At 44.8% G+C, this 57671-nt stretch carries 54 protein-coding genes and 1 riboswitch (2 of these 55 only partly in view); of the genes, 35 read left to right on the forward strand and 19 right to left on the reverse strand.

Annotated features, from left to right (window positions below):
* Positions 1-170 carry the 5' portion of a hypothetical protein gene (locus FTU42_RS00295; RefSeq protein WP_180082889.1) on the reverse strand. The gene continues 382 nt to the left of window position 1, outside the view, so only the first 170 of its 552 coding nucleotides appear in the window; the start codon lies at positions 168-170; its stop codon lies beyond the left edge, outside the window.
* A 52-nt stretch (positions 171-222) separates the two neighbouring features.
* Complete coding sequence (locus FTU42_RS00300; RefSeq protein ID WP_074383840.1) at positions 223-762, reverse strand: DUF924 family protein; 540 nt, start codon at positions 760-762, stop codon at positions 223-225.
* 211 nt (positions 763-973) lie between these two features.
* Here FTU42_RS00300 and gshA point away from each other — a divergent pair, with 211 nt between their 5' ends.
* Complete coding sequence (gshA, locus tag FTU42_RS00305; protein WP_180082890.1) at positions 974-2551, forward strand: glutamate--cysteine ligase; 1578 nt, start codon at positions 974-976, stop codon at positions 2549-2551.
* Positions 2552-2569: 18 nt separating this feature from the next.
* Positions 2570-3097, forward strand: coding sequence for a disulfide bond formation protein B (locus tag FTU42_RS00310; RefSeq protein WP_074383842.1), 528 nt, complete (start codon positions 2570-2572; stop codon positions 3095-3097).
* A gap of 51 nt (positions 3098-3148) precedes the next feature.
* Here FTU42_RS00310 and FTU42_RS00315 read toward each other — a convergent pair whose 3' ends face one another.
* Entirely contained in the window at positions 3149-4480 is a 1332-nt protein-coding gene (locus FTU42_RS00315; RefSeq protein WP_005173301.1) for a hypothetical protein, read from the reverse strand.
* Between the two features lie 246 nt (positions 4481-4726).
* Between FTU42_RS00315 and FTU42_RS00320 the strand changes: the two genes are divergently transcribed.
* The gene (locus FTU42_RS00320) at positions 4727-5320 is read left to right on the forward strand and encodes a YqiA/YcfP family alpha/beta fold hydrolase (protein ID WP_180050768.1); all 594 of its coding nucleotides are present in this window, start codon (positions 4727-4729) and stop codon (positions 5318-5320) included.
* A 1-nt stretch (position 5321) separates the two neighbouring features.
* Positions 5322-7202: a DNA topoisomerase IV subunit B gene (gene parE, locus FTU42_RS00325; protein WP_100354951.1), complete on the forward strand. Its 1881-nt coding sequence runs from the start codon at positions 5322-5324 to the stop codon at positions 7200-7202.
* A 108-nt stretch (positions 7203-7310) separates the two neighbouring features.
* Here parE and FTU42_RS00330 read toward each other — a convergent pair whose 3' ends face one another.
* The 3 genes from FTU42_RS00330 to FTU42_RS00340 form a co-directional block, all read right to left on the reverse strand.
* The gene (locus FTU42_RS00330; protein WP_100356993.1) at positions 7311-8039 is read right to left on the reverse strand and encodes a hypothetical protein; all 729 of its coding nucleotides are present in this window, start codon (positions 8037-8039) and stop codon (positions 7311-7313) included.
* 116 nt (positions 8040-8155) lie between these two features.
* Complete coding sequence (locus tag FTU42_RS00335; RefSeq protein WP_074383845.1) at positions 8156-8683, reverse strand: GNAT family N-acetyltransferase; 528 nt, start codon at positions 8681-8683, stop codon at positions 8156-8158.
* A 79-nt stretch (positions 8684-8762) separates the two neighbouring features.
* The gene (locus FTU42_RS00340; RefSeq protein ID WP_180082891.1) at positions 8763-9521 is read right to left on the reverse strand and encodes an outer membrane protein OmpK; all 759 of its coding nucleotides are present in this window, start codon (positions 9519-9521) and stop codon (positions 8763-8765) included.
* Positions 9522-10529: 1008 nt separating this feature from the next.
* Here FTU42_RS00340 and FTU42_RS00345 point away from each other — a divergent pair.
* The 4 genes from FTU42_RS00345 (at position 10530) to dsbD (ending at position 14208) form a co-directional block, all read left to right on the forward strand.
* Positions 10530-10898 (forward strand): HPF/RaiA family ribosome-associated protein, encoded by a 369-nt coding sequence (locus FTU42_RS00345; RefSeq protein ID WP_005094974.1) that lies wholly within the window; start codon positions 10530-10532, stop codon positions 10896-10898.
* 128 nt (positions 10899-11026) lie between these two features.
* Positions 11027-11569: a hypothetical protein gene (locus FTU42_RS00350; protein ID WP_005094976.1), complete on the forward strand. Its 543-nt coding sequence runs from the start codon at positions 11027-11029 to the stop codon at positions 11567-11569.
* A 21-nt stretch (positions 11570-11590) separates the two neighbouring features.
* Complete coding sequence (locus FTU42_RS00355; protein ID WP_159138394.1) at positions 11591-12346, forward strand: transporter; 756 nt, start codon at positions 11591-11593, stop codon at positions 12344-12346.
* A gap of 53 nt (positions 12347-12399) precedes the next feature.
* On the forward strand, positions 12400-14208 hold the full coding sequence (gene dsbD, locus FTU42_RS00360) for a protein-disulfide reductase DsbD (RefSeq protein ID WP_373686730.1): 1809 nt from the start codon (positions 12400-12402) through the stop codon (positions 14206-14208).
* A 31-nt stretch (positions 14209-14239) separates the two neighbouring features.
* On the opposite strand, the gene FTU42_RS00365 is transcribed toward dsbD, so the two are convergent.
* Positions 14240-15436: a GGDEF domain-containing protein gene (locus tag FTU42_RS00365; RefSeq protein ID WP_159138393.1), complete on the reverse strand. Its 1197-nt coding sequence runs from the start codon at positions 15434-15436 to the stop codon at positions 14240-14242.
* 262 nt (positions 15437-15698) lie between these two features.
* Here FTU42_RS00365 and FTU42_RS00370 point away from each other — a divergent pair, with 262 nt between their 5' ends.
* On the forward strand, positions 15699-16268 hold the full coding sequence (locus FTU42_RS00370) for an FMN-dependent NADH-azoreductase (protein WP_005094985.1): 570 nt from the start codon (positions 15699-15701) through the stop codon (positions 16266-16268).
* Positions 16269-16330: 62 nt separating this feature from the next.
* Here the strand turns inward: FTU42_RS00370 and FTU42_RS00375 are convergent, their stop codons facing one another.
* Complete coding sequence (locus tag FTU42_RS00375; RefSeq protein WP_005173280.1) at positions 16331-17242, reverse strand: alpha/beta hydrolase; 912 nt, start codon at positions 17240-17242, stop codon at positions 16331-16333.
* A gap of 156 nt (positions 17243-17398) precedes the next feature.
* Between FTU42_RS00375 and FTU42_RS00380 the strand changes: the two genes are divergently transcribed.
* Positions 17399-17836, forward strand: coding sequence for a DUF2147 domain-containing protein (locus FTU42_RS00380; RefSeq protein WP_005173279.1), 438 nt, complete (start codon positions 17399-17401; stop codon positions 17834-17836).
* A 70-nt stretch (positions 17837-17906) separates the two neighbouring features.
* Here FTU42_RS00380 and FTU42_RS00385 read toward each other — a convergent pair whose 3' ends face one another.
* The gene (locus tag FTU42_RS00385) at positions 17907-18257 is read right to left on the reverse strand and encodes a Spx/MgsR family RNA polymerase-binding regulatory protein (protein WP_159138410.1); all 351 of its coding nucleotides are present in this window, start codon (positions 18255-18257) and stop codon (positions 17907-17909) included.
* Between the two features lie 463 nt (positions 18258-18720).
* Positions 18721-19539, reverse strand: coding sequence for an exodeoxyribonuclease III (locus FTU42_RS00390; protein WP_159138391.1), 819 nt, complete (start codon positions 19537-19539; stop codon positions 18721-18723).
* A 40-nt stretch (positions 19540-19579) separates the two neighbouring features.
* On the opposite strand from FTU42_RS00390, the gene pyrE reads away from it, so the two are divergent.
* Positions 19580-20230, forward strand: a complete 651-nt coding sequence (gene pyrE / locus FTU42_RS00395) for an orotate phosphoribosyltransferase (protein ID WP_159138390.1) — start codon at positions 19580-19582, stop codon at positions 20228-20230.
* Between the two features lie 598 nt (positions 20231-20828).
* Here the strand turns inward: pyrE and FTU42_RS00400 are convergent.
* Positions 20829-21038 (reverse strand): cold-shock protein, encoded by a 210-nt coding sequence (locus FTU42_RS00400; RefSeq protein WP_005094999.1) that lies wholly within the window; start codon positions 21036-21038, stop codon positions 20829-20831.
* Between the two features lie 547 nt (positions 21039-21585).
* On the opposite strand from FTU42_RS00400, the gene FTU42_RS00405 reads away from it, so the two are divergent.
* On the forward strand, positions 21586-21912 hold the full coding sequence (locus FTU42_RS00405) for a hypothetical protein (RefSeq protein ID WP_005095001.1): 327 nt from the start codon (positions 21586-21588) through the stop codon (positions 21910-21912).
* 149 nt (positions 21913-22061) lie between these two features.
* Here the strand turns inward: FTU42_RS00405 and FTU42_RS00410 are convergent, their stop codons facing one another.
* The 4 genes from FTU42_RS00410 to FTU42_RS00425 form a co-directional block, all read right to left on the reverse strand.
* The gene (locus tag FTU42_RS00410; protein WP_180082892.1) at positions 22062-23057 is read right to left on the reverse strand and encodes a copper resistance protein B; all 996 of its coding nucleotides are present in this window, start codon (positions 23055-23057) and stop codon (positions 22062-22064) included.
* Complete coding sequence (locus tag FTU42_RS00415) at positions 23044-24810, reverse strand: copper resistance system multicopper oxidase (protein ID WP_180082893.1); 1767 nt, start codon at positions 24808-24810, stop codon at positions 23044-23046. Before FTU42_RS00415 ends, FTU42_RS00410 begins: the two co-directional genes overlap by 14 nt.
* Before the next feature lie 39 nt (positions 24811-24849).
* Positions 24850-25230: a hypothetical protein gene (locus tag FTU42_RS00420; RefSeq protein WP_227523614.1), complete on the reverse strand. Its 381-nt coding sequence runs from the start codon at positions 25228-25230 to the stop codon at positions 24850-24852.
* Between the two features lie 159 nt (positions 25231-25389).
* Positions 25390-25590, reverse strand: a complete 201-nt coding sequence (locus FTU42_RS00425; protein ID WP_004281307.1) for a DUF3565 domain-containing protein — start codon at positions 25588-25590, stop codon at positions 25390-25392.
* Between the two features lie 144 nt (positions 25591-25734).
* On the opposite strand from FTU42_RS00425, the gene gshB reads away from it, so the two are divergent.
* Together gshB and FTU42_RS00435 are read left to right on the forward strand one after the other, a co-directional pair.
* Positions 25735-26685 carry a glutathione synthase gene (gene gshB, locus FTU42_RS00430; protein WP_180082894.1) on the forward strand — a complete coding sequence of 317 codons (951 nt, stop codon included), beginning with the start codon at positions 25735-25737 and terminating at the stop codon, positions 26683-26685.
* Positions 26686-26993: 308 nt separating this feature from the next.
* Positions 26994-27745 (forward strand): IS5 family transposase gene (locus tag FTU42_RS00435; protein ID WP_257225536.1). Its coding sequence is split into 2 segments (ribosomal slippage): positions 26994-27228 and positions 27228-27745, totalling 753 coding nucleotides; the frame shifts between segments, so codons are not numbered across the junction.
* Between the two features lie 166 nt (positions 27746-27911).
* On the opposite strand, the gene FTU42_RS00440 is transcribed toward FTU42_RS00435, so the two are convergent.
* A complete protein-coding gene (locus tag FTU42_RS00440) occupies positions 27912-29114 on the reverse strand; it encodes a CynX/NimT family MFS transporter (protein ID WP_180050233.1) in 1203 nt (400 codons plus the stop codon).
* A gap of 421 nt (positions 29115-29535) precedes the next feature.
* Between FTU42_RS00440 and murG the strand changes: the two genes are divergently transcribed.
* The 7 genes from murG (at position 29536) to lpxC (ending at position 37649) form a co-directional block, all read left to right on the forward strand.
* A complete protein-coding gene (murG, locus tag FTU42_RS00445; protein ID WP_180082895.1) occupies positions 29536-30633 on the forward strand; it encodes an undecaprenyldiphospho-muramoylpentapeptide beta-N-acetylglucosaminyltransferase in 1098 nt (365 codons plus the stop codon).
* A 12-nt stretch (positions 30634-30645) separates the two neighbouring features.
* Entirely contained in the window at positions 30646-32094 is a 1449-nt protein-coding gene (murC, locus tag FTU42_RS00450) for a UDP-N-acetylmuramate--L-alanine ligase (RefSeq protein ID WP_180082896.1), read from the forward strand.
* 57 nt (positions 32095-32151) lie between these two features.
* Positions 32152-33081, forward strand: coding sequence for a D-alanine--D-alanine ligase (locus FTU42_RS00455; protein WP_005173261.1), 930 nt, complete (start codon positions 32152-32154; stop codon positions 33079-33081).
* Positions 33082-33083: 2 nt separating this feature from the next.
* A complete protein-coding gene (locus FTU42_RS00460) occupies positions 33084-33938 on the forward strand; it encodes a cell division protein FtsQ/DivIB (protein WP_074383860.1) in 855 nt (284 codons plus the stop codon).
* Between the two features lie 69 nt (positions 33939-34007).
* A complete protein-coding gene (gene ftsA / locus FTU42_RS00465) occupies positions 34008-35270 on the forward strand; it encodes a cell division protein FtsA (RefSeq protein ID WP_005095026.1) in 1263 nt (420 codons plus the stop codon).
* A 159-nt stretch (positions 35271-35429) separates the two neighbouring features.
* Positions 35430-36620, forward strand: coding sequence for a cell division protein FtsZ (gene ftsZ, locus FTU42_RS00470; protein ID WP_180082897.1), 1191 nt, complete (start codon positions 35430-35432; stop codon positions 36618-36620).
* A gap of 126 nt (positions 36621-36746) precedes the next feature.
* Complete coding sequence (lpxC, locus tag FTU42_RS00475; RefSeq protein WP_005095032.1) at positions 36747-37649, forward strand: UDP-3-O-acyl-N-acetylglucosamine deacetylase; 903 nt, start codon at positions 36747-36749, stop codon at positions 37647-37649.
* 99 nt (positions 37650-37748) lie between these two features.
* Here lpxC and FTU42_RS00480 read toward each other — a convergent pair whose 3' ends face one another.
* The gene (locus tag FTU42_RS00480) at positions 37749-38189 is read right to left on the reverse strand and encodes a DciA family protein (protein WP_005095034.1); all 441 of its coding nucleotides are present in this window, start codon (positions 38187-38189) and stop codon (positions 37749-37751) included.
* 107 nt (positions 38190-38296) lie between these two features.
* On the opposite strand from FTU42_RS00480, the gene FTU42_RS00485 reads away from it, so the two are divergent.
* The 10 genes from FTU42_RS00485 (at position 38297) to recJ (ending at position 51890) form a co-directional block, all read left to right on the forward strand.
* Positions 38297-38980, forward strand: a complete 684-nt coding sequence (locus FTU42_RS00485; protein ID WP_005173245.1) for a M23 family metallopeptidase — start codon at positions 38297-38299, stop codon at positions 38978-38980.
* A 328-nt stretch (positions 38981-39308) separates the two neighbouring features.
* Positions 39309-42011 carry a pyruvate dehydrogenase (acetyl-transferring), homodimeric type gene (aceE, locus tag FTU42_RS00490; protein ID WP_180082898.1) on the forward strand — a complete coding sequence of 901 codons (2703 nt, stop codon included), beginning with the start codon at positions 39309-39311 and terminating at the stop codon, positions 42009-42011.
* 2 nt (positions 42012-42013) lie between these two features.
* Positions 42014-44026, forward strand: coding sequence for a 2-oxo acid dehydrogenase subunit E2 (locus tag FTU42_RS00495; protein WP_159138385.1), 2013 nt, complete (start codon positions 42014-42016; stop codon positions 44024-44026).
* Positions 44027-44114: 88 nt separating this feature from the next.
* Positions 44115-44242, forward strand: a riboswitch (yybP-ykoY riboswitch).
* An 88-nt stretch (positions 44243-44330) separates the two neighbouring features.
* Positions 44331-44906 carry a TMEM165/GDT1 family protein gene (locus FTU42_RS00500; protein ID WP_005173234.1) on the forward strand — a complete coding sequence of 192 codons (576 nt, stop codon included), beginning with the start codon at positions 44331-44333 and terminating at the stop codon, positions 44904-44906.
* 184 nt (positions 44907-45090) lie between these two features.
* Complete coding sequence (locus tag FTU42_RS00505; RefSeq protein WP_074383865.1) at positions 45091-45888, forward strand: MBL fold metallo-hydrolase; 798 nt, start codon at positions 45091-45093, stop codon at positions 45886-45888.
* A gap of 96 nt (positions 45889-45984) precedes the next feature.
* Positions 45985-46350: a YkgJ family cysteine cluster protein gene (locus FTU42_RS00510; protein ID WP_074383866.1), complete on the forward strand. Its 366-nt coding sequence runs from the start codon at positions 45985-45987 to the stop codon at positions 46348-46350.
* A 236-nt stretch (positions 46351-46586) separates the two neighbouring features.
* Entirely contained in the window at positions 46587-48053 is a 1467-nt protein-coding gene (guaB, locus tag FTU42_RS00515) for an IMP dehydrogenase (RefSeq protein ID WP_005095051.1), read from the forward strand.
* 122 nt (positions 48054-48175) lie between these two features.
* Positions 48176-49507 carry a phosphoglucosamine mutase gene (gene glmM / locus FTU42_RS00520; RefSeq protein WP_034608847.1) on the forward strand — a complete coding sequence of 444 codons (1332 nt, stop codon included), beginning with the start codon at positions 48176-48178 and terminating at the stop codon, positions 49505-49507.
* Positions 49508-49518: 11 nt separating this feature from the next.
* Positions 49519-50175 carry a pyridoxamine 5'-phosphate oxidase gene (pdxH, locus tag FTU42_RS00525; RefSeq protein WP_159138384.1) on the forward strand — a complete coding sequence of 219 codons (657 nt, stop codon included), beginning with the start codon at positions 49519-49521 and terminating at the stop codon, positions 50173-50175.
* A 14-nt stretch (positions 50176-50189) separates the two neighbouring features.
* Positions 50190-51890 (forward strand): single-stranded-DNA-specific exonuclease RecJ, encoded by a 1701-nt coding sequence (gene recJ / locus FTU42_RS00530; protein ID WP_180082947.1) that lies wholly within the window; start codon positions 50190-50192, stop codon positions 51888-51890.
* Between the two features lie 51 nt (positions 51891-51941).
* Here the strand turns inward: recJ and FTU42_RS00535 are convergent, their stop codons facing one another.
* Both FTU42_RS00535 and FTU42_RS00540 read right to left on the reverse strand, forming a co-directional pair.
* Positions 51942-52742: a putative porin gene (locus FTU42_RS00535; RefSeq protein WP_180082899.1), complete on the reverse strand. Its 801-nt coding sequence runs from the start codon at positions 52740-52742 to the stop codon at positions 51942-51944.
* Between the two features lie 178 nt (positions 52743-52920).
* Complete coding sequence (locus FTU42_RS00540) at positions 52921-53706, reverse strand: putative porin (RefSeq protein WP_159138382.1); 786 nt, start codon at positions 53704-53706, stop codon at positions 52921-52923.
* A gap of 504 nt (positions 53707-54210) precedes the next feature.
* Between FTU42_RS00540 and prfB the strand changes: the two genes are divergently transcribed.
* The 4 genes from prfB to FTU42_RS00560 form a co-directional block, all read left to right on the forward strand.
* Positions 54211-55306 (forward strand): peptide chain release factor 2 gene (prfB, locus tag FTU42_RS00545; protein ID WP_100329506.1). Its coding sequence is split into 2 segments (ribosomal slippage): positions 54211-54282 and positions 54284-55306, totalling 1095 coding nucleotides; the frame shifts between segments, so codons are not numbered across the junction.
* A 147-nt stretch (positions 55307-55453) separates the two neighbouring features.
* Entirely contained in the window at positions 55454-55753 is a 300-nt protein-coding gene (locus FTU42_RS00550) for a helix-turn-helix transcriptional regulator (protein ID WP_005095064.1), read from the forward strand.
* A 20-nt stretch (positions 55754-55773) separates the two neighbouring features.
* Positions 55774-56859: an alkene reductase gene (locus FTU42_RS00555; protein WP_005173209.1), complete on the forward strand. Its 1086-nt coding sequence runs from the start codon at positions 55774-55776 to the stop codon at positions 56857-56859.
* Positions 56860-56938: 79 nt separating this feature from the next.
* Positions 56939-57671: the 5' portion of a 3-deoxy-D-manno-octulosonic acid transferase gene (locus tag FTU42_RS00560; RefSeq protein WP_180082900.1), read on the forward strand. It continues 548 nt past the right edge of the window; only the first 733 of its 1281 coding nucleotides appear in the window; its start codon is at positions 56939-56941; the stop codon falls past the right edge of the window.

Below are 57671 nucleotides of genomic sequence, written 5' to 3' on the forward strand. Positions count from 1 at the left end.
AAGCTCATATTGGGCCGGGCCTGAAACCCAATCCGATAGGTGTTGCTGTTGAGGGGCGTGGTACTGTAGCGGCCCAACTGATCAAAGCTTAAAGGCTTTGAGGGTGTCGTTGCACAGCCACTCAGACCCAGTACCGCAATGAGAGCCAGCCCGCAGAGGGTATATTTCATGTTCGATCTCCTGATGCAATGATCCAGTCCAGATAGCGGAGCTTAAAAACTCTTAAAAACTACTGTCTGGCTGGGTCAGGAAAGTTAATTCTTCCGCTGTCGATTCCCGGCCTAAAAGCTGGTTTCGATGCGGATAACGTCCGAAACGGTCAATAATCACTTTATGTCTTAGCTCATAGTCCAACACAGTTGGATTATCCAGCGCTTCAAACAGCTGCAATGCCACTTCATGGATACGTGTTGACTCACTGTGCATAAAGGGCATGTATAAAAAACGGCGGTAGACTGGATCAAGCGCTTGATCGAGTTTTAACTGGATCATTTCCTGAGCCAGAACCAAAGCCATACCATCTTGAGCAAAAGCACGTGGATCATTGCGATATAAATTACGGGATAACTGATCCAGGATAATGATTTCGGCCACCCGGCCTGCTGGCGTTTCTCGCCAGGTCCATAATTCGCCTTGTGCGGCCTGCCGATGCAAGACGCTAAACTTTTCAGCCAGTAAGGCATCAAAGGCTGCGCTTTTAACAAACCAGTTCGGTTCTGCGGCCGGGGAAAACCAGAAGTCTAAAAAATCTTGATAATTCATATGCTTTATTGTTTGCCTCTGCTCATTTAATTATAAAATCACAAATTTCACATGTCTTATAGGGGAAGTTTGTGTTAAAAAATTGCCAAATTAAAAATCAATAGTTTGCCTGAAAACTAGACAGCCTATCATGTGCCGGCCAGAAATCACGGTATACTGATTAAACTGATGATTTTAATTTAATAGTTTAGCCCCTTTAAGCGAGATTGTAATGAGTCAACCTGAACCGACTTCCCAAAATGTGTTACCGACCTGGGTAGAGTCGTCACTCATCAAAGGCATGCTGCGTGGTATTGAGCGTGAAAGCTTACGTATGCAGAGTGATGGTTTCCTGTCACAGGCAGGGCATCCGCGTGCCTTGGGTTCAGCCTTGACTCATCCACATATCACCACAGACTATTCTGAAGCCTTAATGGAGTTTATTACGCCGCCGCAGGACACGATCAAAAAAGCCTTGGACTATCTCACTGATATTCACGCGATTGTGCATCGTCATCTGGAAAATGAGGAAAAACTCTGGCCGATGTCAATGCCCTGCATGCTGGATAGCCGCGATGAAAGTATTCCGTTGGCGCAGTATGGCAGCTCGAATATCGGCTTATTTAAAACCTTGTATCGTCATGGCTTGGGGGTGCGTTATGGTCGCCGTATGCAGACCATTTCAGGGGTGCATTATAACCTGTCTTTCCCGGATCATCTGTTCGAAGCCTTACAGCAGCAGGAGCAGGATGAAGCACTCAAGGACTTAAGCCTGCAGGATTATCGCAGCCACCGCTATATGGGACTGATCCGTAACTTTATTCGTCTGACCCCACTGGTGATGTTCCTGGTCGGTGCCAGTCCGGCAGTCTGCCAGTGCTTTATGACCGGTCGTGATCATCATCTATTGCCCTTGGTAAAAGGCACCCTGTATACCCCTTATGCGACAGCATTGCGTATGGGACGATTTGGCTACCAGAACTCAGCCCAGAAACAGCTCGGCATTCACTATAATAACTTGCAAGACTATCTAGAAGGACTGCAAAAAGCAGTCAAAACGCCGTATAAACCCTTTAGTCGTCTTGGACTAAATGCAGCAGATGGCCAGCCGACTCAGATCAATGATCATGTGCTGCAAATCGAAAATGAATATTACAGTCTGGTACGTCCGAAGCAGGTGCCACAAGAGGGTGAAACCCCATCTCAAGCGCTGGAAAATCGCGGGATTGCCTATGTCGAGCTGCGGGCAGTCGATGTCAATCCATATAGCCCGATTGGCATCAATGAAGACACCGCCGGCTTCCTGGAAGTGGTGGCCTTGTATTGTTTATTGCAGGACAGTCCAGCACTTTTCGGTGAGGAGCAGGAGATCATTGAGCAGAATCAGACCGAAGTGGTAAATCGTGGCCGTGCGCCGAATGCTGCAATTCTGGCAGATGGTCAATGCTATCCGATTGAAGACTGGTGTGCCATACATCTGCAACGCATGCAGCCTCTGGCCGAGCTGCTCAATCAGACCTATGCAACCGACCTGTATAGCAATGCCATGAAGATGATGCAGATCCGGGTCGATGAAGTTGATGCAACTTTATCTGCCCTGGTGGTGGGCGATACACGCACTCAAGGCAGTATGTGGCACTTTGGCCAGCATCTCGCTCAGCAACATAGCAGTGTTTATGAAACACATCAGCTCAGCCCGGAAACACTGGCTTATTTTGAAGAAATGTCACAAAAGTCATTGCAGCAACAACAGCAACTCGAGCAAGATAGCAGCGTCAGTTTTGCTGATTATTTAGCCCAATATCGATAAAAAATAAGAGGATTCACCATGCAATGGGGTTATCGCTTCGTGAGTGGTATGTTATTTTTGGCTGCTGTCATTGGAATGGCATTTGCCTTATATCTTGAGCATGTACAAGGCCTGGTGCCTTGTCCACTCTGTGTGTTTCAGCGTGTGGGATTAATTGGACTGGGGATCATCTCACTCATCGCATGTCTGCATAACCCTAAATCCAATATCATGAAGCGGCTCTATGCCTTGCTAGGTTCGCTGAGTATTTTATGGTCTGTGGGCGTCGCTGCCCGGCATGTCTGGTTACAGAATCTGCCACCGGATCAGGTGCCGAGCTGTGGTCCTGGCCTGGAATACTGGCTGGAAACCTTGCCAATGCAGTCGGTATTGCAACAGGTACTCAATGGTTCTGGCGAGTGTGCCACCATTGACTGGATTTTCTTGGGGCAATCTTTGCCGGTCTGGTCTCTGATCTTCTTTAGTATTTTATTGCTGGTCAGTCTATGGCAACTGCTGCGCAAATATAAAACTGCACCGGTTAAACGGCTCAGAGATAAATATTAATAAGTTCGCATTAACAAGCCCTCAATTGAGGGCTTGTTAATGCGCTGAAAGTTAAGTCAGGGCAATACCTTCCAGACTTTCCAGATCAATTGTATATTCACGAATTTGATCAAAGGCTTCATCTTCTACACTTGGATAGAACCAGCGTGCCACCTGTTCGGCGACCAGCGGATGATATTGAATCTCGAAATGGTTCAAGCCATAGAAAATAGCCTTGTGGGCATCCGGAACTTTGAGCTGGAAACGCGGATTGGGATGCTCGCCCAAAGCGCTTTTGATACTGACCAGATAGTCGCCAATCACGTGCAGGGTCTTGTTTTTGCGGTTTTCAAATTCGATCGTACCCGCAACCAGATAGGTGTCGATATGCGACGGGATCGGGGCAGGTTTACGGTTGTCATCCATAAAGCCGATCCGAAGCGCATTATGCTCCCAGTCATCATCACGGACGCTGCCATGGCGTAAATCCAGAATCCCATTACTGCGAATATTGACCAGATGACCAATCAGCCGGATCAGCGGGAAATGTCCAAGTTTGTCCTGCAAGCTAAACCCAAAACGTTCCAGAACAGCACCATGATGCGGTGAACCGAGACAGACCAGATTCTCCACCATATTGATCCAGCCATACATATTCTGCTTGCCATAAAACAGCGCACTACGAGAGACCAGCCCCCCCATGCTATGCCCGATCAGGTCAATACTGGTAATTCTCGGATTGCGAGCAACTAGATCCTGCAAGGTATTGGCCAGACTGCGGCCATTGGCTGAAATTCGCCGACCAGTATTGTAATTCAGATACAGCATGGTATTGCGGTCGCGCTGGGCCAGTAATTTTTCTCCAATCCCTTCATATTTTCGATTTGACCAGTCTAAATGGTTCATGCATAAGCCATGTACAAACAGGGTAATCCGTCCGCTCAGCTCACCATTTTGCAATGAGCCATAATGATCATAGATCACCATGGGCAAGGCCAAAGGGTTTTGATATTTCAGCAGATAATCCCCAATAATGCCATTTAAGGCACTGACCAGAAAATGCAAGGAAGGCGTCAGCGGCTTATTATGCAGTTTGGGAAAACGTTCAATAATCTGGCGTAGACCGGGTGCAATCAGGGTATTGCCATAATGAAACAGCATGTCATAGGACATTTGATAGAGCCGGGCAATCGATGGAATATTCTGAATTTTTTGTGAATTATTTTCACTTAAACCAAAAATACTCATTAAAATTTCACGTTGAATACTCTTGATCAGTTCCTGAATCACGTCGTTAAAGCGCGTCGTCACCAGCTGCGCCAGACCTTCCAGTACATCGGCCTGACTCGGTGGGGTTCGGTCCCAGCGACAATAGGTTTCATGTAACGGTGTCAAACTTGGCATCTGATGCTGTCCTTTCAATGAGCCGCATGATTTGTCATCTTTCTTTTTAAAGAACTTCGCGGTATAAATTCTTTTTCTTGTCGAGTTTCCAGATATTGAGGCCTTCATTCTAAAATAGCGAGAATTACAGAATACTTCTGGCTTTTTTGTCAGACAATTTAAGTAATTAACGGGTCTGATATTGTAGTGTACTTCACATTTTTTAAATTAAATTTTGATGATGAATGGGTTTTTTGTTGGTAGTTCATGAATATTATTTATTTGCATGGCTTTAAAAGTAATGCCCACTCGATCAAGGGGACATTGCTGCAACACTACTGTGCAAAATACTCCGGGGTTCAGGTGCATTTGCCTGATTTAAATATGTCGCCACTGGCTGCGATTCAGCAGCTTTCCGAGCGGATTCAGTCAATGCAAGATGTGGCGCTGGTGGGCAGCAGTCTCGGCGGATTCTATGCGACATATCTGGTCGCACAGCATGCTGTGCCTGCTGTACTGATTAATCCGGCAATGCGACCATGGCAACTGTTTCGTGAACTGTTTGACGAGCAACTGCCTTTGCAGGTGCATCCGAACTGGTGTCTGGATGATGTGGATCTTCGACAACTGCAACAATTGGCCCTGCCAGTTGCACAAGATGCAGACAAAATGCTGGTTCTGCTGCAACAAGGCGATGAAGTTTTGGATTATCGTGAAGCACATCGTTATTATAGTGCTGCGCGTCCCCCTGCAATGCTGATGACCGAAGCAAATGGCAGTCACGGGATGGATGATTTTGCGGAGAAAATTCCGCTGCTTTTACAGTTTTTGTTGGACTGCATAAAAAAGGAAACCGAATAACGTGTCTCAATATACGGCTCAATCTCTTGAAGTTTTATCTGGTCTGGATCCGGTACGTCGTCGTCCGGGCATGTATACCGATACCTCTCGTCCGAACCATCTGGCGCAGGAAGTGATTGATAATGCTGTCGATGAGGCCTTGGCCGGACATGCCAACAAGATTACCGTCACGGTCTGTAAAGATGGTTCATTATCTGTCGAAGATAACGGTCGTGGTATGCCAGTCGATATTCATCCCGAATATGGTCAAAGTGGTATTGAAATCATCATGACCAAACTGCATGCCGGTGGTAAGTTCAGCACCGATAACTACCAGTTTTCCGGTGGTTTGCATGGCGTGGGGATTTCAGTCGTTAATGCACTTTCGACCCGTGTAGAAGTTGAAGTTCAGCGTCAGGGCAACCTGTATAAAATGGCCTTTGAAAATGGTGAGCCGGTTGCACCTCTTGAAGTGCTGGCAGGCAAGGCGCCTAAACGTGCCTCGGGAACTACGGTACATTTCTGGCCTGAAACCAAATACTTCGATTCACCCAAATTTGCCTTAAAAGCTTTAAAGCATAATCTCAAAGCCAAAGCGGTTTTGGCTGCGGGCTTACAGATCAATTATATTGACCAGATCAATGACGAAAAGATCAGCTGGCAGTTTGAAAATGGTCTGGTCGACTATTTGATGGATGAGCTTGAGGATCGTGAAATCATTCCTGCACCGGCTTTTGTTGCAACAGGTGACGCTGAGCGTGCCAGTGCCGAGTTTGCGATTTGCTGGAATGTAGAAGGCGGCGATAGCATTCAGGAGTCCTATGTCAACCTGATTCCGACCGCGCAGGGCGGTACCCATGTCAATGGTTTACGTTCAGGCGTGACCGATGCCATGCGTGAATTCTGTGAGCTGCGTAATCTGTTGCCGCGTAATATGAAACTCTCTGCGGAAGATGTCTGGGATGGTGTCAACTATATTCTGTCGCTGAAATTCCAGGAGCCGCAGTTCTCGGGACAAACCAAAGAGCGTCTGTCGAGTCGTGAAGCCTCAGGTACGGTGCAAAATATTGCCAAAGATGCATTTGCACTCTGGCTAAACCAGAATTCTGATATCGCGATGCAACTGGCTGAAATGGCCATTTCTAAAGCGGGTCGCCGTTTAAAAGCCGCGAAAAAAGTAGAACGTAAAAAAATTGTGGCCGGTCCAACCTTGCCGGGTAAATTATCCGACTGTGTTGGACATGATCTGGATCAGTCGGAACTGTTTATTGTGGAAGGCGATTCTGCGGGTGGTTCTGCCAAACAGGCGCGTGATAAAAACTTCCAGGCGATCATGCCCATTCGCGGTAAAATTCTAAACACTTGGGAAGTCTCTTCGGATGAAGTTTTGGCATCGCAAGAAGTACATAACATCGCGATTGCGATCGGGGTCGATCCGGGTTCAGATGACCTGTCAGAACTACGTTATGGCAAAATCTGTATTCTGGCCGATGCCGATTCCGACGGTCTGCATATTGCAACTTTGCTCTGTGCCCTGTTCGTCAAGCATTTCCCAACCTTGGTGGAAGAAGGGCATTTATTCGTTGCCATGCCGCCCTTGTATCGGATTGATGACAACAAAGACGTGCACTATGCCCTGGATGATGACGAGCTCAATGGTATTTTGAAAAAATGCAAAAGCAAAAATCCGCAAATTACCCGATTCAAAGGTCTGGGCGAGATGAATGCCAGCCAGTTACGTGAAACGACCTTAGATCCAAATACACGCCGTTTGGTGCAGCTGGATTTGGATGATAGTCATTTTACCGCAGGTTTACTGGATAAGTTACTTGCGAAAAAACGTGCCAGTGACCGTAAGGAATGGTTAGAGCAAAAAGGCAATCTGGCAGATATTATTGTGTAATAGCACTCTTTTTTAGATCAAGAGCCCGCAACTGCGGGCTTTTTGCTGGCTTGAATCTAAGCCCTATTTTTTCGATCTGAGTGCTGATATTTTTATATCTGAAACCGATTAATTCTCTACTTTTAAGAAAACTCCTGCCGCTGAAACATTATGCCCAAAGCCACAACCTGAATCACCACTATTTTGCTTAAGCACTGCACGACTTCCGAGTTTGGCATCAAAGCCGAAAGAGATATCGATTTTGCAGTCTTCAGAGCGATATTGTGCCTGTGTTTTATTCAGTGGCATCGTGGTATTAAATCCACCTAGATTTGGTCCATAAATCAAACTGCGTAAGCCCATATAGAGACCTTCATATTCGATCGCATAATGTTGCTGCTGTTTGACAATTTTCAGCGTACTCCAGGCACCAAAACCGGCATGCTGTACATAAGTACCTGCAAGTTGAGTGTCCTTTTTAGGTGGAGGAAGCTGTTTTAAATTAAACTGACTACTTTTAGCATCGGGGTAAACGGAGAACCAGGCACGTGCCCATTGAGGCTTGCCAAGTTTGCTATAGCTTAAACCCACATTATTAAATGCTGTTGTAATGGCTTGTTCAGAGAAAGAGGTTTTAGCTTCATCCCGGTTCATTTCACAAAAAGATGACCAGGCAGCTTGTTGCTTAAATTGTGCTATGGCCTGTTGATAGTGTTTTTGATCATAGAATTTTTTGCCATTATTGGCGTAGCTCTTCACTTTACTGCAGCTTGTACGAAGTTCTTTTTCAAAATCTGAATCGGCAAAAGTTAGTGTACTTAAAGTTAAAATACCAATACAACATAGAGATTTATACATTGTTTTACTCTGGACGACTTTGATCTGAATAAAACATAGCCAGCTTTGGAAGTAAATAGAGTGTCTGTTTCGATACCAGTTTAATAAAAGAGAAGCCGGTCTAAATAACAGGAGATTTAAAGAGCTGTTACTTCGGCCTGCTCCAAATTCAGTTGTAATAGCACCAGATCGCGCCATTGACCAAACTTTTGTCCAACTTGCGGCATATAAGCACTTTGCACAAAGCCCAGTTTTTCATGCAGGCGAATCGATGAGATATTTTCTGAATCAATCGCTGCGACCATGATATGCAATTGCTGTGCTTGAGCCTCTTCAATTAAATGCTTTAATAAGATAGAACCCAGACCTTGTCCTGCATAATCCGGATTTAGAAAAACTGAATGTTCTACCGTGTGTTGAAAGCCTTGAATACTACGAAACTGGTCATAGCAGGCATAGCCAGCAACACGCTGATCTCGTCTATCTTCAACCACAAAAACTGGGAAATTTTGATTCTTCAACTGCTTAAACCAGATTTTGAAATAGTTCAAATCAAAGGCTGTTCTGTTCCAGGTCGCAGTGCCATGTAGCACTTCTTGATTATAAATCTCGAGAATGGTTTCAAGATCATGTTCGGTCGCAGGGCGAATGTCAAAATCAGGCATATTCTTGTTCTGTAGGGTTGGGCTGAAATCATAGTTAAAAAAAAGCAGAACCGAAGTTCTGCTTTTGATCATACATCAATTAGAAATGGTATTTAACCAATGCACTAACGTCATTTTGATCTTGGCCTTTTAGACCATATTTATTGTTCCAAACAGAATGTTCGATACCGACATAAAGTTTAGTCTCTGGAGAAATGTGTTTACCGACATTCCATTTGTACTGAGACGTCCAGTTTAACTCGCTTGCTTGAGCACCTTTTTCAGCAGTTGACCAATCCAGGAAGGCATCTGCAAGGAACTCTTCACCACCAATTTTAAATGGCACTGCATAGGTGATTGTCATTTGATAATCATCTTTATTCACTGTGTCATTGTCATTTGCTGCACGATAGAAATTGATATTGGCATATTGGGTATATGGAATATCTAAAGAGAAACCAATACCATATAAGAAATTATTAAATTCCTGGTTGTTGCCATGCCCGGCATTGTGTTCCCATGTTGTTGCAACAAGAACATCTTTAACAGGGCCAAATGCTAATTTTTGGCCAGTCACTGAGCTTAAGCTTAGACGTGGTGCTAACTCGAAATAAGTTGAGTCGTCATTGTTTTCATCCCATTGTTGGTCAACGAAGAAGAATACATCACCTGCTTTAAGACCTGCCGCATATTCAAAAGTAGCCGTTGTCGCTTGATTGTTGTCACCAGCGAAAGGAACAGCATAGTTTTCACCATAAAGACCGGTCAGGCTAAAATCTTGCCATACGATAGGACTTGCTTGTGTAAAAGCAGCAGTAGAAGCCAATGCACAAAGTGCCGCAAGTTGTGTAAATTTCATTTAAATCTATCCCCCCGAGAAAGCAGAGTAAGCATACAGATTAATGCGTAAAAATAAAGTTAAAAGTGATCGCTGACGTAAATATATTTCAGCCCTCATAAGAGTTGAATAAAGACGATCACCTTCCTAATTTTTCATTGTCTTTCGCTGATGATTTTCTAAAGCATTATTTTTTAAATAAAGTTGAATATGTAGCGCCTTAAAAGACTGAATGTATAACTAAAAATATAAAATCACTTCAATCCAGGATGATGAGTTTAGAAAACCAATAAAAATAGGGGGAATATGCGGATTTTTAGCAATTAATTTGAGCCTGAGACTGAATAGCTTTGTTCTGTTTGTGTAATAAAGCTACTTTTAAAATCTCAAATGACGGTCGTTTTATAAGCCTGTTCTCAGTCTCTTCAAGTGAGATTGAGCGGTCTTATATTTCAATTGAAAATCATTTTTTCAAGTTGTTATTTTCGAATGAAGAAAGAGTATTTTTCCTGGTTCTGCACAAGCAACTAAACAATGATAAAGCATATGATCTCTTCAGGACTGTAAGGCTGACTAGGAGCTGATCTTATAAGATAAATTATTAGGTAAAAGTGAGCTAATTTCCATAAAAAAATACTTTTAATTCCTCCTTTTTTAGGTTTCCTGGTCGAGTGTTATTTAAGCGATTTATCGGTCTGGCCAAAAAAAATTTCAAATTAAATCGTGTGAAGAGTTGCGCAATTGCCGTTTGAAAAATCCTGCATTTTTGAGCTGAGTAAGCAGTTGTCACAATGGATTATTCTTTTGCTAAAAAACCAAAATATCACTTGCATATTTCCAAGATACAGCCGATATTCAAGATATAAGGACACGGTTCTGCAGACTCAAAAATGTGTTCATCATTCAAAGTGGAGGGTGTAATTCCAATCATTTGAAGAAGTGAAATTCGATGCGAAACAGCAAGTTACAAACGTGCCAAGATAAAAATTTTTGCACTCAAAAAGTTACAAAGATTGAGGATGGTAATTTATGAATATTGAACTTCGTACAGATAAACACATTCAGAATAGCGAGCGTTTAATTGATTATGTACGTGAAGAATTAAATCAAGAATTCCAGCGCCATAGCGAGCGTATTACTCATTTTTCAGTCCATCTCAGTGATGAAAATGGCGCCAAAGGCGGTGATGATGATATTCGCTGCATGATAGAAGCGCGTCCTGCAGGGCTAAAACCCGTGGTCGTCAATCATCGCGCTCACAATGTGGATACCGCCATTCGTGGTGCGATTGACCGGCTAAAACGCAGTCTGGAACATGTGATTGAGAAAAAAGACAATGTTCGTCCTGGTGCCTTAGCACTGGCAGATACAGATACTGCAGCAGAGATTGACGAGTAATGCTGACCGATTTTAAAAAGCCCTGCGGGGCTTTTTTTGTATGAAATAAAAATATAATAGTGAGAAGCGCAACAAAGCCGCACGTTATTCGGCATAATAGTCGAAAACGAATGAAAGTGAGCTCCATCATGTTAACTGCGCAACAACAGCTTTTTGTGCAAGCACTCGAAGAATTAAATCTGGATCAGGTAAAGCAGCTTTTGGCAGATGGACTCAATCCAAATTTTATTGATCATGACAAAGGCCCGGTAATTTCGGTCTGGTCAGATGGTTTATTTAAATGGTGGGAAGAGGTATGCGAGTTATATGAAGCCGGCACCCCACTTTCAGCTGAAGAAAAACAGGCAAGATTGGCTGTACATTTACAAATTCTGGAAGAATTGATCCAGGCCAAAGTGAATTTGCATCTCTGGGATGCAGAAGAAATTTATGGCCCATTATGGGATGCTGCAAGTGCCGCATGTGCACCTGCCGTGCAGCGTTTACTCGATGAAAAAGTTGATCCAAATAGCAAAGATGAAGATGGCATGACCATTTTATCTTCGATCAGTGACCTGTTCTTCGATTGTGATTTTGATGAAATTAACTGGTCAGAAGCCTTGGATGAAGAAAAACAGACGCTAGAACTCCTGCGTAGTCATGGCGCAAAAATGAGCAAAGAACTGGGTTAAATTTTAATAAAGAGCACCAAGATGACAATATTAAAAACTTTGGGTTTAATTGCACTGACTGGTTGCAGTGCATCACTTTTCGCAGCAGATTTTGAATTTGATCGACCAGGTGAAGGTCTGAGTACAGGCATTACCCCGGTCGGAAATGTTGCCTGGGAGCAAGGTTTGCCCACAGCCCGCTACAGCAAGTCGGGCGAGCAAACGGTAACGACACTGAATGCAGATATGTTGTTACGTACCGGACTTAGTGATGGTCTGGAGTTGCGTCTGGGTTGGGAAGGCCCTGTCTGGTTACAAGTCAAATCCAATGGTCAGACGAATGAAAATGATGGTCTGGGCGATGTCAGTATTGGTCTGAAAAAAGCCATTGATCTGGATGATGACAAACTGAGTCTGGCCTTGCTGGCCGAAGCAGTTATTGCGACAGGCAATGCCGGTTTCAGTAATGAAGAAGATATTTACAGCCTGGGTTCTGTCGTATTGTACCAATATAATGACTTGGTTAGTACTGCATTGACTATGCGTTATGAATGGCAGGACAGCAATTGGGCCATAGCTGCGATTCCATCGATCGGCTACCAGATCACCGATCGCTGGTCAGGCTATTCTGAACTGATTTACCGTAAAGCTGAAAGCATCGACAATGAATACGCGCTTGGCACTGGGGTAATGTATGCACTTAATGACCGTGTTCAGCTGGATGCCAGTGTGGGAGTTGATCTGGACGGTACAGAGCGAAGCTACTTTTCAGGTTTAGGCGTATCCTTTTTATTCTAGGACACTCCAGTTTCGTGATGATCAGAAACCCGCAATTCCAGAGCTGGGGCAAAATGCTTGCCCCGGTCATCCTGGGAAGCCTCGTGTTTAGCAGTCCGGTTCAGGCCGAAACAGCGCTCTTGTCTGCCGAGCAGGCTTTTCCTGTTCATGTGATTTCTACCAGTCAGCAACAGGCTGAGCTGAGCTGGCAGATTCCGGATAACTATTATCTGTATCAGCATAAAATTGAAGTGCGGCAGGGCAATCAGCCTGTATTGCTTGAATTACCGCCTGCTAAAGATCTGTATGATGACAACTATGGGCATACCCAGGTGTATTATCAGCAGTTAAAGTTTCAGATTCCGACGCAGGCCAACCAGTCCTATCAGGTGAGCTGGCAGGGCTGTGCCAAAGACCGAATCTGTTATCCGCCGCAAAGTATTCAGTTCAAGACAGATCTGTCTGGTCTGGTGCAATTTGAAGCTGCCGGCCCAGGAAGCAAGCGCTTACTTGATCTAAACGGGTCATCACTGCAACACAATACCCTGTTTAATACAGCGGATTCCTCAGAATCTACAGCAGATGCATTTTCTGCAACCTCTAGCGGGCAACCCGCAGTCGGTGCGGCACAAGACCAAAAATGGTCAGCTCAATTGCTTGAACGCTCTTTGGGTTATGGACTGTTACTGTTCTTTGGCTTAGGAATCTTGCTGGCTTTTACCCCATGTTCCTTGCCGATGCTGCCGATCCTGACCTCGCTGATTGTACGGGATAGCAAAGGTGTCAAAGCCTGGATGATCGCCCTGACTTTTGTCAGCAGTATGGCCGCGGTCTATGCGGTGCTGGGTTTAATTGCGTCTTCGGCCGGCCTGAATTTCCAGCGTTGGTTGCAGCAACCCGGTACCCTGATTGCGTTTAGTGTATTGTTTGTCCTGTTTGCCCTGAATCTGTTTGGACTGTTTGAAATCAAACTGCCACAACGTCTGGTTCAGCGTCTGGATCGGGCTCAGGCCATGCAGCAGGGCGGTAGTTTGGTCAGTGCTGGAGTCATGGGCATGATCTCGGCGCTGCTGGTCGGGCCATGCATGACCGCACCGTTGGCGGGTGCACTCTTGTTTATTTCCCAGACCCAAAGCCAGTGGCAGGGTGCCTTGCTGCTATTTACCCTCGGTTTTGGCATGGGCACACCTTTACTGTTGGCCAGTATTTTGGGTGCACGAGTACTACCTAAAGCCGGGCACTGGATGAATCAGATCAAAGTGCTCTTTGCCTTTATCATGCTGGCGCTGGCACTGTATTTTATTCGCCCACTGATTTCAGAAGCGACTTTACAGTGGTTATCCTTAGGCTTGGGCATGGCCTTTGTGGCTTATGTACTGTTCCGGATTTTCTGGCATCGTACCGGCTTGAGGTGGTTATATATCCTGTGTCTGGTGATAGCGCTGCCTTATATCAGTTATAGCCAATATCAGCATAGTCAGCGGTTTTTTGTTGAGCAGTCCAGTACAGAAGCCCAGTGGCATGTGGCACGCAGCGCAGCAGAATTTCAACAGATTTTGAATACAGCACCGCAAGGACAAAAGATCGTGATTGATGTCTATGCTGACTGGTGTGTTGCTTGTCAGCCGATTGAACATCGTATTTTAAAATCTGCACAGGTACAGCAGGCTCTGGCACCTTATTTCCTGATCAAGCTGGATTTAAGCCAATACAATGCCTCGCATCAAATGCTGTTAAATCAATGGGAAATTCTGGGACCACCAACCTATTTATTTCTGAATGAGCAGCAGCAGGAAATTCGCGGTTTACGTTTGACCGGTGCTTTTAGCGAAGCAGAATTGCTGGCCCAGCTGCAACGTCTGGCTCAAAGCTCAACCCTATAATATTCATAATCATCGAAAAAGCTGAACCCGTTTAAGAAACCTGCATCTGTGCAGTCACCGGCTCAGCATAGGCTTTGACCCGATTACGTCCACCGGCTTTGGCCTGATAAAGCGCCTGATCGGCCTGACTGAGTAGCTGTTGTGGGCGTAACTCGGCTTTGGAAATAGCAATTCCGAAACTGGCAGTCACCGGAATCGGCTCACCTTCATCACTCATCATCTGTAATTGCTGAATCGCGCTGCGGCAGCGTTCTGCTACTTGTTTAGCTTTTTCCAGACTGGTATTTTTCAGCACCAAAATGAACTCTTCACCGCCAAAGCGGCCCACCACATCACTTTCGCGTAACTGTTGGCTCAATACAGCACTGACTTCAACCAAGGTTTCATCGCCCTTATGATGACCATACAGATCATTAATTTTCTTAAAGTGATCCAGATCTAAGAGAACCAGGGCGTAATGGGGTACAGCCGTAGCATTGAGCTGATCCAGACATTGATTGATACTGCGCCGGTTAAACAGGTTGGTGAGCGGATCAATCTGACTGAGCTGCTTGATGAGTTCTTCACGATGACGCCATTGGCTGAGTAAAATTTCAAATAACACCATGCATACAGCTAAAATTGGGACAATGAAATACAGCATTGAAAACAGCCAGAAAGCATTATAAAAATGTTTGTCCTGAATGTTGAATAAAGGAGAATAAGGCAATTGCTGACTGAAGCTCAAATAAGCGCAACCGCCTAAAAAGAGCGAGGCTGGAATCAGCATGCTATAAACCAGCCTGCGATGAAACAGCACCAGTCCCACCATAATTAAACAGACATAGGATGTGGTGGCCACAGGACTGATCACCCCCACGACATAGGCATCACGGCACAGCGAAATCACAAAAGTACCAACTGCCAGATAGGGCAAATAACGTTCCACCAGAGGATTGCTCTGAAATTTATAACAGGGATAAATCAGTGCCAATAAAATCGCTAAAAAGCTGCTGTTCAGGATAACTTGGGTATGAACCCGTTCTAACTGAACATATTGCCAATACTCTGGATTGAATAAAACAAAGATATCCCAACCGAGCCAGGTCAGATGTACGCCGCAGCCCAAAGTTAGCATCAGGATGCACTTTTTGAGAATACTCCAGTTCATCACGACTTCATCTTCGACCAGATATTTCGTGATTCTGTGTTTGATTATTTTTTGTAATACAGGCGATATTCGCTTCATGTTGTCGGTCTGACTTAAATTATTATGGCAACTTTTTAAGATTTATTGACTATTTATAGCTTTATTTACATAAGATAACATAAGTTTTAACGCTTGATAAACCACAATATTTAAGGCGTCTGCAAAATAGGAATTTCTAATATTAAAGCTGGTTTTGTTCTAAATTCAGAATGATGTGTTTTATCTGTGCTAATTATTTCATGCAACCTAAGCCTTAAAATGGCTGCATTAGTTAGATAGCCCCATAGATGAGAGCGAAGCCATGAAAGTTTTACAGATTGATTCCAGTATTTTAGGCGATGCCTCTATTTCGCGTCAGCTGACTCAGGCGTTGGTGAGTCAGTTACAACAAAAACATGCTCAGGCCATCGAGCTTGAATATCTCGATCTTGCTGCGCAGCCGATTCCACATCTCACGGCTGAAATTTTAATGGGTCAGAATGCAGAACAGACTGCATTAGGCGAAGACATCCTGCAACAGTATTTACAGGCAGATATCGTGGTGATTGGCGCGGCCATGTATAACTTTGGCTTACCATCGACCTTAAAAGCCTGGATTGACCGGATCTGTGTGGCGGGACGTACGTTTAAATATACCGAACAAGGCCCTGTCGGTCTGGCTGGCAATAAAAAAGTATATATTGCCAGCAGCCGTGGCGGAGTTTATGGGGAGCAAAGTCCTGCCGATTTTCAGGAAGCTTTTTTGAAAACCGTGTTTAACTTTACCGGCGTAACCGATATTGAAGTGATTCGTGCGGAAGGCGTGAACATGGGCGAAACGATCAAGGCACAAGCCTTAGAGACGGCATTGCAGCAGGTTCAAGCCATCTAAATATCCAAAAACAACTCAAAAGGTCAGCCTATGCTGGCCTTTTTTATATGGGTAAACAGTGATTAATCTCGATCCAGACGGTGCGCGAAGGCTGCCAGATCGCTCAGCGCCTGTTGGGCTTCCTCAAACCAGGCACTGAACATCTGAAAGTTATGCCACATGCCGGTATACAGTTTAAATTCCACATCGACACCCGCCTGTTCGGCTTTTTCCTTAAAACGACTGGCATCATCCAGTAGAATTTCCTTGGAACCGACCTGAATATGAGTTGGGGGCAAGCCGCTTAAATCGGCGAAAAAGGGCGAAACTTCCGGATCACCCCGATCGATGGCACGCGGGACATAATATTCAATGCCAGTTTCAACTGTTTCCAGAGACAGCAGGGCATCATGTTTCTGGTTATAGCGCAACGATTCACTGGTCAGGGTCAAATCCAGCAAAGGAGACAACAGAATCAAACCACTCACTTGTGGGAGGTTTTCTTTTTGTAATTTGAGCGCCAAGGCCAGCGCCAGATTGGCCCCACAAGAATCACCGGACAGGATGATATCTTTGGCCTGAACGCCTTGATCGAGCAATAAGTTATACACATCAAACAAGGCTTCCAAGGCCTCTGGATAGGCAGATTCCGGTGACAGCGGATAATCTACATGCAGTACCTGCATCTGGGTTCGAGCCGCAATTTGAGTCATAAAGGCACGATGGGTATTTAAAGAGCCTAAATAAAATGCCCCGCCATGAATATGAAAAATCAGCTGAGTCGACTCTTGCTGCGGCTTAATTTCCTCTGCGCGCAGACCCGCCAAACGTAGCGAACGAATCTGTACGGTTTTGTCTTGTGGAAAGAGTTTGCACATCTGCTCCAGTGCAATGCGCATTGAACTCGGTGGAAGATTGAATCTGCTCGGGGCACGAATGACTGTCTTTAAGATGCTTTCTGTAATTAATTGTTTTGTTAACGGGCTTATCTTCATTTTCCTTCCATCTTTTTGTGCTTTTATTGATCATGTAGATTATTTACCAACCATATTTACAAGGTTACACTAAATAGTCACAGCTAAAAATTGAAAAATTGTTGTGACTTTTTAATACTACAGAGGTCTATTTTCAGACTAAGGAAATGAAGAAAAATGAAAAAAATAGCGCTTATGTTAGGACTACTAGGCTTATCTGTATTGGCAAATGCCGCAGATCCTTTAAATGGCACGGTTTGGAAAACCATTGATGATAAAACCAAGCAGCCTAAGGCCATGGTTAAATTTACTGAACAAAAGAACGGTACGTTATCAGCAAGTATTCAATCTGTGTTAACACCAGGTGAAGAAAATGCCTGTACCAAGTGTGAAGGTCCGTACAAGAACAAGTCACTCAAAGGCTTGACCATTGTGAAAGGTCTTAAGAATTCAGGTGGTACCAGCTATGACAGTGGTTCAATTCTGGATCCGCAATCTGGTAAAACTTACAAACTAAAAGGCCAACTGGCAGATGGTGGCAAGAAACTTGAGCTTCGTGGCTTTATTGGTGTGGCAGCATTAGGCCGTAACCAGACTTGGGTTCGTGCAAACTAATCCAGTTCGATAGAAAGATAAAAGCCTGACTGCTGTCAGGCTTTTTTGTATGGATTATTTAGAATAATAATTAATTACTTAAGGTGCGATAAGCCGCGTCATCAAAACCGGCAATAAAACCTGTGGGCGTGGCCAAGATCGGACGTTTAATTAAACTGGTATGAGTGCTTAATGCGGCAATTAAAGCATCTTCACTGGACAGCGCCATTTGCTGCTGTTCTTCAGTCAGTTTGCGCCATGTGGTTCCTTTTTTATTTAATACCACATCCTGACCCAGCGCATTCAGCCAGACTTTAATGGTATCAGCATCGATGCCCTGTTTCTTATAGTCATGAAATTCATAGCTCAACCCCAGCTCAGTCAGTAGGTCAAAAGCTTTTTTCATCGAATTGCAGTTTTTAATCCCGTAAATTTTTAACATATTCGCCATCTAACACATCTTAAATCATGGCCTAGCTTAACCAAATTCGCAGCAGTCGACCATGCAAAATAGAATGATTAGAAAACAATTTAAAATAGGGAGGCAGAATCGTCATCAAAATGACATCAATGCGCTTTAAAATGATTAACCAGAAAAACAACAATAAAAAAAATAATAATTTTAGGCAGTGGAAATAGAAAACCCGCATTTAATCATCCTGATCATGCGGGTCTCAATTCAACGTCCATTGTCACATCCATGAAAAACAAGCTAAATGTTTTAGTTTGTTTTATTTTCTTCCTACGGCGTCCTGTCCTTATATTGTCATCCTGACATGTCCCTGTGCCGTGAGGCTATAATGCTCTGTTATGACATCGAGATAAACCCAAAAAATACGTCATGTCATGTAAGCAATAAGCCTTAATTGAGTGAACAGGTGTGCACTCAATTGATAGGTATTTTTTTATAGTTTGTAGTCGATGATCACTGGGGCATGATCGCTAAACCATTGTTCCTTATACACCCAGGCATTGATGGTACGCTCTTTCCAGTCTGGTGAGCAGGCCTGATAATCAATGCGCCAACCGACGTTCTTGGCTCGGGCTTGTCCGCGGTTTGACCACCAGGAATACAGTTCTGCTTCTTTGCGTACTTCGCGAAACGTATCGACATAACCGAGTTCATCATAGATATGATCTAGCCAGGCGCGCTCATGCGGTAAACAGCCGGAAGCTTTCTGGTTGCCGGACCAGTTTTTAATATCAATCCGTTTATGCACGATGTTGTAATCACCGCAGACAATCACCGATTTATTTTCATCGCGCCATTGTTTCAGGATTTTGGCATATGCTTCCAGAAAGTGATCTTTACGCGCTTGTGCTTCATCGCCTGATGAGCCGGAAGGTAGATACAATGAACAGATATGGGCCGTTTTCTCCAAACCTAAATCAAATTCAGCTGCAATAAAACGGCCTTGCGAATCTGACAGTTCAAAGCCCAGACCATCGGTTAAAGAGACAAAGGGCAGGCGGCTATAAATTGCGGTACCGGCATAACCTGGACGTTCGGCAGGGAATAGATGGGTATACCAGCCTTCCGGTTTAAATTTATCGGTCCACTGCACATGGGTGATCCGGCTTTCCTGCATACAGATCACATCGGCATCCGACTGTTCCATCCATTCCAATAGCCCTTTGCTCACCGATGAGCGTAAACCGTTGACATTAATTGAAACGACACGAAGAATTTTTTGATCACCTGGATAGCTACTCTTTGGTATCATGCGCAAGTCTTACCTTAATTAATGGATTTAGGAGCACCTCATGCCAACGCCAGCTCAGTTTAACCCGCAAGCTTTTATCGAACTCGCATTATCACGCGGTGTGCTTAAATTTGGTGAGTTTACTTTAAAATCGGGACGTGTGAGTCCCTATTTTTTTAATGCGGGTCTGCTGAATGATGGTGAAGCCTTGACATTGCTGGCTTCTGGCTATGCAGCAAAATTAACGGCATGTGACCATGTGGAAGTGGTTTTTGGTCCTGCATATAAAGGTATTCCTTTTGTGGCAGCGACCGCTGTGGCGCTATCACAAAATCATGGGGTGAGTGTGCCTTGGGGTTTTAACCGCAAAGAAGCCAAAGATCATGGCGAGGGTGGCGTACTAGTCGGTGCTTCTGTAGCAGGTAAAAAAGTCTGGATCATTGATGACGTGATCACAGCAGGAACAGCGATTCGTGAAGTCGTGACAATCTTGAAAAATGCCGGTGCACAAATCGCAGGTGTTTTGGTTGCACTTGACCGTCAGGAAAAAGGTCAGGGCGATTTATCAGCCATTCAGGAAGTGCAGCAAGAGCTTGAGATTCCTGTACATGCCTTGATTACCATGAAAGATTTGATGGACTATCTGGAAACCAAGGGTGATCAAGAAGCTTTAACTAAAATGGAAGATTATCGAGTTAAATACGGGATCTAAGCGGTGATCCTTATCGTAAAGGAAGCTACAGCTTCCTTTTTTGTTTTAAAGTTCAATTGATGTAGAAATTAAGCATGCAAATACAGGGTGAATACTTAAAAAACTAAGTCAAAGTGCTGTAATTCAAAGATTTTTAATATTAAAGACTTTCAATCTTGATGTAGATGAATACAGTTTAAAATACTGGAAATTGACAATAATATTCAGTGATTCTGTACGCATTTGCTTACATGAGTTCAAGCCGTTTGCGTCTATACGCAGCTTTGCTGCATTGCCTATAATGAATTCATCAGGAACAGGATGTTCCATAAAAGAATAACAAGAGATAAATACAAGGAAAGTAAGGTAAGACAGGAGTCATACCCAGCGAACCAACACGAAAAACCCCCGGCAGGATGCTGGGGGTTTTTCATTTTTAGCGATTCATGCAGGCCCAGATGTAACAGGCTTAGACGCGGGGAGAATAAATAAGATGATTTACTGGTTTAAATGACTGGAATAGGTTTAGAGAGTATCACCAACCGATCACTTTTGAAGATTGTTAATCTTTAGAGCCAAAAAAAGCACCTTAAGGTGCTTTTTTTATTGCTGGGCTAAATTATAGCGCAACGATATTGATCGCGTTCGGGCCTTTTTGACCTTCAACTACGCTGAAAGAAACGCGTTGGCCTTCAAACAATGTTTTGAAGCCAGAACTGCTAATTTCTTTAAAATGAGCAAAAACGTCAGGACCTGATTCTTGTTGAATAAAACCAAAACCTTTAGTTTCGTTAAACCATTTCACTGTACCGGTAACTGTAGTAGACATAATATAACCTATCAAATTTTTAATAATTTTAGCCATTGAAATGACTATGGATAACTTTGAAAAACAACAAGAATTGAAATAAAGATCTGAAAAAACTGAGGATTATAAAATAACACTGCGGTACTTAAAGAAGTTTAACTAAACAACACTTTTTTCTAGTTGAGTACAGCATAACCTAAATCAGCAAATATTCAAGTTTTTTATATTTATTATTTATTTTTCTTATAAATATAAGTGGATCTTTCTTTTTAAATATGTGCTGATCAATTTTTTTAGTATGACTGACTGTATGAAAGATTTACTCAAGCAAAACAACAAACATACATTCTGCTTACGTTACTTTATGTTAATCAAACTGAACCAGTACGCGGCAAGATTTTTCTAAGTGAGTGTATTTTATAACATTGGGTAAATTTGCAGCTGGCTTGTTTAAGATAGTTCTGGTCATTGTTCAGCTATTCAAAGGCCCCTATATTAAAAACACATGGAAAAATTAACTATAAGAATTTCTTAATTTTAATTTAAAACCAGAATAAGAGTGAGTCTCATGGATTACTGGAATTGTGTTTTATTAATTTCCATTATTGCAGTTGTAGGCCTAACGATTATTATCCTGCTAGTCGGCTGTAAAATCTGGAAAAACCTGATCGTCACTTTACTGATTTCGACCATAATGAGTTTTTTGATTATCTATGCCATCAACTTTATCTTTGGAAAGAGTCTGCATTTCCTTTGGGGTCACCGGGAAGTCGGGAATCTTGACTTTATGCTTGAAATTGGGCTGATGAGTCTGGTGATTGGTGGGGTAATCACCTTTATGATTATGTTAGGCACCTTGATTGCCAAAAGTAATGATAAACAGAGTGAGGAATAGAAACAGAGAGCAGGCAGTAGCAATGCTTTCTCTGGACAATACACAGCCTCCTTCTCTTGAGTCAATTTAATAACAGCCGACGAAGTATGAATGGGTTTTTCATACTTCGTCGTGGTCTTACCTTTTATCTTAAAAATGATAATCCGTCCTTAAAACATCATTTTAAGTCCTAAAGCATAGATCCAGACCCGGTCAGAGCCGGATGCCTGCTGCCAGACAGCCTGTTTGTTTCCTTTGCTATATTCATAGCCAACCTGCAGATAAGGCATGACTTTTTTACTGATCTCATAACGGGTTTCCAATCCTAATGTCGCATGACTCAGACCAGATTTTTTCGCACTCGCAGCTTGATCATTGAAAATGATATCCAGTTCAATAAAGGGCTGCATAATCAGTTTCTGAGTCAGCAACAGGTCACGTTCTGTTTCCAGTTTGAATCCGACAAAATCATCTTCACCGACATAGAGATAGGCATTGGTTTCAAAAAAATAAGGGGCCAGGCCATGCAGTCCAAGCACTGCATCGAAACGTTCATTTTGTAGGGAAGCTGTATGCTGGCTTATATTTTCCTGACGGTAGCGCAAACCGGTTTGTACATCCCAGAAATCGGAAATATTACGGCTATACAGGATTTCGGCCGCATAGTCAGCCTGACTCGATTCAGATTTATCTGCCTGCAGCTTGAGAAAAACCTTGTTTTCATCAGTACCAATTCTGGCTTCATTCTCTGATTTAAAAGCGCCATTTCCAGCTGAATTGATTTGCCATTTCTGGTCCAGAATGACTTGGCTATAAATCTGTGCACCATGTTCTTTCCGATGGTCATGCTCCGCAGTAGCGCCAACAGGTTTTTCGTGCCCTACAGATTCTTGATCAGATAAAGATCGAGCTTGTTGGGTATGTGAGCGTAGATCCGGCACTGCAATAGGAGCGCTGTGATGTACTGCGGTTTTGCTAGGATGATGATCCTGATGATCCTGATGATCCTGATGATCCTGATGATCCTGATGATCCTGATGATCCTGATGATCCTGATGATCCTGATGATCCTGATGATCCTGATGATCCGCTGCCAATATACCGAAACTCGCCACGAGCAGTGCACTGCTTAATACCGATTTTAAAAAGAGCTTAGTGATGTGCATGGCTTTCTCCTTGATCCACTGCTGGCTTTGACGGCATTTGTTGCGGCGAAGCATGAGAAGCTTGATCGTCATTCACATGTGCCACAATCAGCTTATTCATCATGCCGGCACTCATGTGATAGAGCAGATGGCAGTGAATCGCCCATTCTCCCAGTTCATCTGCCGTTAATAAGGTTGTGAGCGTTTTTCCAGGTGGCACAATCACGGTGTGTTTATTTGGCATCTGTGCAGCAGATTGACCATTTTCCAACTGCATAAACATGCCATGTAAATGCATCGGATGCGCCATCATGCTGTCATTGATAAATTTCAAACGGATCCGTTCGCCATATTGCACCTGCAATGGTTCGGCATCACTGAATTTTTTACCATTGATGGTCCAGATATAACGTTCCATGGTTCCACCCAGACGAATCACCAGTTCACGTTCTGCGGCTCGGGTATCGGTTTGTGGCGTCAGGGCTTTGAGGTCTTGATATTGCAATGCTTTATGCCCTGCAGGCGTAGACATATTGACCCAACCCTCAACCGGTGGATGAGACGGATTTGTCTTGGGTATAGCACTGTGACCTGCGTGCATGTCGTGCTGGGCATGCTCATCATGTTTAGGCGTATCTGTTGCAGATTGCGTGGTCTGACTGCTGTGTGCGGTATGAGACATGTCATGCGGTTCGCCATGTCCCATATCTTCCATGGTCAATAAGGCACGTGGACGTGGCGTCGGTAATTGAATCGGATGTGTCGCTGGATCAGCCTCATTGTGCAAGCTGCCAATGGCAAAGCCTGAACGGTCGATCGATTCGGCTTCAATCTGGTAATGAGGTGCAGTTGGTTCCACAATCACATCATACGTTTCAGCAGTTCCGATACGGAATTCATCTACAGCGACCGGCTGTACAGCTTGTCCATCGGCGCTAACCACGGTCATTTTAAGCTGGGGAATACGTACATCGAAAAACGACATGGCCGAGGCATTAATGAATCGCAGACGAACCTTTTCATTCGGTTTAAATTGGCCGCTCCAGTTCTGTTGCGGGGTTTTGCCATTGATTAAAAAGGTATAACCGCTGACATCAGACAGGTCGGTTTTCAACATGCGCATCTGGTTCCACATTTTGCGATCTGACCAGGTGGCCTTGAGACCGTCACGTTTTACCTGCTGGAGTACATCGCCCACGGTTTCACGCTGATTCTGATAATATTCAGCCGATTTTTTTAAATTATTCTGAATCTGCTGGCTGTCCTGTTCATGAAAATCCGACAGCATCACCACATAATCCCGCTCGGTTTTTTCATGCTCAGGCATCGGTGTTTGTGCTTTAGGATAAATCACCAAGGCACCATATAAGCCGTCCTGTTCCTGGCCTTTGGAATGCGCATGATACCAATAGGTACCGTTTTGACGAACCTTGAAACGATAAGTAAAAGACTGCTTCGGTTTGATACCCTGAAAACCATTAAATCCAGGGACACCATCCATTAGGCCGGGCAGGAGCAGGCCATGCCAGTGCAGCGAGGTATCTTGATTCTTCAGGTTATTTTGCACATGAATCACCGCATCATCACCTTCTTCGAATTCCAGCAAGGGGGCAGGGAATTTTCCGTTTACGGTAATCCGTTTGACCGTCTTGCCGGTGAGATTGAGCGGGCTTTCATCAATGACCAGATGATATTCTTTAACAGCTGCAAAAACTGCAGACGATGACATCAGGCAAATGCCCAGACATAGGCATTGGGGAATTTTAATTAACATCACTTAATCCTTAATTAATAAAAAATTGAATATTCAGGATTAAGTTTTGGGTGGGCGCAGGATTTCCTGCCAATAACCGGCAAGGTGTTTGGCATGATAAGTTGGGAGGAGGGTTCTTTCTAGAGAATGATGGTCGAATACTGTCAGTTCAGGGGCCGAAATTTGCAAGCCGCTCATCTGGCTTTGACAGGCCATCGTACTGCAATCCAGACAGTCTTGTGAGTGCTGTGGCATATCCGGAAAACAGTCAGCCTGTGTCAGGTCTTGATCTGAGTTATGCGCAGATTCATGCATAGCATGAGAGGTGGAGGCTTTTACCATGTCCAGACAATGGCTGCTCATCTGTTCAGACGACATGACCAAATGCATGGTTGTTGCAGAAGCAACAGACACACTGCTCCAGCCTATGGCAAAAACCATAAGCATCACCAACCAGATCTGTTTGACGAGCCGTGTGAGCAAAGTCCACCCTGAAAAAAACGCTGCATGTTTGAGCAATAAAAGCATAAACGCAGTGACTGCAATTAGCAAATCCTGTGCGAGATTATTTTTAGTCAGCTACATCACACTTTTATAGGTTCAGGTTTCAGTTTCGCACTTTTCACATTTTTTACAGTCCAGCAGCATGCCAAGCTTTTCTTTGCGACCTTGCTCGGTCATCACCCAGGGCCGATTTTGCCACGGCGGGGTATGCCGTACATGCTGGCCATGTCCGCAGGCCAGCTCTGCAACCCAATGCTGTTCTTCATCCAAATGAAAACCGATAATTGCCTGTTGCATGGCAAACCTCCTTTTGAGCTCAATCTGCCTCAGTACTTATCTAAAAATCTATACAGAACAAGTCATGCAAAATCACCATAAACAAAAGAATCCACACAAGCTATACTCCTTGCTAAGTCATTTTTTGAAAAAGAGCAGAGACACATGCGCGTACTTGTTGTGATGGATCCCATCGGAAATGTAAACCTGAAGAAAGACTCGACCATGGCCATGCTTTGGGCAGCAGCACGCCGTGGGCATGAGCTTGGTTATGCATTACAACAAGATTTATATATTGAACAGGGCAAAGCTTTTGGTTTGATAGCGCCGCTACAGGTGTTTGAAGACTACGATCACTATTATGAACTCGGTGAAAAAAAGAAAGAATCCATCGCTGCTTATGATGTGGTGTTAATGCGTAAAGATCCACCTTTTGATATGAATTTTGTCTACACCACTTATATTCTGGAGCAGGCAGAACGCGAAGGTGCATGGATTATTAACAAGCCACAAAGCCTGCGTGACTGTAATGAAAAACTGTTTGCGACCCAGTTCCCGCATCTGCAAGTTCCGACACTGGTGACTTCGCAGCAAAGCCTGATTCGTGAGTTTCTCAAAGAACAGGTCGATGTGATTGTGAAACCGCTGGATGGCATGGGGGGTACTGGAATTTTCCGCCTGTATCAGGATGGCATCAATATTGGTTCAACCATTGAAATGCTGACCAATAACGGTACCCAGCCGATTATGGCACAGCGTTATATTCCTGAAATTGTCGAAGGTGATAAACGTATCCTGATGATTAATGGCGAGCCAGTACCATATTGCTTGGCCCGTATTCCACAAAATGGTGAAGTGCGCGGCAATCTGGCGGCAGGCGGTCTGGGAGAAGCACGTCCACTGACTGAAAATGACCGCGCCATTGCGGCAAAAGTAGGCCCTTATCTTAGAGAAAAAGGTCTGGTTTTTGTAGGACTGGATGTGATTGGTAATTATGTCACTGAAATTAATGTAACCAGCCCAACCTGTATTCGTGAAATTGATGACCAGTTTGGAACCTCAATTGCCGATGATCTGTTTGCTGTATTAGAGGCAGGCCGTTCGCAGCAGGTTTAAACCAGACAGAAAAAGAGCCTCATCTGAGGTAATGCTGATCAGTTAAGGAGTTTAGAAGTAGACTCTTTAACTTTTTAGTCGTTCACGACGGAGTCTTAACTTTATAAATCAAATGCTTGAAAATAATTTGTTACTTTGGTTTCGCCCAAATGAGAAGCGAAGCTTCGCAAGGAAGGCATCTTGCGGAGCAACACTCCTCACCGCAAAACTCGGCAGCCACCATCGACTAGGGCGTGTCCTCATTTGAAAAATTGGTTTTAAATACTTAAAATCCTCCTTTAAGCTCTTTTGATTTCTATATTTTTTCAATGGCACGTACTCTTCTTACCGATGATATCTGGCAGCAAATTCAAGATACTATGCGATTACATGGTTGCTACCGTTCAAAGAATAGTAGAAATATCATGGAAGCGATCTTATGGAAACTGCGTACAGGCGCCACATGGCGTGATATTCCTCAAGAATTTTGTCCTTGGCAAACTGCTTATAATCGTTTTAATCGTTGGGCAAGCAAGGGATTGTGGAATAAATTTTTTTTAGATTACGAGGCGTCTTGGATCAAGAATGGGTATTCATTGACGGAAGCTACATACGCGTGCATCAACATGCAAGTGGAGCTCGGAATGGTTTCGAAAGAGCAATTGGACAATCACGTGGTGGACGAACAACAAAAATACATCTTGCAACCGACGCGAATGGATTACCGATTGATTTTAAAATCACTGGGGGTGGCGTCCACGACAGTCAAGTTGCAAAACAACTGATTGATACGGTAGACGAGGCAACTTATCTCATTGCTGATAAGGGGTATGATGCTGAGCACATTAGAATATATGCCAAGAACAAGAATATGATTTCCATTATTCCATTGAGATCAAACAGTAAGAGATCGAATAAGGAATTTGATAAATATCTATATAAATTAAGACATTTAGTTGAAAATGCATTTTCGAGATTAAAACATTTCCGTGCTATTGCAACTCGATTTGATAAACTGGCACGCAATTATAAATCTATGATTCGTATAGCCTGTATATTTATTTGGTGCAAAGCCAAATGAGGACACACCCTAGTAAATTTGTCGCAGAAACAATCATTTTTAAATCTAGTCCTGCCTCAAACAGTTGCGGATGACTTTTCTACTTGTCAAATATGATCATGAATTTAAAAAAGAAAATTCTAGTCAATTTCTTAACTGACTGGCATTACTCATCTGAGGCTCTTTTTTATTGAGCATAACGCTTAAATAAAAGCAGCGTCATCAATATTCCTAAGATAGAAAGACAGGCTGTGACTGTCGCGATATGGGCCCATTGTTGTGTCGTGGATACCAGTGCTGCACTCAGAGGAGGTACAAAGAATTGCCCACAGGCTGAAACCTGTAAAACCAGACCGACACTGGCGGCTGCGGCATTGGCATGCGGTGCATAGCGCAGGGTAATCGCAAAAATTGTGGTCGGAATCATCCCGCCAATGAGTGAAAACAGTACGGCACTCACAAGCTGTAATTCAAATAACAGCCAAGAGCTTGCCGCAAAAGCCAGCAAACTGCTGCACAGCATGGCGATAAATCCTGTGCTTAACAGGGTTTTGGGTTTCCAGCCACCTTGCAGCAACATACCTGCGCCAAAGGTACCGCCTAAATTGGCAAGCACCACCATCGAGACCAGAGCCCCTGCGACTTTTAAGTCAATCCCATGTTCGACATACAGGGTAGGCAAGAATCCAGTCACGGTTATCCACTGACTGGTATAACAGGCAAAAATAATGGCCAAACACAAAATCGGTGGGTGAGTCAGGGTCACTTTAATAATTTGCCAGAAGGAGGTATTTTCTGTGCCGGCTTGCGGGTGATTCGGCTGTACCGGTGTGACCGCTTCAAGATATAAATACCGTTTAATCATCACTGCAATGAGCAGACAGAGACTCCCTAAAATGGCCCAAATGCTTTGCCAGCTCAGGTATTCAAGCAACATGGGAATGGTAAAGACAGCAAGACTGACACCAACCCCCATATAGGAACTCCAGAGTCCCATTTTAAAATTGAGTGTTTCAGCTCGGCTGATACGTTTGAGAATGGCAGGGGCACATAAGGAGATAGTTAAAAATCCGATCCCTTCAGTAAAACGGAAGAAATACAACGCCGCGACATGCTGAATCCAGAGGCCTGCCATACTGCTGAGGCCTAAAATGATCAACGCCAAGATCAGGCAGCGTTTTAAACCGACTTTTTCTGACAATGCACCAATACACAAGGCAAACAGCATCCCCGCGCCTTGAACCAGAGACAGGGAAAAACCGGCTTGCGTAAAGCTGAGACCTAAATCCTGTTGTAAAATGGGAATAACCGCAGAAAGTTTCCCGACATGAATAGCCGCCAAATAGCCGGCCAAAATAACCCATAGGTCACGAATTGATATTTTTGACATTTATAATGATTTAATCCATTCAATCAATGTGCTAATACAGCTAAAAAAATGTATATAGCGATATGGATAACATAAAATTTTATTAAGATTTATATGATTTAGGCATAAGTTAATAGAGCAATTAAACTGGCGAATGAATAGAAATTGTTGAGAAAATCCTGGAAAACAAATAGATCTAACAAATACCGTGAGGGAAAGATTAAATGAAAGAGGGTTAAAATTGTGTTTATATGTCACTTAAGTCTAAGCAAAAATGCCTGCCTGATAACAAAACTAGTTTAAACTTTAAAATCGTATGAAAAAAACAATTAATGCCTTGTTGAAATAAAGTAAATAAACTTTCAAGGCCCTACAATTGTGATTACAATTGACCACTTAAATCAGATTTCCTGTTCCATTTTTTAAATTGAAGAATTAGACCGTGACCGACGCTCAGCAAAAACAGCCTAAACATGTCATGATGATGGCCGCAGGTACGGGTGGACATGTGTTTCCAGCGTTAGCCGTGGCAAAAGATTTACAACAACAAGGGATTGAAGTGTCTTGGCTGGCTACGCCTGCAGGCATGGAAAATCGTTTATTAAAAAATCAGAATATTCCTATTTATCAAATTGATATTCAGGGTGTGCGTGGTAATGGTTTTGTGCGTAAGGCCTTGGCCCCTTTTAAAATCATGAAAGCGACTTTTAGTGCCATGAAATACATGAAGCAGCTAAAAGTCGATGCCGTAGCCGGCTTTGGTGGTTATGTGGCAGGGCCGGGTGGTTTGGCTGCGCGTATTCTAGGCATTCCGGTGCTGGTTCATGAGCAGAATGCGGTGGCCGGTTTTACCAATAGCCAATTGTCGCGTGTTGCCAAGATGGTGTGTCAGGCGTTTCCGGACACCTTTCCCGCACAGGATAAAATCGTGACCACGGGCAATCCGGTGCGCCAAGAAATTAGTGACATTTTAAATCCGTCCTGGCGTTATCAGGAGCGTGAAAAAGCAGGATTACCCTTACGCATTTTAATCGTGGGCGGATCTTTGGGGGCGCAGGCCTTAAATGAACGGGTGCCTGAAGCCTTAAAACAGTTCAATGTGCCTTTAAATGTCTATCATCAGTGTGGTCAAAACCATGCTGAGGCGACGCGTGCACGTTATGCCAATGCTCCGGCAAATCTGCACGTCGAAGTCCAGCCTTTTATTGAAGATATGGCCAAAGCCTATAGTGATGCCGATCTGGTGATTTGCCGTGCCGGAGCTTTGACTGTAACTGAAATTGCCACTGCCGGCGTAGCTGCGATTTTTGTGCCGCTTCCAAGTGCAGTGGATGATCATCAGACGGCCAATGCCGGTTTCCTGGCCAATATCAATGCGGCAAAGATTTGCCCGCAGGCCACAATGACCCCGGAAAGTTTAAAAACATTATTAGAGCCGATGCTGAATCGCCAACTGTTAATGGAAATGGCCGTGAAAGCACGCCGACAGGCTCAACCCGATGCGACTCAACATGTGGTCCGTTTAATTCAAGAATTGTAATCCGAGTAAACTATGTCTCCAACAACCCCAGCTGAACAAGCGAAAAAGTTAATTAAAGTGCCAGAAATGCGCCGTATCAAACACATTCATTTTGTGGGGATTGGTGGCGCAGGCATGTGTGGTATTGCGGAAGTGCTGAAAAACCAGGGCTATAAAGTTTCCGGTTCAGATATCAAGACATCCAATACCACCGCACAGCTGGAAGCGAATGGCATTAAAGTCTATATCGGACATACTGCAAATAATATTAAGGGCGCCAACGTGATCGTGGTCTCTACCGCGATTGATAAGGAAAATCCGGAAATTAAAACCGCGATTGAAAACCGTATTCCTGTGGTTCGCCGTGCGGAAATGTTGGGTGAACTGATGCGTTATCGTCATGGTATTGCCGTTGCCGGCACGCATGGCAAGACCACGACCACCAGTCTGATCACCTGTATGCTGGCTGAAGAAAACATGGATCCAACCTATGTGATCGGTGGTTTGCTGAACCGTACCGGTATGAATGCAGCCTTGGGCGCCAGCCGTTATATTGTGGCCGAAGCCGATGAGTCAGATGCTTCTTTCCTGCACCTGGAACCAATGGCTGCCGTGGTGACCAATATTGATGCCGATCATATGGATACCTATGGCGGTAGCTTCGATGTCCTGAAAGATACTTTTATCCAGTTCCTGCAAAAACTGCCATTTTACGGCTTGGCCGTAGTCTGTGGTGATGATGCCAATATCCGTGAAATCATGCCGCGGATTGCACGTCCATTACTGACTTATGGCTTCAATGAAGACAATGACATCCGCGCAGTAGATGTTGATCAGGATGGCATGCAAACCCACTTTACCGTATTGCGTAAAGAGCGTGAGCCATTGCGTGTAACGGTCAACCAGCCAGGTTTGCATAATGTGCTGAATGCCTTGGCTGCGATTGGTATAGCAACTGATGAAGGCGTGTCTGATGCTTCAATCTGCCGTGCACTGGAAGGTTTTAGTGGTGTGGGTCGCCGCTTTGAAGTTCAGGGTGAGTTTGCGATTGAAGGCGGTGACGTGAAACTGGTGGATGACTATGGTCATCATCCAAAAGAAGTCGAAGCGACGATTAAAGCTGCGCGTCAGAGTCATCCGGACCGTCGTCTGGTAATGATGTTCCAGCCACACCGTTATAGCCGTACCCGTGACTGCTTTGATGATTTTGTGGAAGTACTTTCGACTGTAGACCAGTTATTGTTGCTGGATGTTTATCCTGCTGGCGAAAAACCGATTGTAGGGGCGGACAGCCGTACTTTAGCCCGCAGCATTCGTTTACGTGGCGAAGTTGAGCCAATTCTGGTCGATGCGGTGGACGGTAATCTGAATCAGATCATGAGAAAAGTATTGCAAGCAAATGACTTGTTATTAACCCAGGGCGCAGGTAATGTTGGAGCAATCTCAGTCGAACTTGCGCAAAATCACTTATATATAAAATAGTCATCTTGCATGACTGAATTGAATTGACCAGATTGAAAAAAGTTTAAGGATATAAACGTGTCAAATGCTTCAAAATTCGGAAAAGTTGCCGTGTTGCTTGGTGGTAAATCTGCAGAGCGTGAGGTTTCTCTAGACAGTGGTACGGCGGTACTTGAGGCATTAGTGCGTTCAGGGGTCAATGCGGAAGCTTTTGACCCGCAGCAACGTAGTGTCACAGAACTGGTAAATTATGACCGTGCTTTCATTGTATTGCATGGTCGTGGTGGTGAAGACGGTCAGATTCAGGGTGTACTGGAATGGCTAAATGTGCCCTATACCGGTACAGGGGTACAAGGCTCTGCAATCGGCATGGACAAGGTCAAGACCAAGCAGGTCTGGCAGGGTTCGGAATTGCCGACAGCGCCTTACCGTATTGTTACCAAAGATTCCGATGCGGCTGATATCGTCAATTCTTTAGGCCTGCCTTTGATTATCAAACCGGTACATGAAGGTTCCAGTATCGGCATGAGCAAGGTCGAAAAAATTGAAGACTTTGCAGAAGCAATTGCCAAGGCAACTGAACATGATGCCGTGGTGATGGCAGAACAATGGATAACCGGCCGTGAATTCACCATTGTGGTTTTAAATGGTCAGGCGCTGCCTGTGATTCGTCTTGAACCACCTCAAGATGTTGCTTTCTATGATTATGAAGCCAAATATAACCGTAATGATGTGCAATATGGCATTCCATGTGGTTTGACCGAAGCTGAAGAGCAACAGTTAAAAGCCCTGAGTCTGCGTGCATTTCAGGCAGTCGGTGCCAGCGGTTGGGGCCGGATTGATGCCATGCAGGATGAACAGGGCAACTTCTGGCTGCTGGAAGTGAATACCGTACCGGGCATGACCAGTCATTCTTTGGTGCCAAAAGCGGCAGCTGCAGTCGGTTATAGTTTTGATGACCTGTGTGTTGCGATTCTGGAACAGACCCTGACCGGGTCGGCACACTAAATATGGCTCAACTTCCTGTTTCCATGCGCCGTAAACGTGCTGCGATTACCTCAATTCACGACAAGCCGCCGACACGCAAAGAAAAGCTGTCCAATTTTGGTGGCTGGTTATTGTTGTGTATTGCGGTGCTGGTGCTGGCCTTTGGAATATTGGGCTTATATAAAGTCATGACCAATACCGAAGTGGCAGAGCTGGGCGTGTTAGGTACGCGCTCGGCTGCTGAACAGCGTCAGGTCATGCAATATGTGTCACCGGTTGTGACCGAAAACTATTTTACTTCGGATCTGGAAGCGATCCGCGATCGTACCCTGGAGCTGTCCTGGGTGGATCGGGTGGTGGTTTCCCGAGCCTGGCCAAATGGCATTCGGGTACGGATCATGCCGCATCATGCGATTGCACGTTGGGGTACAGGACGTTTATTGAGTGACAGTGGTGTCATTTTCACTGAAGTCACACCCAAGAATTATGAGGCATTACCGTTGCTACATGGGCCGGCGAGCCATGCAGAAACCATGATGCGTCGTTATAATGAAATTAATCAGTTATTTTTGCCACACGGCATTCGTCTAAAAGAACTCTATCTCACCGAGCGAATGACCTGGTTTATGCAGTTTGATTCGGGTTTAAGAATAATTGTTGATAAAGATCAGACCATGAGCAAATTACAGCGCTTGAGCCATCTGTCTCAAAGCGACTTAAAGCCGGTCTGGTCTAAAATTTCGGCCATCGACCTGCGTTATCGCAATGGATTGTCGATACAGTGGAAAAATTCAATTCCGCCTAAAATTGTAAATGGGCATTTTATTGTAACCATTGATGACACGGGCGTTGAGAATAATGTAACAGTAAAGCCATAATGATCGGCTTTAAAAAATAGAGGCATTCAAGCCATAAATCTAACAAACATGTAATGGTAGTAGTGAATAATGAGTGAAGCTGTTCCCTCGGTTGTGGCGATTGACATTGGGACACACAAAGTTTCAGTTTTGATTGGCAAGGTACACGCGCCAGACAATATCCAAGTGATTGGTATGGCTACCGCTCGTAACCGAGGCATGAGTAAAGGGAAAATTGTCAGTCTCGATAAAGTTATTACCGCAATTAAAAATGCCGTCCAAGAAGCAGAAGATATGGCGGAGTGTCGGGTGCATTCTGCTTGGGTTTCTATTCCAAGTGCCGAATTAAAAAGCTTTTATGCTTCAGGTCGAACCTCGATCGACAATAGCGAACATGCGATTACCACCAGCGAAGTGGTTCGTGCACTGGAGTTGGCCAAAGCCAGTCATTTGACTTCAGACCATTATCTGGTCAGTGCTGTGCCTTTGGGCTTCGAGCTGGATGACTCATCAGAGTGGGTGCTGAATCCGATTCGGATGTCTGCACATAGCATGACTGGTCATTATCATCTGATGATGCTGCCGATTAGCACCATGCAAAATATTGACCGTGCCCTCAAGGGCGCCAATATTGGTGTGGAGAAAATGGTGGTCTCAAGTCTGGCAACTGCTGAGGCCAGTCTGCTCAAAGATGAAAAAGAATATGGCGTCTGTCTGGTCGATATCGGTGCCGGCACCACCAATGTGGCGGTGTATGTGGATGGTCGTCTGGCCTTAACCCATACCTTCCAGCGTGGTGGCGAGCATGTGACCCGTGATATTGCGGCGGTGTTGCAGACCACGACCGAAGAAGCTGAACGCCTGAAACTGCTGTATGGCTGCGTAGACCTGAAAGTGGTTAAGCCTGACCATATGATTCAGTTTCAGGGGATTGATGGGCCACAAACCATCAGCCGGATTGAGCTGACCGAAATTATCATGGCGCGTTATGACGAAATTCTTGGATTGGTGCGTGATGAACTGGTGAAAAATGGCGCGATGCAGGGCTTGTATCATGGTGTGGTCCTGACCGGTGATGCCAGTCATATTGAAGGTATGGTGAGTTTTGTACGCCGTACCTTGGGTGTGTCAGCTCATTTGGGTAATCCACCAACGCAGGTGTATGCCGATGAACAGCATCAGGCAGCGCTACGCCGTTCGCAATATAGTACGGTCGCGGGTTTGCTGATGTTTAGTCAGAGTGATACTCAAGACACGATTGTAGAACAGGATGATGTAGAGCGATTATCGTTAACTCAGCGCGTCAAGCGGGCTTGGTCTGGCTTTAATGACACCTTGAAATCAATCTTTTAAGTCGATTTTTATTGTGAATATTGTTGAGAAGATGTAGTTAATCGGGCTTGTACTTGACAAGTTAACGCATGAGCAGCATTCTTAAAAACAATTTTATTAAGATTAAGGCAGTGTACGGGCTTAGTGACTGCCAATTATGAATTAGGAATTTTATAGGTCATGGCCTCATTTGAATTTTTCGAAGACGATCATAGCGATAGCAATGGTCAAGCCCGTTTCACTGTGTTTGGTGTAGGCGGTGCGGGTGGTAATGCTGTACAACACATGTTGCAGTCCGATATCCAGGGCGTAAAGTTTGTTTGTGCCAATACGGACAAGCAGGCACTCGATCGCATGGAAGCCGAATTTAAAATTCAGCTGGGTGAGCAAAGTACCCGTGGTCTGGGTGCAGGTGCCAATCCGCAAGTGGGTCAGACTGCAGCAGAAGAAAGCCGTGAACTGATCCGCCAGCAGCTTGAAGGGACCGATATGGTCTTTGTCACTGCGGGTATGGGCGGTGGTACCGGAACGGGTGCTGCGCCAGTGGTTGCTGAAATTGCCAAAGAAATGGGTATCCTGACGGTTGGTGTGGTGACGACGCCATTCAACTTTGAGGGCAAGCGCCGTTTACAATCTGCGGAAAAAGGCATTGAAGCGCTTGAGCAGCATGTCGACTCATTGATCATCATTCCAAATCAGCGTTTATTGAAAGTCTTCCGTGATATTTCAATGAAAGATGCCTATAAAAAAGCGGATGATGTGCTACTGAATGCGGTACGCAGTATTTTTGATCTTGTGGTACGTCCGGGTCATATCAACCTTGACTTCGCCGATTTGAAAACAGCGATGAGTACTCGTGGTTATGCCATGATGGGTGTTGGTTTAGGTCGTGGTGAAAACCGTGCCCGTCAGGCTGCTGAACAGGCTATCCGTAGCCCATTACTCGATAACGTAACCATCATGAATGCCAAAGGTATTCTGATTAACGTAACGGGTGGCGATGATGTCACTTTCGGTGAAATTGAAGAAATCACCGATGTCGTGAACCAGATTGTCGATTTGGATGAAGGTCAAGTGTTCTACGGTACGGTATTTGATCCGGATGCACGTGATGAAATCAGTGTGACCGTGATTGCAACGGGTTTAACCCGTCATGCAGCGGATTCAGTTGAACCGACCAAACGTACCAATGTACAGGCAACGCGCCCAGCAGCAGCCTCACAGGCTATGGTAGAAGATGATGATGTACCAGCGATTCAGCGCCAACAGCATGAAACCGCTACGCCAGCGAATGCTGCAGCATCAGTTTCAAGCCCGCGTCCAACGCCAATGAGTATTCAGGATTATCTTAAGAATCAACAGCGTAAATAACATGTAACATCATGTGTTTACCATGATTACACAGGAAAGGTGGCTTTTAAGCCACCTTTTTGTTTTTTCTCAATGGCCAAATATGCTAACGTATAGCGGTTTTATTGATGAACAGATGAAAGAAGCATGTTGAAACAACGTACCCTGAAACGTATCGTGAAAGCGAGCGGAATCGGTCTTCACAGTGGGCAAAAAGTCATGATTAACTTTGTGCCGCACCATGCCGATGGGGGAATTGTGTTTCGTCGTATTGACCTGAATCCGCCGGTCGACATTCCTGCCGATGCGATGCTGATTCAGGAAGCTTTCATGTGCTCGAATCTGGTTCAGGAAAATGCCAAAGTCGGTACGATTGAACATGTCATGAGTGCGATTGCCGGTTTAGGAATTGATAACCTGATTATCGAAGTCTCTGCCTCGGAAGTGCCGATTATGGATGGCAGTGCAGGCCCGTTTATCTATTTGCTCATGCAAGGTGGTCTGCAAGAACTGGATGCTGCGAAAAAATTCGTCAAGATTATTAAACCGGTTGAAGCACTGATTGATGATAAGCGTGCCATTTTTAGTCCGCACCATGGCTTCCAGCTGAATTTCACCATTGATTTTGATCATCCTGCTTTTAAAAAAGAACATCAGTCCGCCAGTATCGATTTCTCGACTGAAACTTTTGTTTATGAGGTTAGTGAAGCACGTACCTTTGGTTTTATGAAAGATCTGGATTATCTCAAAGCCAATAATCTGGCACTGGGAGCCAGTTTGGAGAATGCCATTGGTGTGGATGAAACCGGAGTGGTGAATGAAGAGGGTCTAAGATTCTCTGATGAATTTGTACGCCATAAAATTTTGGATGCAGTCGGGGATTTGTATCTGCTTGGACATCAGATTATTGCCAAATTTGATGGTTATAAATCTGGACATGCTTTGAATAATCAGCTGTTGCGCAATGTGAAAAGTGATCCAAGCTGCTATGAAATTGTAACATTTGATGACGAGGCCAATTGTCCAATCATGTATGTGAATGTGACATAAGTCATTGTGTTTGTGTCTTTATGTTTTAGTTATTGCGCCAATAGTGTGACATGTGTCGCATAATACTGCTTTTCTAATTTATTACATTTGATTGCTATGTTACTTTTTATTGCTTGCCAAACGTAGCAAAGCTTGGCTAAGCTTAGGGTCGCTTATAAAGTCAGCTGCACCACGAAGTAATTCCTGTGTTTCTGCATTTAAGGCTCTTTCAGGTGTTGCTGCAACAGGTTGCGTTTGTGAAGGATTCCGCAAACAAACTTGAAGTTTTGTAAGATCTGTTAATTCATTTATTTGAGAGAGTTGTGAAATGTATTGCTTTTGAAGATAGGCCAATTGACTGATCATGGCCTGGTTTTCACCGGTAATCGTTAACACACCATTTTGATAGCACACAACTTGCCAGCGTTCCGGTTGGGGCAATAGCGGTTGTACGAGTTTCGTAAGTTTCTGCCAGGCAGCAACTTGTGATGAGAGAAACGAAAAGTTTCCTGTTTTTATCTGTTTTCTGGTTTGTTGAAAAACGTTGACAGGTTCCGACATACATAATTCCTACATGTTTATGTCTTAATCTTATGCGCTTCTTTTAGTGGATATCAAGGATAGAGATCTTCAAGGAACTCGATTAAAGCAGTTTAGAGAGGTTTTTTATGCATATGCGACGTATTTTGTTGGCATTTTCTTTATCAGTTTCAGCTGCTTCGGTAGCCTTTGCAGATTTAGTCAATCTAAATCAAGAAAATGGTTCAACAGATCGTATCGAGCAATTGACGCGTACTCTGGCACAGGGTGCATATACTCATCCAGATGATATCGATATTCCGGCGCAAACCAAATTGAATGTCCAGCTACGTGAAAAGCCAGTTGAGCTTAACAATCGCACGCTGGCACAGAAGTATGCAAATACCTCATCTAATCGAGCTGCTGCAAATAGTGCTTATTCCTGGCTGATCGCTCATCCCTTACCCAATTCTCGCGTAAGTTCAAATTACGGTGGTCGTACCATGGGTGGCCGTGCTGAAAATCACTCAGGTCTTGATCTTGCAGCGCCAAGTGGTACACCAATTTATGCCACAGGCCCAGGTATTGTAACCAAATCAGGTTGGGGTACGGGTTATGGTCAATATGTTGAAATCAATCATGGCAATGGCTATTTAACACGTTATGCTCATGCTTCACGTCTTATTGCACGTGTGGGAGAGCAGGTACAGGCAGGTGATCATATTGCCAACGTTGGCTGTACTGGCCGCTGTACCGGTCCACACTTGCATTATGAAGTAGTAAAAGACGGTCAACGTAAAAACCCATCTACTTATTTGGCTATGTTACCTTAAGTATAGACCTGAATTTCTATTAGGCTCTTTATACATAAGCATCTCTCCAATAAGCATTTCAAAGCGATTAAGCTAAGGCTCTTCAACCCACATTGAAGGGTTCTTCAGATAATCGCTTTTAAGTCTGATATTATCACCAACTATTATAATGAATGTATAATAAATCTCCTATATTGACTATTTTTTGTTATGTTGTGTAATTAAACGTCACCAATCATTTAGTTCCTAAATAGTACTGCCAAATCGCATTCAGCCAGAGCCATACCTGCTGAGGTCTCAAATATGGTACATATAAGACATTAAATTAGGCTTTTAGGAACTGTAGATTATGGCGTTTTATGGCGATACAGACGCGCAAGAAACCCAAGAATGGCAAGATGCATTTGACTCTGTTTTGCAACACATGGGTACCGAGCGTGCAGCATTTTTATTAGAAAAACTTTTTCAACGCGCAATTGCAAAGCATGTTCCTATTCAGCGTTTAAATACTCCCTACTTAAATACGATTTCGGTTGAAGAACAACCGGCAATGCCGGGCGACCAGGATATGGAACGCCGGATTCGTGCGCTGGTTCGCTGGAATGCCTTGGCAATGGTATTGCGCGCAAATAAAACCGGTGATGACCTCGGTGGTCACTTGGCCAGCTTTGCCTCTTCCGCAACTTTATATGATGTCGGTTTTAACCATTTTTTCCGTGCCAACAGTGACAGCTTTGGCGGCGATATGATCTATTATCAAGGTCACTGTGCCCCCGGTATTTACGCGCGTTCGTTTTTAGAAGGCCGTTTGACTGAAGATCATCTGAATAATTTCCGTCGTGAAGTCGGTGGCAAAGGTTTGCCATCTTATCCGCATCCTTATTTGATGCCGGATTATTGGCAGTTCCCAACGGTATCGATGGGTTTGGGCCCAATCATGTCGATTTATCAGGCGCATATTCAAAAGTACCTGATGAACCGTGGCCTGATCAAAGAAGAAGATCGTAAGGTCTGGGCTTATTTGGGCGATGGCGAGATGGACGAGCCAGAAAGCCTCGGTGCAATCTCGCTGGCAGGTCGTGAAAAACTCGACAACCTGATCTGGGTGGTGAACTGTAACTTGCAACGTCTGGATGGTCCGGTACGTGGTAATGGCAAGATCATTCAGGAACTTGAGTCACTATTCCGCGGCGCAGGCTGGCGTGTGATTAAAGTGGTGTGGGGCCGTCATTGGGACCCATTACTGGATAAAGATAAATCTGGCGCACTCAAAGCGGTGATGGAAGAAGCGGTTGATGGTGATTTCCAGCGTTACCAGGTCAAAGGTGGGGCCTATGCACGTGAAAAGTTCTTCGGTAAATACCCAGAAGCCAAAGAGCTGGTCAAGGATTTAAGCGATGAAGATATTGATAATCTGAACCGCGGTGGCCACGACCCGTACAAAGTTTTTGCTGCCTATGCTGAAGCTTGTACTGCCAAAGGTCAACCGACCGTGATTCTGGCGAAAACCGTCAAAGGTTATGGCTTGTCAGAAGAAATCGAAGCAGTCAACAAAACACACCAAATCAAGAAGATGCAAATCAACTCTTTGAAATACGTGCGTGACCGCTTCAACCTGCCATTTACCGATGAGCAATTGGAAGAAGTGCCATTCTATCGTCCAAGCGAAAATTCGCCTGAGCTGAAATACATGAAAGCACGTCGTGAAGCATTGGGTGGTTATCTGCCGGCACGTCGGAAGGAAAGCGAGCAACTGGCGATTCCTGAACTTTCGGTATTTGATTCGGTCTTGGCGGGTTCAAATGGTAAAGAACAGTCGACCACAATGGTGATGGTACGTTTAATCTCTGCGCTTCTTAAAGAGAAAGCAATTAAAGACCGTGTTGTTCCGATTGTGCCAGATGAAGCACGTACTTTTGGTTTGGAGGGCATGTTCCGCCAGCTCGGTATCTATGCTGCGCATGGTCAGAAATATACGCCTGAAGACCAAGAACAGTTGATGCATTATCGTGAAGCCAAAGACGGACACATGTTGCAAGAAGGAATTAACGAAGCCGGCGCCATGAGTGCCTGGGCCGCGTTAGGCACCAGTTATTCAACCAATAACCTGCCAATGATCCCGATGTACATGTACTACTCGATGTTCGGTTTCCAGCGTATCGGTGATATTGCATGGGCAGCCGGTGATGCACAGGCACAAGGTTTCTTGCTCGGTGCAACTGCAGGTCGTACTACACTAAACGGCGAAGGCTTGCAGCATCAGGACGGTCATTCCCATATTCTGGCCAATACCATTCCAAACTGTGTCTCTTATGACCCATGTTTTGGTTATGAACTGGCAGTGATCGTGCATGACGGTTTACAACGTATGTATGTCAATCAGGAACGTGTGTTCTATTACCTGACCGTGATGAACGAAAACTACGAGCATCCGGAAATGCCAAAAGGTGTTGAAGAAGGCATCAAGCGTGGTATGTACTTACTGGAAGAAGATGAAAAAGCCACGGTTCAGTTACTGGGCTCGGGTGTGATCCTGCGTGAAGTGATCAAGGCGGCGAAGATTCTGCGTGAGGAATATCAAATTCACTCAAATGTCTACAGTGTCACCAGCTTCAATGAACTGGCACGTGATGGTATGGCATGTGAAGAATACAACCGCCTGCATCCACTGGCTGAGGATGTGAAAGAAGCATGGATATCGAAACAGCTACGCGGTACCGAAGGTATTGTGGTGTCTGCAACTGATCATATGCGTGCCTATAGCGAACAGATTCGTGCCTATCTTCCAGATGGCCGCCCATTTGTGGCACTCGGTACCGATGGTTATGGCCGTTCAGATACACGTGGTAATTTACGTAGCTACTTCGGTGTCGATGCTGCCCATATTGTGGTAGCAACTCTGAAAAAACTGGCAGATGAAGGTGAAGTTGATCCGCGCCTGGTGAAAGACGCGATCTCGACGTTTGAGCTGGATACCGATCGTCCGGTGGCTTGGGCACCGCAAGACACCCCATCTGTACATGCTGTTGCTGACTACAAAGAGGAGAACTAAGCATGCAAATTACGACTCCCGATATTGGTGTAGATCAGGCAACCGTGGCCGAAATTCTGGTCAAAGTCGGTGATACGATTGCGATTGATGACAGCATCGTGCTGCTTGAATCTGATAAAGCCTCTGTTGAAGTGCCCAGCACTTCAGCAGGGGTAGTGAAAAGCATTCTGGTCAGCCAGGGTGATGAAGTGGCTGAAGGCACTGTACTGATTGAACTGCAAGCTGAAGATGGCAGTACGGATGTGGTCGAGCCACAGCAAGCAGATGCCTCACAAAAAACCTCAGAAAATACGCCGACGTCTTTGCCTGATCAGGAAATCATGCAAGAACTGGCATCACATCAGCCAAAAGTTTCTGCTGCGCCTGAGGCTCAAGCAAGTTCACAAGTGGTCGATGTGCAAGTCCCCGATATTGGTGTAGAGAAAGCCACTGTCGGTGAAATTCTGGTCTCTGTCGGTGATGAAATCGAGGTGGATCAAAGCATCGTGGTGGTGGAATCGGACAAGGCGACTGTTGAAGTGCCAAGTACGGTTGCAGGTACGGTGGAATCCATCGACATTAAAGAAGGCGACACGATTAAAGAAGGTGTGGTGATTCTAAAAGTGAAAACTTCAGGATCGATCCCGACTGTTGCAGCAGAAGTGCCAAAAGCTGAAGCTGCGCCAGTTCAAGATGCTAAAGCGGAGCCAGTGGCTCAAGCTGCAGCAGCACCTGCGGGTGATGTTGAAGTGATGGTGCCTGATCTGGGTGTAGACAAAGCAGCTGTGGCTGAAATTCTGGTTTCTGTCGGTGATACGGTTGAAAAAGACCAGAGCATCATTGTGGTGGAATCAGACAAAGCCACGGTTGAAGTGCCAAGCACAACTGCTGGGGTGATCAAGGCGATTCATGTTGAGCTGGGACAAAATGTCTCTGAAGGCATTGCACTGATAACAATTCAAGCTGAAGCGCAAGCAGAGGCTGCACCTGTTGCGGCTAAAGCGGAAGCACCGAAAGCAGCTGTTGCACCAGTAGAGACCACCAAAGCAGCACCTGCGGCATCTTCTACTCCAGCGGTGGCGACCTCTGACAATGCCGACAAGCTGACGAAAGAGCAGAATGTCGCCAACTCGAAAGTCTATGCCGGCCCTGCTGTACGTAAACTGGCACGTGAACTGGGCGTAGTATTGTCAGAAGTTCAGGCTTCAGGTTCCAATGCCCGGGTGATGAAAGAAGATCTGAAGGCTTATGTCAAAGCGCGCCTGACTACGCCACAGGCGGCTCCTGTAGCCGCTGCTGCTCAAGCCACAGGTCTACCAAAATTGCCAGACTTTAGTGCTTTTGGTGGTGTGGAAGAAAAAGCCTTGACGCGTTTGCAACAAGTGTCTATTCCGCAGTTGTCGCTGAATAATTTCATTCCGCAAGTGACCCAGTTTGATGCAGCCGATATTACTGAACTGGAAGCGTGGCGTAATGAGCTGAAAGGCAACTTCAAGAAAGAAGGCCTGAGCCTGACCATTATGGCCTTCATCATCAAAGCAGTTGCGCACTTGTTAAAAGAAGAGCGCGAGTTTGCTGGTCACTTGGCCGATGATGGCAAGTCAGTCCTGCTACGTAACGAGATCCATATGGGGATCGCGGTGGCAACGCCAGATGGTTTAACGGTTCCGGTATTGCGTCATCCCGATCAGAAGTCGATTAAACAGATTGCCACTGAGCTGGGAAGCTTGGGTCAAAAAGCGCGTGACAAGAAATTGTCGCCAAAAGATCTGCAAGGGGCGAACTTTACCATTACCAGCCTGGGCTCAATTGGTGGTACTGCATTTACGCCGCTGGTGAACTGGCCGCAAGTGGCAATTCTGGGAATTTCACCTGCCACCATGCAACCCGTCTGGAATGGTGAAGGCTTTGATCCACGCTTGATGCTACCGTTGTCTTTGTCATACGATCACCGTGTGATTAATGGTGCAGATGCTGCGCGTTTCACCAACAAGCTGACCCAGCTGCTCAAAGATATCCGTACTTTATTGATTTAATCTGATCAGATTATTTCAATCATAGACCCTGCTTCGGCGGGGTTTATTTTTGCCACATTGAAAAATAATGGATTTGATTCTATACTTGGCGCACTTCATTGGGGAGTAGCCGCCTTTTGCGCAAAGCAGAAGGGTGATGGTCAACATATTTGTCCTGAACCGGACATGGTCATCATAGCAAAAAACCAAATGAGCTTCTCGAAGCTTTCTTTTGTTGGCAAGACCTTTGATTTACCACTCTGCAGATTTTGGCTAGCAGGAGCGGTGAGTCATTGGTATTGGATGCTAGCCAGAGAAAGACCTCATGTATGAATTCTTACTGTCGACCGCAATTGTGGCACTGGCTGAAATGGGTGACAAAACCCAACTGCTGGCTTTGCTGCTTGCCGCACGTTTTCGCAAACCCGTTCCTATTTTAGTTGCTATTTTATTGGCGACGCTGATTAACCATGGCCTTTCTGCGGTATTGGGACAATGGATCACCACGGTGATTGGGCCGGAAGTGTTGCTGTGGATTGTGTCGATTGGTTTTATTGCGATGGCGGCCTGGATGCTGATTCCGGATGAACTCGGAGATGAAAATGCCAGTATCAATAAATGGCAAAAATTCGGGGTATTTGCTGCGACCTTCATTTTGTTCTTTCTGGCAGAAATTGGCGATAAAACCCAGATTGCCACAGTCGCGCTGGCAGCACGTTTCGATAGTATATTCTGGGTGATGCTCGGTACCACTTTGGGGATGATGCTGGCCAATGCACCTGCGGTATTTCTAGGAGATAAACTGGCGAACAGGCTGCCGATCAGCCTGATTCATAAAATTGGCGCGGCCATTTTCCTGGTGATTGGTGTCGCCACTCTGCTTCAATATTATTTATTTTAAAAATACAGTAATAATTGCATGAATCCTGAGCTAAAAACTCAGGATTTTTTATGCCTAAAATAAGCTTAAAACTTTGATAAGTAGTGTGATATGGCCAGTTTTATTGATTGTAAGTTCAACTAAATACTTATATGTTATATGGGTATAAAACAGCACTTTTAAATTTAAATCGGGGAATATATACATGGTTTTTGAACGCACCACATCGCAGGTCCTGTTTGATAACGGGACACATAAATGCATCAGTTTTACCAGTCTGGTCAAAGGTGAAGGCGTTCAGGCAAACCAGTTTTTAATCATTGATAACGAGCGGGCGGCGGTACTCGATCCGGGTGGTGATCTCACCTATGTTCCGCTAACCATGGAACTGAATAAATACACCCGGTTGACCAATCTGGATTATGTCATGGCTTCGCATCAGGATCCTGACATCATTACTTCGATGCCACGCTGGCTGGTATATACCGATGCCAAAGTGGTGGCTTCCAAGCTCTGGGCGCGTTTCTTGCCACATTTAAACTCGGCTTTTATGAGTGACCGGATGAAAGGCAACTGGCTAGATCGGCTGGTCGAGCTCCCGGATCATGGTCAGATCATTCCTCTGGGTAATGCCAATATTGTGGCGGTACCAGCGCATTTTCTGCATTCAGTCGGCAATTTCCAGTTTTATGATCCGATTGCCAAGATCCTGTTTTCGGGAGATATGGGCGCATCGATGGTCGATGATGCTGCCAAACCATTGGAAAACTTTGCGGCGCATATCCCAAAAATGAAAAGCTTTCATCAGCGTTATATGTGCAATAACAAGGTGATTCGTCTTTGGGTGAACATGGTGCGGGGCATGGATATCGAGATGATTGTGCCGCAGCATGGCACGCCTTTTATGGGTAAAGAGCAGATCACCCAGTTTCTGGACTGGATTGAAACGCTGCAATGTGGCACCGACCTGATGGACGAAACTGTTTTTACCTGTCCTGAATAGTTCACAGAAAAATAAAATTTTTCTTGTGTAGAAAAACAACATTTTTTATATTTCTTCTCCAAAAAACTTTTTTTTGATCATGAGAACTTATAAGAAATGTTATCTCAAGTTCCAACACCAGATGCATGTTTAAGCTGCGGGGCGTGCTGCGCCTATTTCAGGGTTTCGTTTTACTGGGCTGAAGGGATTCATATGCCTGAGCATTATACGGAACCTGTAACAGCAGTTTATTCATGTATGGCTGGAACCAATCAAAAAAATCCACGCTGTATTGCACTGGATGGCACCATCGGCCAGCAGGTCAGTTGCGGTATGTATGAGCTGCGCAGTTCATCCTGCAAAGAAGTACAGATCGCCGATGATCAATGCAATAAAGCCCGTTTGGCACATAATATGTTGCCTTTTATTCAGATTGAAAATGATGAAGCTGACAATGATGACAGTTTTGAATACGTCAGCTAAATCGACCCAAAGCAGAGTTTAGGCTCTGCTTTTTAGCTTTTTAAAGTATCGGGATTGAGTTCAAGCATCAGGCTACTGTGGTCAGTTCTTTTCTGATGTCGTATTTCTCAAATTGATTCACTGGAAAAAATCCAGCCCTCAAAACTATTTTAATGCAAAAATAATTTTGCAATTGCAATGAAATTTAAGTCGATATTTGTTTATAATAGTGCACGGAAATTACCAGTGAGACTGTTATGTTGACCATCGTTCAAGACGCGTTAACCTTCGATGATGTCCTATTACTCCCTGCCTATTCTACTGTTCTCCCAAAAGATGTCTCTCTAAAGACACGCCTGACCCGTGGCATTAACCTGAATATTCCTCTTGTGTCTGCAGCGATGGATACGGTGACTGAGTCCCGTATGGCAATTGCAATGGCGCAAAACGGTGGTATCGGTATTTTGCACAAGAACATGGATATCGCTGTTCAGGCTGCAGAAGTGCGCCGTGTGAAAAAATTCGAAGCGGGTATGGTCAAAGACCCGATTACAGTTACTCCTGAAACCACAGTACGTGAATTGATTGCTTTGACTCAAGCCAACAATATCAGTGGTGTACCAGTGGTGAAAGATGGCAAAGTGGTCGGTATTGTGACAGGTCGCGATACACGCTTTGAAACCAATCTTGAGCAGCCAGTCAGCAACATCATGACTGGTCAGGATCGTCTGGTAACAGTTCGCGAAGGCGAATCGAAAGAAAATATCCAAGCCTTATTACAGCAGCACCGTATTGAAAAAGTATTGGTGGTGAATGATCAGCAAGAGCTGAAAGGCTTGATTACGGTGACAGATTTCCGTAAAGCTGAACTTTATCCAAACAGCTGTAAAGATGATTTAGGTCGTCTACGTGTCGGTGCTGCAGTCGGTACCGGTGCAGAAACTCCAAGCCGTGTTGAAGCGCTGGTTGAAGCCGGTGTCGATGCGATTGTTGTCGATACAGCACATGGTCATTCTGCGGGTGTGATCGAGCGGGTACGTTGGGTGAAAGCCAACTATCCACAAGTTCAGGTGATTGGCGGTAACATCGCAACTGGCGATGCTGCATTGGCCTTACTTGATGCAGGTGCGGATGCGGTTAAAGTCGGGATTGGTCCGGGTTCAATCTGTACCACACGTATTGTGGCCGGTATTGGTATGCCGCAAATTTCTGCAATCGATTCTGTGGCCAATGCGCTGAAAGATCAGATTCCGTTGATCGCGGATGGTGGTATCCGTTTCTCTGGCGATATGGCCAAAGCGATTGGTGCGGGTGCAAGTACCATTATGGTTGGTTCATTGATGGCCGGTACTGAAGAAGCACCGGGCGAAGTTGAATTCTTCCAAGGCCGTTACTACAAAGCCTACCGCGGTATGGGTTCGTTGGGTGCCATGGCGGGTGCAACCGGTTCGGCTGACCGTTACTTCCAGGACTCTAAAGCCGGTGCCGAGAAACTGGTTCCTGAAGGCATTGAAGGTCGCGTACCGTACAAAGGTCCAATGGGCAATATCGTGCATCAGATGATGGGCGGCCTACGTTCTTCGATGGGTTATACCGGTTCTGCCGTGATTGAAGACCTGCGTCAAAATGCCAAGTTTGTGAAAATCACTTCTGCCGGTATGTCGGAATCACATGTGCATGATGTGACCATTACCAAAGAAGCACCCAACTATCGCGTGGGTTAATCTCCTGTGATTTAAAGTTTTTAAAAGCCGTCATGCAAATGACGGCTTTTTTATTTTGGTGTAAAGTGTGGCACAGGGAAAAAATGGGTGAGATCAATCATCCGCTAAGAAGTGAGATAAAGATGAGTTATTTTGGTACTGACGGTATTCGTGGAAAGTTTGGCGAATTGCCGATTACCCCTGAGTTTGCCCTGAAATTGGGGTTTGCAGCCGGTAAGGTTTTAAAGCGTCATAGTAAAAAAGCCAAGCCCTTGGTGGTTTTGGGTAAAGATACCCGTTTGTCTGGCTATATCCTGGAAGCCGCCTTGCAGGCAGGTTTAAATGCGGCTGGCGTCTATGTTCATCTTTTAGGCCCACTGCCAACACCGGCGATTGCCCATTTGACCCGCGCCTTGCATGCCAGCCTGGGAATTGTAATTTCTGCTTCGCATAATCCGTATTTCGATAACGGTATTAAGTTTTTCTCGGCGGAAGGCAAGAAATTACCGGATGCCTTGCAAGAAGAAATCAATCAGGAACTCGAACAAGATTTCATCATTGAAGATACCGCGAGCCTGGGTAAAAGTATCCGGGTCAAAGATGCCAATGGTCGCTATATTGAATTCTGTAAATCGACTTTCCCCTATCATCTGGACTTGAATGAACTCACCATTGTGGTGGATTGTGCCAATGGTGCCGCCTATAACGTCGGGCCTGCTGTGTTCCGTGAGCTGGGCGCACGTGTGATTGCCATTCATAATGAACCGACCGGGTTAAATATCAATAAAGACTGTGGTTCGACTCATCCTGAAAGCTTGCAACAAGCCGTGATCCAGCATCAGGCCGACTTAGGTGTTGCTTTTGATGGCGATGCCGACCGTGTAGTTCTGGTGGATAAGTCTGGAAAGCTGATTGATGGCGACCATATTCTGTATATTCTTGCCACGCAAAGCTCGAAAAAGCCGGCAGGTATCGTCGGTACCTTAATGAGCAATATGGCACTGGAACTGGCACTGGAAAAAGCTCAAGTGCCATTATTACGTGCCAAAGTCGGCGACCGTTATGTGTTGCAAGGTCTGGAAGAAAACGGCTGGACGATTGGTGGCGAGCCTTCTGGGCATATTCTGACCTTGGACAAGAGCACCACCGGCGATGCCATTATTGCCGCCTTGCAAGTGCTGACAGTCATGGTTGAACAGAAGAAAGCCCTGCATGAGCTGGTGGCTGATTTTCAACTGTTGCCAAATGTCCTGGTCAATGTGCGTTTAGATGCCATGTTTGATCCTTATTCAGTACCGGCCTTGGCCGCTGAATTTGAAAAAGCCGAACAGCAGCTTAAAGGGCGTGGCCGCTTGTTGATTCGTAAATCAGGTACTGAACCGGTGATTCGTGTCATGGTGGAAGGCGAAGATTTAAGTGAAGTGACTGCACTGGCAAATTCATTAGCTGATGCTGTACGTGCCAATGCCGCTTAGAGGAAGAAAGAATGAGTGATCTGATCAAAGATCTGAGTGAGCTACGCCTGAATTATCAGAAAGGCGAGCTGCAAGAACAGCAGGTCAACCCGAATCCGCATATGCAGTTCTTGCAATGGTTTAACCATGCACTAGAAGCGAAGCTGCATGAACCCTATGCCATGTCATTGGCAACGGCGGATGCTCAAGGTCGTCCGCATGTGCGTACCGTATTACTGCGCGGGGCGACTGAAGCCGGCTATGACTTCTATACCAATTATGACAGCCAAAAAGGTTTGGATCTGGCCGAAAATCCGTATGCTGAATTATTGTTCTATTGGCAGGATCAGGAACGTCAGATTCGGGTGAGTGGTAAAGTCATCAAGATTTCTGAACAGGAGTCGACTGATTACTATCATAAACGCCCACGTGACAGCCAGATTGCTGCGCATATCAGCACCCCGCAAAGTGGGGTAATTGCCAGCCGTGAAGAGCTGCAACAGCGTTTCTGGGATTTGCATAATCAGGTGGCGAATCAGCAACAGCTGGATAAACCGGAGTTTTGGGGCGGTTATCGTCTCGAACCCGATTATTATGAATTCTGGCAGGGCCGTCCGAACCGTCTGCATGATCGTTTAAGCTATGAGATAATTGACGGTGCATGGCAATTGCAACGCTTGATGCCTTGATTATGCCAAAAATCATGCCAAAACTTGACATCAAACAGCGCCCCTTTCTGACCCGTCCTGAAAATTTTCAGGGTGTTCCAGCGTTTGTGGCTGAAATTCTGGCCCGTCGCGGGGTGGAGTCCGAGCAGGAACTTGAGCTTAAACTCAAGCATCTGCTGGCACCGACCATGAAAGGCCTGACGGATGCGATTCAGTTGATCGATCAGGCAATTGATCGTGGCCAGAAAATCGTGATTGTCGGCGATTACGATGCCGATGGTGCAACCAGTACTGCACTCATGGTGCTGGCTCTACGTGATATGGGCGCCAAGGTCGAGTATCTGGTACCAGACCGTTTTAAGTATGGCTATGGTCTGACTGCTGCCATTGCCGATCTGGCTTTCGTCAATTTCACGCCTGATCTGCTGATTACCGTGGACAATGGTATTTCCAGCCATGCAGGAGTGAAACAGGCGCAAGATCATGGTATGCAGGTGATTATTACCGATCATCACCTGACCACCAAGCCGACACCTGAAGCCGAAGCGGTGGTCAATCCGAATCAGCTGGGTTGTGATTTCCCCAGCAAAGCCTTGGCCGGGGTCGGGGTGGCGTTTTATGTGCTGGCCAATCTGTCGACCCATCGCAAAAAACTTGGAAAATCGACCACTCAAATTATTCATTATCTTGATCTGGTGGCACTCGGTACTTATGCCGATGTCGCCAGTCTGGACTATAACAACCGGATTCTGGTCGATGCGGGCCTGAAACGGATTCAGCAAGGGCAGTGCCGCGCAGGGATCAGTGCGCTACTGGATATTGCAAAACGTGATCCGGCAGGTCTAAAAGCGCAAGATCTCGGTTTTGTCTTAGGGCCGCGAATTAATGCAGCCGGACGGATGGAAACCATGGACATCGGGATCGAGTGTCTATTGGCACCTGATCTGGCCACGGCCTATCCATTGGCTGAACAGCTGAATCAACTGAATGTTGAACGCCGTCAGGTCGAAGCTAAAATCAAGCAGGACGCTTTAAACGAACTTGAGAAAATCCAGCTAGACGAAACTGAATTGCCGGCTGCATTAATCATGTTTGAACAGCATTGGCATCAAGGTGTCATTGGTATTGTGGCGGGGCGTTTAAAAGAGCAGTTTCATCGTCCGAGTATTGTCTTTGCCGTAGATGAAGATGGGAGACATATCAAGGGTTCGGCGCGTTCGATTGAAGGGATTCATATCCGTGATGCGATTGAACAGGTGGCGGAGCAATATCCACATTTAGTCAGTCATTTTGGCGGGCATGCAGCAGCAGCGGGTTTAACCCTGAAAAAAGAAAATTTTTCTGAATTTAAGCAGGTCTTTGAAGCACTGATTGCTACGATGGACGCGGATTTATTCACTGCGACTTTATGGACGGATGGGGAGCTATCCGCTTCGGCTTTCCAGATCGAAACAGTCGATATCCTGCAACATTTAAGTCCGTGGGGGCAAAAATTCCCTCCACCTATTTTTGAAGGGATCTTCAAGATTATGGACTATCGTTGGCTCAAAGATGTACATCTTAAATTACGCGTGGCTTTGGAAAATGGGCAGGTGATTGATGCGATCGCCTTCAATGCAGCCGATAAATATGAATTTGATCCGATGAAAGATACGCGCTTGGTGTATGAGCTGGATAAAAATGTCTTTAATGGTAATGTCAGCCTGCAAATGCGGATTATCCATTTAGAACAATAGGCCATAAAAAACCGCTCGAGTGAGCGGTTTTTTGACTTTTAATCGGAATGATTAGAAGCGGAAAGTACCATTGATACCAAACGAGTCAATACCGTCAGTTGTGTGGTAATTTACACCTGCTGCAATAGTTGGCGTAAAGAATTTTTGAGCTTTAATACCGAACAGTGTATCTGAACCATCTGCAGTAGAATCAGCAATAGATAGACCTACACTGAGAGTTGGATCGATATAAAGATCAGCAGCTAAGCGATAGGTTGTTTCATCACCAATATAAGTTAAACCTTCAAAATTGGTGAAATGATTGCCAATTTGAGTCACGTATTTGGCACGTAAAGATAATGTAGTGTCATCACCTACAGTAAGTGCATTTGAAAGATTTGCGGTGAAACCATAGTTTGCCACTTGAACTGGGTCTACGCTTTCATTTGCGGCACCTACTGCTAGCAACAAGCCAGTAACTGGTAGGTAACCTACTTCAAGCGCATAACCGGTATTATCGTCACCTGCAAAATCAACTTGGTTAATAGTACCGCTTACATAAAATTGAGTATTTGGAATATAAAACTCACCACTTACACCAAACACATCAATATCTTCATCGCCATCACCGCTTGCATTTGCATAACCTAAGCCAATATTACTTGCTTTATTTAGGAAAGCCGCTTCTGCAAGTGGAGAGTTCTTAACTTGAACATCATTTAAATAATATTTTCCATTGATGAAAAATGTATCTAGATCCCCAAGGTTATCGATATCAGTGTTTTCATACCCTACATTAAGTTCAGCTTGGTAAGCATGTGCAGTTCCTAGGCTAGCAAGAAGTGCTGTAGCAAGAGCAAGTTTCTTAAACATTTAGATTTTCTCTCTTTGTTATAAAAATATGACTGTATTATTAACAGTTGTAACAAATTGTACAGTTTATATTCGCCCAGTCAATGTGCAAAAAATACCTAAATGCTGGTTAAAAGTGCAATAAAAAAACCCATCCGAGGATGGGTTTTTTTATAAATGACTAATTTTGGGTTTTAGATTAGAAGCGGTATTTCGCTGCTACACCAAATTTGTTGTAATCATTGTTGCCTACTTCACCAAAACCAACTCGACCTTCCAGGCTCACTTGCTGGTTAATGAATTTACGAGCACTGATCCCGAACTCATTGGTATCTGTAAGGCCAAGATCTTTACTTGCATAATCTACACCAACACTGAGTGTCTTATCGATAAAATAGTCTGCTGCCAGATTGTATTCATCTAGATCACCAAAGCCTGCGCCAGCTTCCAGGTTGATATCTTTACCATTACTAAGTGTAGTCACATATTTAGCACGTAATGTTGGATCTACGCCGTCATCATAGTCATTATCATAACCTTTTAAACCGGCAGCAATTAATAGGCCCGGTGCTGGAAGGTAACCAATTTCAGCACCATAAACGGTTTGATCAGAGTTAGGGCCAACGTCGCGTTTAACATCATCACGACCAACATTACCACTTAGGTAGAAGTCTGAATTTGGTACAAAATATTCAGCGCCTACGCCGTAACGATGACGGTCATCATTACCGATTTCATCATATTGATATTGAGCACTTACATTGCTGGCACGATCAAGAAACGCTGCCTCTGCTAATGGTGAATTACGTGTTTGAACTGGATTGAAGTAATATTTACCATCGACACCGAAAGAACCGCTAGTTCCGCCGAAATCCGGGTCAATTACTCCTGCTGATGCACCAATTTCTGCCTGGTAAGCATGTGCTGCTGTACCTGTCATTGCTATTGCTGAAAGTAGTGCCGAAGCAATCGCTAATTTTTTCATGGTTACTACCCCTCAAATCTTTAGTTAAAAACATTACACTTTTTGTTACAACTTTCAGTCTAGAGCAATTTCAAAGATCGTCAATCAAAGGAAAGTTACAGCAATGTGAATAGCGTAATCTTATGTAATCTTTTCTAAATAAGTAACTGAATAATAGAATTAAATTTATAATGTAGTGTTTTATTAAAACTGTGTAGATATTGTGGAATGTATTGAATTTGCTGATTTTTTATTCAATTTGGTAGGTGTTTTTAGACGATAAAATCAAATGAAAAAGTATATTTTGATAATGAATGCGAGATGCGAAATCCGATCAAGCTTCAGATCAAAACGACATTTAATAACCGATTCAATTGTCAAAAATTTCCTGACGAAAACATAACTCTAAATTGGGATGACATTCGAGCTTTGGACTGGATCCATCACACTGAAATAGCAGAAATAGACTGTGCTATAATATGGGGCTAAATAATTTGTGCCTAATTTTGATTGAGAGTAATTCACGTGGAAATTAATCCGTATCTAAACCAATTAAAAGACTTAAACGAACGTGGTCAAACACTACGGGGGTATCTTTGACTACGATCTGAAAAAAGAGCGTTTAGAAGAAGTCCTGCGTGAATTAGAAGATCCCACCATCTGGAATGACCAGAGTCGTGCTCAGGCAATGGCCAAAGAAAAAGGCGAACTTGAGAACGTATTAAATGTGCTGGATGGTTTGACCACACAGCTGGAAGATGCGCAGGCCTTGCTTGATCTGGCAGTGGAAGCGGATGATGAAGGCTTACTGGAAGATGTACAGGCTGAACTGACTACAGCTGAAGAAGAACTGGCTAAACTTGAATTCCGTCGTATGTTCAACAATCCGATGGATCCTAATCCTTGTTATTTAGAAATTCAGGCCGGTTCGGGTGGTACTGAAGCGCAGGACTGGGCATCCATGCTCATGCGGATGTACCTGCGCTGGATTGAACGTCATGGCTTTAAAGCAGAAATCATGGAAGAATCGGACGGTGATGTTGCAGGGCTTAAATCAGCCACGATTCGTGTAGACGGTGAATATGCCTATGGCTGGTTACGTACCGAGTCAGGCGTACATCGTTTAGTGCGTAAATCGCCATTTGACTCGGGCAACCGTCGTCATACCTCATTCTCGGCTGTGTTTGTTTCGCCTGAAGTCGATGACAATATTGAGATCGAAATTAATCCGGCAGATGTGCGTACCGATACCTATCGTGCATCGGGTGCCGGTGGTCAGCATATTAACAAAACGGATTCTGCGGTTCGTTTAACGCATGCACCGACCGGGATTGTAGTGGCCTGTCAGAACCAGCGTTCACAGCATGCCAACCGCGACCATGCCTGGAAGCAGTTACGCGCCAAACTTTATGAACGTGAAATGCAAATTCGTAATGATGCTGCAAAAGCGCTGGAAGATACCAAGTCTGATATCGGCTGGGGAAGCCAGATTCGTTCATACGTTCTGGATGATTCACGTATTAAAGACTTACGTACCAGTGTCGAAAGTTCCAATACCGGCGCGGTTCTGGATGGCGATCTGGATAAATTTATCGAAGCAAGCTTGAAACAGGGCTTGTAAGAAATCGTTTAAATAGCTGGCGTAACCAAGTTAGTACAGACTGTGACTCTTATATCTAAATTTATCGATATATAAATCGATAAAATGCGATATAATCGGTTTAGATGCTGAAACAAGTTTTGTTACGCCACAGATTGTGATGTACCTATGGATCTTGATCTAATTTTTAAAGCCTTAGCCAATCCGATACGCCGGCAGATTCTGGAATGGTTGAAATCGCCAGAACAATATCTGTCTGTGGAAGAGTGTGGCGGCTTTCAACGCGGGGTCTGTGCAGGGCAGATTGAAAAGTTAGGGCAAGTCTCTCAGTCCACCATGTCCAATCATTTGTCTGTCTTGCAGCAGGCCGGGTTAATCACCGCGACCAAGCATGGCCAATGGTCTTATTTCTCGCGTAATGAAGCTTTGATTCAGCAATATATCGTCTATATGCAACAACACCTTTAATCCAACAGGTGGGAGTACCGATGGCTGAATTAAATTCTCCTTTAACGCTCGGCGCGTTAGAACTTAAAAACCGTGTCATCATGGCACCGCTTACGCGTAGTCGTGCAACTGACGACCGCGTACCAACGCCAATGATGGCCGAATACTATGCACAACGTGCAAGTGCCGGTTTAATCATTTCTGAAGCCACGGTGATTTCTGAAGAAGCCAATGGTTACCGCAATACTCCTGGTCTCTTTACTGATGCGCAGGTAGCAGGCTGGCAGCAGGTGACTCAAGCGGTACATGACCAAGGTGGCCTGATTGTGGCGCAGCTGTGGCATGTGGGCCGTGTGTCTGATCCAGAACTGTTAAATGGTGAAACGCCAGTATCGGCGAGCAGTGTACAACAGGCCGGTCATGTCAGTTTATTACGTCCAAAACGTCCTTATGTGTTGCCGCGCGCGCTGGAAATTTCTGAAATTCATGCGATTACCGAACAATATAAACAGGCGGCAATTTGCGCCAAAGCTGCCGGTTTTGATGGAGTTGAACTGCATGCCGCCAATGGTTATCTGATTGACCAGTTCCTGCAAACCAAGACCAACCAGCGTGAAGATGAATACGGTGGTTCAGTCGAAAACCGTGCCCGTTTCCTGCTGGAAGTCATGGATGCACTGATTGATGTCTGGGGTGCAGGCCGTGTCGGAATTCATTTGGCACCGCGTGGCGATGAACACGATATGGGCGACAATGATCCACGTGAAACCTTTGGTTATGTGATGGAACAGTTGGGCAAGCGCCAGATCGCGTTCTTCTTTACCCGTGAATATCTGGCGGAAGACAGTATCTCGGAGTATATGAAACAGCGTTCAAACGGCGTGCCGTATATGGCCAATATGCGTTTAAGTCGTGACGATGCGATTGAATTGCTGGCTTCAGGCAAAGCAGATGCGGTAGCTTTTGGTAAGGCTTATATTGCCAATCCGGATTTATACGAGCGCCTACTCGAAGATGCACCGCTAAATGAACTAAAGCTGGAAAATATGATCGGAACCAATGTCGCAGAAGGCTATATTGATTATCCGACATTGGCTGAAGCAGACGCTTTAACTACTGTAGAATAATCTAAAAATGAGCCACATCGATTAACATGTCGATGTGGCTCTGTTATATTTTGTCGATTGAATCTGTTTCGAGGCGCATTTGGCTACTCCATTTTGGTATAACGCAGCGTTAGCTCTGATTAAACCCTTATATCAATCGCGTATTCGTAAACGTGCGACCGATCCTGAACAATTACAACAAGAACTGACAGAACGTTTCGGCCCATTTCAGCCGCCCAAAAATCTGCATGCCATCTGGTTTCATGTGGTCTCGGTCGGTGAGACCAATGCTGCCCAGCCTCTCATCGAACATTATTTAAAATCGGGTCATCCGGTGCTGGTCACCAATACCACCAAAACCGGTCAGGCACGGGCCAAATCACTTTTTTTAAAAGCACCTTATCTGGATTTATTTCAAGCGGTCTATTTACCTGCTGATCAGAAAGTACTGATCCGTGATTTTTATCAGCAGTATCAGCCAAAACTGTTATTGCTGATGGAAACCGAGCTTTGGCCGAATCTGCTGGATCAGGCACCAGAGTTTGATGTAGCCACGATTTTGTTAAATGCGCGTCTTTCGGAAAAGTCGGCCAAGGGCTATGCCAGGGTTAAAGGTCTGACCCGGAGCATGCTACAGCAGTTAAGTCAGCTTTTGGCACAAGATACTGCCACCCAGCAGCGTTATATCGAGTTGGGGATCACCGCCGAAAAAACCCAGGTTTTGGGCAATATCAAATTTGATATTACTGCACCACAAAGTTTTGTAGAACATGCTGCAAACTTGAAGCAAGAATGGCAACTGGCAGGTCGCAAAATTATGATACTGGCCAGTA

The sequence above is a fragment of the Acinetobacter sp. YH12102 genome (genome assembly GCF_013419125.1).
GTDB lineage: Bacteria > Pseudomonadota > Gammaproteobacteria > Pseudomonadales > Moraxellaceae > Acinetobacter > Acinetobacter pseudolwoffii.

What these genes read in the sequence shown, in the direction of transcription:
- FTU42_RS00540 (WP_159138382.1), bottom strand. Translation starts at nt 53,706, where the DNA reads ATGAAAAAATTAGCGATTGCTTCGGCACTACTTTCAGCAATAGCAATG.
- FTU42_RS00390 (WP_159138391.1), bottom strand. Translation starts at nt 19,539, where the DNA reads ATGATACCAAAGAGTAGCTATCCAGGTGATCAAAAAATTCTTCGTGTC.
- FTU42_RS00320 (WP_180050768.1), top strand. Translation starts at nt 4,727, where the DNA reads ATGAATATTATTTATTTGCATGGCTTTAAAAGTAATGCCCACTCGATC.
- FTU42_RS00400 (WP_005094999.1), bottom strand. Translation starts at nt 21,038, where the DNA reads ATGTCTACTACAGTTACCGGTACAGTGAAATGGTTTAACGAAACTAAA.
- FTU42_RS00330 (WP_100356993.1), bottom strand. Translation starts at nt 8,039, where the DNA reads ATGTATAAATCTCTATGTTGTATTGGTATTTTAACTTTAAGTACACTA.
- FTU42_RS00495 (WP_159138385.1), top strand. Translation starts at nt 42,014, where the DNA reads ATGCAAATTACGACTCCCGATATTGGTGTAGATCAGGCAACCGTGGCC.
- FTU42_RS00485 (WP_005173245.1), top strand. Translation starts at nt 38,297, where the DNA reads ATGCATATGCGACGTATTTTGTTGGCATTTTCTTTATCAGTTTCAGCT.
- FTU42_RS00370 (WP_005094985.1), top strand. Translation starts at nt 15,699, where the DNA reads ATGAAAGTTTTACAGATTGATTCCAGTATTTTAGGCGATGCCTCTATT.
- guaB (WP_005095051.1), top strand. Translation starts at nt 46,587, where the DNA reads ATGTTGACCATCGTTCAAGACGCGTTAACCTTCGATGATGTCCTATTA.
- FTU42_RS00415 (WP_180082893.1), bottom strand. Translation starts at nt 24,810, where the DNA reads ATGTTAATTAAAATTCCCCAATGCCTATGTCTGGGCATTTGCCTGATG.
- FTU42_RS00350 (WP_005094976.1), top strand. Translation starts at nt 11,027, where the DNA reads ATGTTAACTGCGCAACAACAGCTTTTTGTGCAAGCACTCGAAGAATTA.
- ftsZ (WP_180082897.1), top strand. Translation starts at nt 35,430, where the DNA reads ATGGCCTCATTTGAATTTTTCGAAGACGATCATAGCGATAGCAATGGT.
- FTU42_RS00555 (WP_005173209.1), top strand. Translation starts at nt 55,774, where the DNA reads ATGGCTGAATTAAATTCTCCTTTAACGCTCGGCGCGTTAGAACTTAAA.
- FTU42_RS00500 (WP_005173234.1), top strand. Translation starts at nt 44,331, where the DNA reads ATGTATGAATTCTTACTGTCGACCGCAATTGTGGCACTGGCTGAAATG.
- dsbD (WP_373686730.1), top strand. Translation starts at nt 12,400, where the DNA reads ATGCTTGCCCCGGTCATCCTGGGAAGCCTCGTGTTTAGCAGTCCGGTT.
- pyrE (WP_159138390.1), top strand. Translation starts at nt 19,580, where the DNA reads ATGCCAACGCCAGCTCAGTTTAACCCGCAAGCTTTTATCGAACTCGCA.
- ftsA (WP_005095026.1), top strand. Translation starts at nt 34,008, where the DNA reads ATGAGTGAAGCTGTTCCCTCGGTTGTGGCGATTGACATTGGGACACAC.
- FTU42_RS00460 (WP_074383860.1), top strand. Translation starts at nt 33,084, where the DNA reads ATGGCTCAACTTCCTGTTTCCATGCGCCGTAAACGTGCTGCGATTACC.
- FTU42_RS00380 (WP_005173279.1), top strand. Translation starts at nt 17,399, where the DNA reads ATGAAAAAAATAGCGCTTATGTTAGGACTACTAGGCTTATCTGTATTG.
- FTU42_RS00345 (WP_005094974.1), top strand. Translation starts at nt 10,530, where the DNA reads ATGAATATTGAACTTCGTACAGATAAACACATTCAGAATAGCGAGCGT.
- recJ (WP_180082947.1), top strand. Translation starts at nt 50,190, where the DNA reads ATGCCAAAACTTGACATCAAACAGCGCCCCTTTCTGACCCGTCCTGAA.
- FTU42_RS00300 (WP_074383840.1), bottom strand. Translation starts at nt 762, where the DNA reads ATGAATTATCAAGATTTTTTAGACTTCTGGTTTTCCCCGGCCGCAGAA.
- FTU42_RS00550 (WP_005095064.1), top strand. Translation starts at nt 55,454, where the DNA reads ATGGATCTTGATCTAATTTTTAAAGCCTTAGCCAATCCGATACGCCGG.
- FTU42_RS00340 (WP_180082891.1), bottom strand. Translation starts at nt 9,521, where the DNA reads ATGAAATTTACACAACTTGCGGCACTTTGTGCATTGGCTTCTACTGCT.
- FTU42_RS00315 (WP_005173301.1), bottom strand. Translation starts at nt 4,480, where the DNA reads ATGCCAAGTTTGACACCGTTACATGAAACCTATTGTCGCTGGGACCGA.
- FTU42_RS00365 (WP_159138393.1), bottom strand. Translation starts at nt 15,436, where the DNA reads ATGAAGCGAATATCGCCTGTATTACAAAAAATAATCAAACACAGAATC.
- FTU42_RS00510 (WP_074383866.1), top strand. Translation starts at nt 45,985, where the DNA reads ATGTTATCTCAAGTTCCAACACCAGATGCATGTTTAAGCTGCGGGGCG.
- FTU42_RS00375 (WP_005173280.1), bottom strand. Translation starts at nt 17,242, where the DNA reads ATGAAGATAAGCCCGTTAACAAAACAATTAATTACAGAAAGCATCTTA.
- FTU42_RS00535 (WP_180082899.1), bottom strand. Translation starts at nt 52,742, where the DNA reads ATGTTTAAGAAACTTGCTCTTGCTACAGCACTTCTTGCTAGCCTAGGA.
- FTU42_RS00425 (WP_004281307.1), bottom strand. Translation starts at nt 25,590, where the DNA reads ATGCAACAGGCAATTATCGGTTTTCATTTGGATGAAGAACAGCATTGG.
- FTU42_RS00335 (WP_074383845.1), bottom strand. Translation starts at nt 8,683, where the DNA reads ATGCCTGATTTTGACATTCGCCCTGCGACCGAACATGATCTTGAAACC.
- FTU42_RS00420 (WP_227523614.1), bottom strand. Translation starts at nt 25,230, where the DNA reads ATGGTTTTTGCCATAGGCTGGAGCAGTGTGTCTGTTGCTTCTGCAACA.
- gshA (WP_180082890.1), top strand. Translation starts at nt 974, where the DNA reads ATGAGTCAACCTGAACCGACTTCCCAAAATGTGTTACCGACCTGGGTA.
- aceE (WP_180082898.1), top strand. Translation starts at nt 39,309, where the DNA reads ATGGCGTTTTATGGCGATACAGACGCGCAAGAAACCCAAGAATGGCAA.
- FTU42_RS00355 (WP_159138394.1), top strand. Translation starts at nt 11,591, where the DNA reads ATGACAATATTAAAAACTTTGGGTTTAATTGCACTGACTGGTTGCAGT.
- murC (WP_180082896.1), top strand. Translation starts at nt 30,646, where the DNA reads ATGTCTCCAACAACCCCAGCTGAACAAGCGAAAAAGTTAATTAAAGTG.
- FTU42_RS00505 (WP_074383865.1), top strand. Translation starts at nt 45,091, where the DNA reads ATGGTTTTTGAACGCACCACATCGCAGGTCCTGTTTGATAACGGGACA.
- lpxC (WP_005095032.1), top strand. Translation starts at nt 36,747, where the DNA reads ATGTTGAAACAACGTACCCTGAAACGTATCGTGAAAGCGAGCGGAATC.
- FTU42_RS00440 (WP_180050233.1), bottom strand. Translation starts at nt 29,114, where the DNA reads ATGTCAAAAATATCAATTCGTGACCTATGGGTTATTTTGGCCGGCTAT.
- gshB (WP_180082894.1), top strand. Translation starts at nt 25,735, where the DNA reads ATGCGCGTACTTGTTGTGATGGATCCCATCGGAAATGTAAACCTGAAG.
- pdxH (WP_159138384.1), top strand. Translation starts at nt 49,519, where the DNA reads ATGAGTGATCTGATCAAAGATCTGAGTGAGCTACGCCTGAATTATCAG.
- FTU42_RS00310 (WP_074383842.1), top strand. Translation starts at nt 2,570, where the DNA reads ATGCAATGGGGTTATCGCTTCGTGAGTGGTATGTTATTTTTGGCTGCT.
- FTU42_RS00405 (WP_005095001.1), top strand. Translation starts at nt 21,586, where the DNA reads ATGGATTACTGGAATTGTGTTTTATTAATTTCCATTATTGCAGTTGTA.
- FTU42_RS00385 (WP_159138410.1), bottom strand. Translation starts at nt 18,257, where the DNA reads ATGTTAAAAATTTACGGGATTAAAAACTGCAATTCGATGAAAAAAGCT.
- FTU42_RS00480 (WP_005095034.1), bottom strand. Translation starts at nt 38,189, where the DNA reads ATGTCGGAACCTGTCAACGTTTTTCAACAAACCAGAAAACAGATAAAA.
- FTU42_RS00410 (WP_180082892.1), bottom strand. Translation starts at nt 23,057, where the DNA reads ATGCACATCACTAAGCTCTTTTTAAAATCGGTATTAAGCAGTGCACTG.
- glmM (WP_034608847.1), top strand. Translation starts at nt 48,176, where the DNA reads ATGAGTTATTTTGGTACTGACGGTATTCGTGGAAAGTTTGGCGAATTG.